The organism is Clostridium sp. MCC344 (genome assembly GCF_018785365.1).
Lineage (GTDB): Bacteria > Bacillota > Clostridia > Lachnospirales > Lachnospiraceae > Pilosibacter.
In genome coordinates, this window is the sequence record NZ_WQPQ01000087.1 from 1 (window position 1) to 57,671 (window position 57,671).

At 50.2% G+C, this 57,671-nt stretch carries 51 protein-coding genes, 1 tRNA gene and 1 other RNA gene; 8 read left to right on the top strand and 45 right to left on the bottom strand.

What is annotated here, in order from left to right:
* The 17 genes from GPK90_RS17475 to GPK90_RS17555 all read right to left on the bottom strand — a co-directional run.
* Positions 1-137, bottom strand: a 137-nt coding sequence (locus tag GPK90_RS17475; protein WP_215703576.1) for a transposase, incomplete at its 3' end; no start/stop codon positions are given.
* 268 nt (positions 138-405) lie between these two features.
* The gene (locus tag GPK90_RS17480) at positions 406-1,143 is read right to left on the bottom strand and encodes an SLC13 family permease (protein WP_215703553.1); all 738 of its coding nucleotides are present in this window, start codon (positions 1,141-1,143) and stop codon (positions 406-408) included.
* A 102-nt stretch (positions 1,144-1,245) separates the two neighbouring features.
* Complete coding sequence (locus GPK90_RS17485) at positions 1,246-1,923, bottom strand: hypothetical protein (protein ID WP_215703554.1); 678 nt, start codon at positions 1,921-1,923, stop codon at positions 1,246-1,248.
* On the bottom strand, positions 1,911-2,645 hold the full coding sequence (locus GPK90_RS17490; protein ID WP_215703555.1) for a hypothetical protein: 735 nt from the start codon (positions 2,643-2,645) through the stop codon (positions 1,911-1,913). Before GPK90_RS17490 ends, GPK90_RS17485 begins: the two co-directional genes overlap by 13 nt.
* 210 nt (positions 2,646-2,855) lie before the next feature.
* Positions 2,856-3,200: RNase P RNA component class A (rnpB, locus tag GPK90_RS17495), an RNA gene on the bottom strand.
* A gap of 68 nt (positions 3,201-3,268) precedes the next feature.
* Positions 3,269-4,924, bottom strand: a complete 1,656-nt coding sequence (locus GPK90_RS17500) for a nucleoside kinase (protein WP_215703556.1) — start codon at positions 4,922-4,924, stop codon at positions 3,269-3,271.
* 21 nt (positions 4,925-4,945) lie between these two features.
* Positions 4,946-5,746 carry a Nif3-like dinuclear metal center hexameric protein gene (locus tag GPK90_RS17505; protein ID WP_215703557.1) on the bottom strand — a complete coding sequence of 267 codons (801 nt, stop codon included), beginning with the start codon at positions 5,744-5,746 and terminating at the stop codon, positions 4,946-4,948.
* Complete coding sequence (locus GPK90_RS17510; protein ID WP_215703558.1) at positions 5,724-6,521, bottom strand: class I SAM-dependent methyltransferase; 798 nt, start codon at positions 6,519-6,521, stop codon at positions 5,724-5,726. The genes GPK90_RS17505 and GPK90_RS17510 overlap by 23 nt, the downstream gene beginning before the upstream one ends.
* A gap of 25 nt (positions 6,522-6,546) precedes the next feature.
* On the bottom strand, positions 6,547-7,671 hold the full coding sequence (gene rpoD / locus GPK90_RS17515) for an RNA polymerase sigma factor RpoD (RefSeq protein ID WP_215703559.1): 1,125 nt from the start codon (positions 7,669-7,671) through the stop codon (positions 6,547-6,549).
* Between the two features lie 24 nt (positions 7,672-7,695).
* A complete protein-coding gene (gene dnaG / locus GPK90_RS17520; RefSeq protein WP_118651548.1) occupies positions 7,696-9,462 on the bottom strand; it encodes a DNA primase in 1,767 nt (588 codons plus the stop codon).
* A gap of 28 nt (positions 9,463-9,490) precedes the next feature.
* Positions 9,491-10,498 (bottom strand): deoxyguanosinetriphosphate triphosphohydrolase, encoded by a 1,008-nt coding sequence (locus tag GPK90_RS17525; RefSeq protein WP_118321251.1) that lies wholly within the window; start codon positions 10,496-10,498, stop codon positions 9,491-9,493.
* 361 nt (positions 10,499-10,859) lie between these two features.
* On the bottom strand, positions 10,860-12,323 hold the full coding sequence (locus tag GPK90_RS17530) for a M20 family metallopeptidase (RefSeq protein ID WP_215703560.1): 1,464 nt from the start codon (positions 12,321-12,323) through the stop codon (positions 10,860-10,862).
* Positions 12,324-12,516: 193 nt separating this feature from the next.
* Positions 12,517-13,242 (bottom strand): amino acid ABC transporter ATP-binding protein, encoded by a 726-nt coding sequence (locus tag GPK90_RS17535; protein WP_117469609.1) that lies wholly within the window; start codon positions 13,240-13,242, stop codon positions 12,517-12,519.
* Between the two features lie 10 nt (positions 13,243-13,252).
* Entirely contained in the window at positions 13,253-13,942 is a 690-nt protein-coding gene (locus GPK90_RS17540) for an amino acid ABC transporter permease (protein ID WP_118532977.1), read from the bottom strand.
* Positions 13,943-14,102: 160 nt separating this feature from the next.
* Positions 14,103-15,074 carry a transporter substrate-binding domain-containing protein gene (locus GPK90_RS17545; RefSeq protein WP_118532975.1) on the bottom strand — a complete coding sequence of 324 codons (972 nt, stop codon included), beginning with the start codon at positions 15,072-15,074 and terminating at the stop codon, positions 14,103-14,105.
* A 361-nt stretch (positions 15,075-15,435) separates the two neighbouring features.
* Entirely contained in the window at positions 15,436-18,636 is a 3,201-nt protein-coding gene (carB, locus tag GPK90_RS17550) for a carbamoyl-phosphate synthase large subunit (RefSeq protein WP_215703561.1), read from the bottom strand.
* The gene (locus GPK90_RS17555) at positions 18,636-19,709 is read right to left on the bottom strand and encodes a carbamoyl phosphate synthase small subunit (protein WP_215703562.1); all 1,074 of its coding nucleotides are present in this window, start codon (positions 19,707-19,709) and stop codon (positions 18,636-18,638) included. The genes carB and GPK90_RS17555 overlap by 1 nt, the downstream gene beginning before the upstream one ends.
* Before the next feature lie 354 nt (positions 19,710-20,063).
* Here GPK90_RS17555 and udp point away from each other — a divergent pair, with 354 nt between their 5' ends.
* Positions 20,064-20,855, top strand: a complete 792-nt coding sequence (gene udp, locus GPK90_RS17560; RefSeq protein ID WP_118532965.1) for a uridine phosphorylase — start codon at positions 20,064-20,066, stop codon at positions 20,853-20,855.
* Positions 20,856-20,954: 99 nt separating this feature from the next.
* On the top strand, positions 20,955-21,287 hold the full coding sequence (locus GPK90_RS17565; protein ID WP_215703563.1) for a hypothetical protein: 333 nt from the start codon (positions 20,955-20,957) through the stop codon (positions 21,285-21,287).
* A 208-nt stretch (positions 21,288-21,495) separates the two neighbouring features.
* Here the strand turns inward: GPK90_RS17565 and GPK90_RS17570 are convergent.
* The 12 genes from GPK90_RS17570 to GPK90_RS17625 form a co-directional block, all read right to left on the bottom strand.
* A tRNA-Gly gene (locus GPK90_RS17570) sits at positions 21,496-21,566 on the bottom strand.
* 269 nt (positions 21,567-21,835) lie between these two features.
* A complete protein-coding gene (locus GPK90_RS17575) occupies positions 21,836-23,074 on the bottom strand; it encodes a peptidoglycan-binding protein (protein WP_215703564.1) in 1,239 nt (412 codons plus the stop codon).
* A gap of 188 nt (positions 23,075-23,262) precedes the next feature.
* Positions 23,263-24,372 (bottom strand): sporulation integral membrane protein YtvI, encoded by a 1,110-nt coding sequence (gene ytvI / locus GPK90_RS17580; RefSeq protein ID WP_215703565.1) that lies wholly within the window; start codon positions 24,370-24,372, stop codon positions 23,263-23,265.
* A gap of 85 nt (positions 24,373-24,457) precedes the next feature.
* Complete coding sequence (locus GPK90_RS17585) at positions 24,458-25,654, bottom strand: pyridoxal phosphate-dependent aminotransferase (RefSeq protein ID WP_118532957.1); 1,197 nt, start codon at positions 25,652-25,654, stop codon at positions 24,458-24,460.
* Positions 25,651-26,988, bottom strand: coding sequence for an O-antigen polymerase (locus tag GPK90_RS17590; RefSeq protein ID WP_118532955.1), 1,338 nt, complete (start codon positions 26,986-26,988; stop codon positions 25,651-25,653). Before GPK90_RS17590 ends, GPK90_RS17585 begins: the two co-directional genes overlap by 4 nt.
* A gap of 6 nt (positions 26,989-26,994) precedes the next feature.
* On the bottom strand, positions 26,995-27,258 hold the full coding sequence (locus GPK90_RS17595; protein WP_118532953.1) for an HPr family phosphocarrier protein: 264 nt from the start codon (positions 27,256-27,258) through the stop codon (positions 26,995-26,997).
* 15 nt (positions 27,259-27,273) lie between these two features.
* Positions 27,274-28,713, bottom strand: coding sequence for a CdaR family protein (locus tag GPK90_RS17600; RefSeq protein WP_118532951.1), 1,440 nt, complete (start codon positions 28,711-28,713; stop codon positions 27,274-27,276).
* On the bottom strand, positions 28,694-29,563 hold the full coding sequence (cdaA, locus tag GPK90_RS17605) for a diadenylate cyclase CdaA (protein ID WP_118532949.1): 870 nt from the start codon (positions 29,561-29,563) through the stop codon (positions 28,694-28,696). The genes GPK90_RS17600 and cdaA overlap by 20 nt, the downstream gene beginning before the upstream one ends.
* 18 nt (positions 29,564-29,581) lie before the next feature.
* Positions 29,582-30,544, bottom strand: a complete 963-nt coding sequence (locus GPK90_RS17610; protein WP_118532947.1) for an ABC transporter permease — start codon at positions 30,542-30,544, stop codon at positions 29,582-29,584.
* Positions 30,541-30,990 (bottom strand): hypothetical protein, encoded by a 450-nt coding sequence (locus GPK90_RS17615; protein WP_243022360.1) that lies wholly within the window; start codon positions 30,988-30,990, stop codon positions 30,541-30,543. The genes GPK90_RS17610 and GPK90_RS17615 overlap by 4 nt, the downstream gene beginning before the upstream one ends.
* Before the next feature lie 253 nt (positions 30,991-31,243).
* Positions 31,244-32,740 carry a UDP-glucose--hexose-1-phosphate uridylyltransferase gene (gene galT, locus GPK90_RS17620; protein ID WP_118532943.1) on the bottom strand — a complete coding sequence of 499 codons (1,497 nt, stop codon included), beginning with the start codon at positions 32,738-32,740 and terminating at the stop codon, positions 31,244-31,246.
* Between the two features lie 251 nt (positions 32,741-32,991).
* Complete coding sequence (locus GPK90_RS17625) at positions 32,992-33,510, bottom strand: Gx transporter family protein (protein ID WP_118296977.1); 519 nt, start codon at positions 33,508-33,510, stop codon at positions 32,992-32,994.
* Positions 33,511-33,649: 139 nt separating this feature from the next.
* Between GPK90_RS17625 and GPK90_RS17630 the strand changes: the two genes are divergently transcribed.
* Positions 33,650-34,678, top strand: coding sequence for an FAD:protein FMN transferase (locus GPK90_RS17630; RefSeq protein WP_118296978.1), 1,029 nt, complete (start codon positions 33,650-33,652; stop codon positions 34,676-34,678).
* A 72-nt stretch (positions 34,679-34,750) separates the two neighbouring features.
* The gene (locus GPK90_RS17635) at positions 34,751-35,125 is read left to right on the top strand and encodes a NusG domain II-containing protein (protein ID WP_243015976.1); all 375 of its coding nucleotides are present in this window, start codon (positions 34,751-34,753) and stop codon (positions 35,123-35,125) included.
* A gap of 148 nt (positions 35,126-35,273) precedes the next feature.
* Here GPK90_RS17635 and GPK90_RS17640 read toward each other — a convergent pair whose 3' ends face one another.
* Together GPK90_RS17640 and GPK90_RS17645 are read right to left on the bottom strand one after the other, a co-directional pair.
* Positions 35,274-35,876 carry a hydrolase gene (locus GPK90_RS17640; RefSeq protein ID WP_118532939.1) on the bottom strand — a complete coding sequence of 201 codons (603 nt, stop codon included), beginning with the start codon at positions 35,874-35,876 and terminating at the stop codon, positions 35,274-35,276.
* Positions 35,877-36,043: 167 nt separating this feature from the next.
* Entirely contained in the window at positions 36,044-37,390 is a 1,347-nt protein-coding gene (locus GPK90_RS17645) for a D-alanyl-D-alanine carboxypeptidase family protein (protein WP_215703566.1), read from the bottom strand.
* A gap of 126 nt (positions 37,391-37,516) precedes the next feature.
* Here GPK90_RS17645 and GPK90_RS17650 point away from each other — a divergent pair, with 126 nt between their 5' ends.
* Complete coding sequence (locus GPK90_RS17650) at positions 37,517-38,437, top strand: RluA family pseudouridine synthase (protein WP_215703567.1); 921 nt, start codon at positions 37,517-37,519, stop codon at positions 38,435-38,437.
* 14 nt (positions 38,438-38,451) lie between these two features.
* Here the strand turns inward: GPK90_RS17650 and GPK90_RS17655 are convergent, their stop codons facing one another.
* The 4 genes from GPK90_RS17655 to GPK90_RS17670 form a co-directional block, all read right to left on the bottom strand.
* Complete coding sequence (locus GPK90_RS17655) at positions 38,452-39,948, bottom strand: RsmB/NOP family class I SAM-dependent RNA methyltransferase (RefSeq protein WP_215703568.1); 1,497 nt, start codon at positions 39,946-39,948, stop codon at positions 38,452-38,454.
* A 126-nt stretch (positions 39,949-40,074) separates the two neighbouring features.
* Positions 40,075-40,488, bottom strand: coding sequence for a DUF6465 family protein (locus GPK90_RS17660; protein ID WP_252197575.1), 414 nt, complete (start codon positions 40,486-40,488; stop codon positions 40,075-40,077).
* A gap of 214 nt (positions 40,489-40,702) precedes the next feature.
* Positions 40,703-42,364 carry a DUF5722 domain-containing protein gene (locus GPK90_RS17665; RefSeq protein WP_215703569.1) on the bottom strand — a complete coding sequence of 554 codons (1,662 nt, stop codon included), beginning with the start codon at positions 42,362-42,364 and terminating at the stop codon, positions 40,703-40,705.
* A gap of 180 nt (positions 42,365-42,544) precedes the next feature.
* Complete coding sequence (locus GPK90_RS17670) at positions 42,545-43,162, bottom strand: CPBP family intramembrane glutamic endopeptidase (RefSeq protein WP_185911798.1); 618 nt, start codon at positions 43,160-43,162, stop codon at positions 42,545-42,547.
* Positions 43,163-43,327: 165 nt separating this feature from the next.
* Here GPK90_RS17670 and GPK90_RS17675 point away from each other — a divergent pair, with 165 nt between their 5' ends.
* Positions 43,328-44,197, top strand: a complete 870-nt coding sequence (locus GPK90_RS17675; RefSeq protein WP_252197578.1) for a polysaccharide deacetylase family protein — start codon at positions 43,328-43,330, stop codon at positions 44,195-44,197.
* Positions 44,198-44,536: 339 nt separating this feature from the next.
* Here the strand turns inward: GPK90_RS17675 and GPK90_RS17680 are convergent, their stop codons facing one another.
* The 8 genes from GPK90_RS17680 to GPK90_RS17715 form a co-directional block, all read right to left on the bottom strand.
* Entirely contained in the window at positions 44,537-45,244 is a 708-nt protein-coding gene (locus GPK90_RS17680; protein WP_015554126.1) for a response regulator transcription factor, read from the bottom strand.
* Complete coding sequence (locus GPK90_RS17685; RefSeq protein WP_215703570.1) at positions 45,234-46,304, bottom strand: sensor histidine kinase; 1,071 nt, start codon at positions 46,302-46,304, stop codon at positions 45,234-45,236. The genes GPK90_RS17680 and GPK90_RS17685 overlap by 11 nt, the downstream gene beginning before the upstream one ends.
* Before the next feature lie 207 nt (positions 46,305-46,511).
* The gene (locus GPK90_RS17690; RefSeq protein ID WP_015554124.1) at positions 46,512-46,658 is read right to left on the bottom strand and encodes a hypothetical protein; all 147 of its coding nucleotides are present in this window, start codon (positions 46,656-46,658) and stop codon (positions 46,512-46,514) included.
* Positions 46,659-47,098: 440 nt separating this feature from the next.
* On the bottom strand, positions 47,099-48,841 hold the full coding sequence (locus GPK90_RS17695; RefSeq protein WP_118532923.1) for a SulP family inorganic anion transporter: 1,743 nt from the start codon (positions 48,839-48,841) through the stop codon (positions 47,099-47,101).
* A 325-nt stretch (positions 48,842-49,166) separates the two neighbouring features.
* On the bottom strand, positions 49,167-50,594 hold the full coding sequence (locus GPK90_RS17700) for a cation:dicarboxylate symporter family transporter (protein ID WP_252197580.1): 1,428 nt from the start codon (positions 50,592-50,594) through the stop codon (positions 49,167-49,169).
* Positions 50,595-50,705: 111 nt separating this feature from the next.
* Entirely contained in the window at positions 50,706-51,437 is a 732-nt protein-coding gene (gene tsaA, locus GPK90_RS17705) for a tRNA (N6-threonylcarbamoyladenosine(37)-N6)-methyltransferase TrmO (RefSeq protein ID WP_118532921.1), read from the bottom strand.
* An 80-nt stretch (positions 51,438-51,517) separates the two neighbouring features.
* Positions 51,518-52,426: a patatin-like phospholipase family protein gene (locus GPK90_RS17710; RefSeq protein ID WP_275950599.1), complete on the bottom strand. Its 909-nt coding sequence runs from the start codon at positions 52,424-52,426 to the stop codon at positions 51,518-51,520.
* A gap of 117 nt (positions 52,427-52,543) precedes the next feature.
* Complete coding sequence (locus tag GPK90_RS17715) at positions 52,544-54,067, bottom strand: 4Fe-4S dicluster domain-containing protein (RefSeq protein ID WP_117485759.1); 1,524 nt, start codon at positions 54,065-54,067, stop codon at positions 52,544-52,546.
* A gap of 368 nt (positions 54,068-54,435) precedes the next feature.
* Between GPK90_RS17715 and GPK90_RS17720 the strand changes: the two genes are divergently transcribed.
* Positions 54,436-54,942, top strand: a complete 507-nt coding sequence (locus tag GPK90_RS17720; protein ID WP_118321209.1) for a flavin reductase family protein — start codon at positions 54,436-54,438, stop codon at positions 54,940-54,942.
* A gap of 226 nt (positions 54,943-55,168) precedes the next feature.
* On the opposite strand, the gene GPK90_RS17725 is transcribed toward GPK90_RS17720, so the two are convergent.
* Both GPK90_RS17725 and GPK90_RS17730 read right to left on the bottom strand, forming a co-directional pair.
* Complete coding sequence (locus GPK90_RS17725; protein ID WP_118532917.1) at positions 55,169-56,305, bottom strand: pyridoxal-phosphate-dependent aminotransferase family protein; 1,137 nt, start codon at positions 56,303-56,305, stop codon at positions 55,169-55,171.
* Positions 56,306-56,358: 53 nt separating this feature from the next.
* Positions 56,359-56,898 (bottom strand): ECF transporter S component, encoded by a 540-nt coding sequence (locus GPK90_RS17730; protein ID WP_117485747.1) that lies wholly within the window; start codon positions 56,896-56,898, stop codon positions 56,359-56,361.
* A gap of 195 nt (positions 56,899-57,093) precedes the next feature.
* Here GPK90_RS17730 and GPK90_RS17735 point away from each other — a divergent pair, with 195 nt between their 5' ends.
* Entirely contained in the window at positions 57,094-57,342 is a 249-nt protein-coding gene (locus tag GPK90_RS17735) for a hypothetical protein (RefSeq protein WP_215703571.1), read from the top strand.
* Positions 57,343-57,671 lie beyond the last annotated feature (329 nt).

Below are 57,671 nucleotides of genomic sequence, written 5' to 3' on the forward strand. Positions count from 1 at the left end.
GGCGCGATATATTCAAAGATTTCTCGTGCGCGACCCGAGATCGGATCATTCAGGACCTTTTTCCGGTACTTTACGACCAGGATCAGATGATAATAGAGTAAAAATACTGAATGTGCATTATTGTCAAGTTCTCTCATATTTATCAGTCTTTCTTTCTATTTCGACTGATTTAATTATATCACAAATGAGATCATTTGTCTATTACATTTCAGAACATTTGTTCTGCTCAATCTGCAATCTATTTTCCCTTCAGGCTTCAGGCTTATTCATTGTATGCAGGATTGATGATATAGCACGACTGCAAAAATCAATATATGAGAAGTTTACAACACACAGCACAACTATGTGCAATAATCTGATATTTACATGCCAACTATGGCACTATGCAAGAGATAGCAATTCATCTCACCACCTATAGAGGTGGGAGAATTCTTGCTGATTCTTGTTAAACCAGTAGATGGCGTCATAGGTTACCTTCTTCTCCTCTGCCTTTTTCTGTTCGGACTCGATCTTTGCCGCATTTCCGGCGCCGTTTTTCTTTTCGATCATGGCAACTACAAATACGATCACAAATGCCATGAGAACCAGACATGCGATTCCCGGAATGATAAAACTGTAGAGATCACCGGCTTCCACACCTGCAACACTCGCTGCACGCATCGTCGGACCGCCCCACGGAACGATGTTCATCACGCCGTAAGCGCCGCACATTGCGCCGAGCAGAGCCTTCGGGCGGATTCCCATCTCCTTGCAGATTGGTAAGAACGCCGGAACTACGATTAAGAATGTAGTCGCGCCGGATCCGTCTAAGTGTGCAACGAAGGTTGTGAGCACTGCCGCAACGAGAATCGTTGTCACATTCGTTCCCGCTTTTTTGATCAGGAAATTGATGATCGGATCAAAAAGTCCTTTATCGGACATCAATGTGAAATATGAGATAGAAAAGACGAACAGGATCTCTGTGCTTAACATGGAATTCATACCTGTTTTCACAAAACCCGCGATATCTTCCATTCCGAATCCTGCACATGCCGCTGCGATCAGTGGGAGAAGGATGAATGCCACAGGCGGAGCCATCTTTTCCCGAATGAGCACGTACATTAAGACGATCATGAGTACAAAGCCGATGATTGCCAGTTTCATATGTAATACCTCCAAATATTCGTGATACCCCTGTTTTTCCAGCCCGCGGTCAGCGCGCAATTTCACGCTGACCGGACCTGCAGTATTGTATTGTTTTAATATTTACGCTTCCTTATAGGAATTGATCAGGCTTCCCGCTAAAAGAACCTTCTTCTCTGCCTCGGTTACGCCGTTCAGCTCTAACTCAAGGTCGCGGACTGCGCCGTCTTTTCCGATCACTTTTGCCGTAAATCTTGTCGCACCGTCTTCCACTGCTTTGCGGATTCCCGGAAGATACAGGTACTCACCCGGCTCAAGAACGATCTCTTTTTCCGGACATGTGAACGGCAGAATTCCCCAGTTGACGCAGTTGCTGCGGTATCTCTTTGTCGCATACTCGATGCAGATGTTTGCAAGTCCACCGAGTACTTTCTGGCAGCTTGCCGCGTACTCTCTCGCAGAACCATCGCCCGGTCTCTTTGCGTAGAGGACAGATCCGATCCCGGTTGTCTTCATGAGTTCCTCGACCGGAGTGTCAACACCGACCGCCTTGAGTACCTGATAGAAGGTTCCTGCTTTCTCCTTATCGCCTGCAACTCTCGCCTTCTCGAACTCCTGTGCGGCTTTCGCGCGTCCCACATACTGCGGATCCTTCCGGATCAGGGTGAACTCAGAGATCTTGTACGGGTTGGAACGGTAGGAAGCTGTCTCACCGGACGGGATCAGCTCATCCGTTGTTGTCACCTCATCGCGGATCACGCTGGCAACCTGAAGAAGAAGGTTCTCGGTCAGTGCCGGCATCTTCGGCCAGTCTTTGATGGACGGACCGTAAACGATCTCTGTCTCCGGTTTTGCTTTTCCAAATCCATTTTGACGGCTTTTTTCACAGCTGCCACTGTCTTTGCCGCCGTCGTCGGATCGATCATACCGCCCATATCTTCCAGGTGGACTGCGGTCGCTCCGATATTCACATAATCTTTTGCTGTCTGTACAAACGATTCAACAGTGTGTACCGGGCTGGAAGTAAACTGAATATTTCCTTCCACGCGTTTTCCGGCTTTCAGCGCTGCCTTCGCAGCACATGCACAGTTTCTGATATCGTTTAAGCCGTCAAAGATCAGGAAGATATCCATTCCATCCTCAGCCGTCTTTGTCACGAATCTCTCGACCACATCATCCGGATACGGAGTATAGCCTAAAAGATTCTGACCGCGGAGCAGCATGCGCAGCGGTGTTTTTTTACAGACTCTCTTGAATGCCTTCAGGCGCTCCCACGGATCTTCATTCAGATAGCGGATGCAGGAGTCGAATGTTGCTCCTCCCCACATCTCGATGCATTCGTATCCGAAGTCATCCATCTGCTCCAGGATCGGAAGCATGTCCTCCGTTCTCATTCTCGTTGCGATTACAGACTGCTGACCGTCGCGGAAATCCACCGACGCAAGTTTCACTGGTCCGTATTTTTCCGTCCCTTCCCATATTCCGGGAGTATCGGCAGTTTTTGCTTTCTTCCAGAATCCCATAATTTTCATCCTTTCCCTGTGTATGATCTTGTCTGACTGATCAACCATTTCTCTTTCTGAATTCATCATATCATCCGGCTATCATAAAGTAAAATTTCGTTTATTTATCTAATTACATAACTTTTTTTCATCGTTAAGACGTAAAAAAACCGTCTTCCAAAATCTCGCGTTTCCGCTAAGTTTCAAAAGACGGTCTTAATTTCTTATTCAATTCTGAGCAAGACGATAAGCCGGGTTATGTCGTTGGATGGTCATCTATCTAGACCGTCCGTCACCGGACGGCTCAAGCGGCCTACCCGGAAGCAGACGGGCCGCCTTATGCTTCCTGTTTGGCCTTGCTTCGAGTGGGGTTTGCATGTGCCCTCCCTGTTACCATTGAGGCGGTAGTCTCTTACACTGCCTTTCCACCCTTACATGTTTCCATGCGGTTTATTTCTGTTGCACTGTCCCTGAAGTCGCCTTCGCCGGACGTTATCCGGCACCCTGCCCTTTGAAGCCCGGACTTTCCTCTCCTGCATCCCTGAGAATTGCAGCAGCGACCATCTGTCCTACTCAGAACCTGTTTATTTTAACATATATTTTTTTTTATGTCCAGATAGGATAGGAAGATTTCCACATTTTTCCTACACATTCAGACAGCTTCCCCCGATAAATTCCCTCAGGATCGAAGTTTTCGGGATCACGTCGCTGTCGATCGCAAGGAAATAATCGAGGAACTTCAGAAGCCGCTTCGCCTCATCGTATTCCTCCCGGTCTCTCGGGATATTGAACAATAACGGTTCCGCGTAAAGTTTCAGTACCGCGAGCTCATACACAAGCGCCGAGTTGAACATCACGTCTGCACTCTCCTGGAACGGGAAGATATTTTTATCCTCGCCGCGGCGGACCGACGGCCAGCGCTCGATCGTCTCTAACGCCGAAGTTCCCCTCGTTCTCGCATCGCGTACCATCCGACGGATCAGTCGCCCGTCTGTCGTCGGGATCCGGTTGTGCTCGTCCACATTTAACTGCGTCAGGGCGCTGATATAGATCTTAAATTTGCTCTCCTTCGGAAGCTCGGCCGACATCGCATCATTCAGGCAGTGGATGCCCTCAATGACGAGAATATCCTTCTTTCCGAGTTTCAGGCGATCGCCCTTGTACTCCCGCTTTCCTGTCTTGAAATTAAACCTCGGGAGCTCGATCTCCTTTCCGGCAAGCAGGGCATTCATGTCCTCGTTGAACTGCGGAATATCCACACATCCGAGCGCCTCAAAATCCGGCTGCCCGTTCTCGTCAAGCGGATACTCTTCCCGGTTGCGGAAATAATTGTCCACGGAGATCGGATGCGGATTATATCCGAGCGCTGCAAACTGCGTCGAAAGCCGGTGGCTGAATGTTGTTTTTCCCGAAGAAGACGGTCCTGCGATCATCACGATCCTGCGGTCCGGATCCTTCACGGCCTGTTCCGCAACCTGACCGATATTCTTCTCCTGGAGTGCCTCCTGCATCAGGATCAGATCCTGTCCCTTCCCGTCCGCGATCATCTTATTCAGAGCACCGACATTCGGGACCTCAAGACTGTCACTCCAGCGATACGATGAATGAAGGATCGAGAACAGCTTCTCCCTGACCGCCGGATGCTCCACATGCTTCGGATCCGATTTCACCGGAAGCAGCAGCAGAAATCCCGCATGGCACGGCACCAGATCAAAATACTTCACATAACTCGTGTCCGGGACCATATACCCGTAAAAATAGTCCTCAAACTCTCCGATACTGTAAATATTCACCCGAGATGCCCGCCGGTACTGGAACAGCTGCTCCTTATCATGCATCCCATGCTTCCCGAACAGCTCCACCGCATCATCCGTGTTGATGCTCCGCTTCTTGACCGGGATTGCCGCATCCCGCAGCTTCTCCATCTGCGCCTTTACCTTTAAAAGCAGCTTCTCATCCACCGGGACATCCCCGACAAGCTCCCCGTAAATTCCGTTTCCGAGCGCAAAATCGATCTGGATCTTCCTGATCTTCTCTCTCTGGACCACCTCATAAAACGCCTTCAGCATCAGAAAGATCGCACTGCGCTCATATGTCTTATACCCGGCATTCCCCTCCGCCGTGATAAACGAAATCTCCGAATCCTCCGTCAGAGTCTTATCCAGCTCCCTGAGCTTTCCATTCACTCTCACAAGCAGAATGTCATTCTCATACTGATCCTGAAAATCCCTCGCGATCTCCAGATATGTAGTCCCCTCCGGATAAACCTTCCCGATTCCATTCGCCTTCACAACTGCCATAAAACCGCCTCCAATCCATCCCTATATCACCACCGCCGGAAACTTCACCGCCATCTTCTCGATCGCAACTTCCTCCGGCAATTTATCCCGTAAAAATCCCTCAATAAAGTCCATAAACACATGCTCCAGCCCATAATGCCCCGCATCAATGATCATCATCCCCTGGGCCGCCGCATCGATCCCCTCATGGTGACTGATATCCCCGGTAATAAACACCTGTGCTCCTGCCCGAAGCGCCTCCCGGATCTCACTTCCTCCGGCACCCGGACAAGTCGCCGCTCTCGTCACCGGCTCATTCTCATAAAGCTCACTCCCGTAGGCCGTGACAAACGGCAGTCCAAACCGGTTCTTCACTTCTCTCGCAAGCTCCGGCCCCGTCATCGGCTTCTTCAAAGTTCCGGTCTTTCCGATTCCATAAGCAGTTCCCGAAAGCTCTCCCATAAGCTCCAGCGGCTTCTGATCCACAAAATTCAGCCGGTCCGCGACAATATCCGCCATACATCCCGGAGCCGAGTCAAAATTCGTGTGCATCGCATAATAGGACACATCCGCCTGGATCAGGGAGACAAGACGTCTTCCGATAAAATCCTCATCGGAAACATGCTTCACCGGCTTAAAAATCAGCGGATGATGACTCAAAAGCATATCCGCACCGATCTCTTTCGCCCTCTCCACCGCCGCATCGTCCGCGTCCAGTGTCAGCAGGATCTTCTTTACATCCTTATCCATACGCCCAGCAAGAAGTCCCGGATTGTCCCAGTCACAGGCACAGGACTTCGGCGCAAGCGTCTCTAAAATCTCAATGATCTCCCTGCATTTCATGCTGTACCTCCTGATTTTCCCTCAACTGTACTTTTAACTCCGAAAGACGTTCAGCCGCCCGCTCCGAAGAACCGGCCTTTGCGGAAAGATCCCCGATAAAACGAGCGAGCTTTTCCTCTTCCTCTTTCAGATATGTAAGAAGCACCGGATTTTTCGTCCGGATCAGATAATCCCCGTAGAGCATCCGGCTGTCCTCAGAAAGTCCGGAAAGCCCACTGGCGGAAGCTGCATCCTGCGCATTCCCATCTGCCTGATCTGCACCTTTCAGAGCATCTGCCGCCTGATCAGCGTCACCGGAGCCTCTTCTTCGGACATCCATCACCGTATAATACTTCCCGTCCTCTAAGAGCATATCTTCCCTGCGGATCTCAAACCCGTTTTCCAGAAGCCATCTGCGGACCTTAAAGATCTCCGACTGCGGGGACAACACCCACTGGGACACGGAATCCCACATGTGCCTTCCGTTCTCCAGGATCTTAATGATCAGCTCACCGCCCATTCCGGCGATCACGACCGAGTCCGCCTCCCCGGGAAGCAGCTTTGCCACCCCGTCTGAGAGTCTTGTCGCGATCTTCTCCGAAAGTCCTGCGAGCGCAATATTCTCCGTTGCACGGGAAAGCGGTCCCTTCCGCACATCCATCGCAACTGCCTTTTTTACGATTCCTCTCCGGACAAGTTCCACCGGCACATGCCCGTGGTCCGTCCCAACGTCTGCCGCGGATTCTCCCGGTTCCACGAACGAGAGCACCATCTCCAGGCGTTCTGATAATTTCATATATGTTTCTCCATTCTTTTTTCGCTTATTCGTCCAGATAATCCTTTAAAACCTTGCTTCTGCTCGGATGGCGCAGTTTCCGGAGCGCCTTCGCCTCGATCTGCCGGATCCGCTCCCTCGTCACATTGAACTGTCTTCCGACCTCCTCCAGCGTCCTCGGTCTCCCGTCATCCAGACCAAACCGCAGCCGCAGGACCTTCTGCTCCCGCTCCGTGAGCGTTGAAAGGACCTCCATCAGCTGTTCATGGAGCAGTGTGTACGTCGCGGCATCCGCCGGCACTTCCACGTTGTCATCCTGGATAAAATCTCCAAGATGGCTGTCCTCCTCCTCACCGATCGGCGTCTCCAGGGACACCGGATCCTGGGAGATCTTCATGATCTCTCTCACGCGGTCTACCGGCATATCGAGCTCTCTCGCAAGCTCCTCCGGCGTTGCCTCTCTTCCGAGTTTCTGTACCAGCTGGCGCTGTGTTCTCACAAGCCGGTTGATCGTCTCGACCATATGGACCGGGATCCGGATCGTTCTCGCCTGGTCCGCGATCGCGCGGGTGATCGCCTGACGGATCCACCAGGTCGCGTAAGTGCTGAACTTGTATCCCTTCCGGTAATCAAACTTTTCCACGGCCTTGATGAGTCCGAGATTTCCCTCCTGGATCAGGTCCAGAAGCTGCATCCCGCGTCCCACATAGCGCTTTGCGATGCTGACCACAAGACGTAAATTGGCCTCGGCGAGCTTCTTTTTCGCCGCCTCATCCCCAAGCTCGATCTTCTTTGCCAGCTCGATCTCCTCATCCGGGGAGAGCAACGGCACTTTCCCAATCTCCTTTAAATACATCCGGACAGGGTCATCCACGCTGACTCCTTCCGGAACTGAGAGGTCGATATGTTCCATATCGATCTCATCCTCCGGGTCCGGATCTTCATCCTCTGTGAACAGATCCGGATCCATATCGTCATCGTTTGACATTTTTAAAACATCAACATGCTTTTTATCCAGGAAGTCATATATGCGGTCCAGCTTCTCAGGTGTCAGTTCTTCCCCCGCAAACGCATCGTGAATGTCCTTCTCTTCCAGGACATTCTTTTTGCTCTTTGCGAGTTCCAGAAGTTTTGATAACTTCTCGTCAAATGTAAGTGTCTTTTCCTCCATAATTCCATCCTTCCCGGCTGGATTCTAGTCCAGTGTGATATTCAGGGCAGCAAGTTCCGACTGCTGCCTGATAATTTCCTGTAATTCTCTGATGTCTGCAGTCTTTCCCTTCACATCCAGACTGTGTTTCTTGATCTTTTTGACTGTCTCAGAAAACGCTCTCCTCTGCTCCTCATTATTTAAGGATTCACTGAGTGTCGCATGGAACAGGGCAGCTACTTCCCTGTATTGTTCCTCGCCCTCGATGAAATGATTCAGGATCTGGGCAGGGTTCACGCTTCCTGTTTTTTCATATTCCTCAAACACCATGGACGCTGCTTCCCGATAGAGTTCATCATCGAAATCCTCCGGCGTGATGATGCCGCGGATCTTTTCGAACAGCTCCGGCCGCTCGATGAGCCATGTGAGGAGCAGTCGCTGGGACTTCCGGATCCCGTCCTCCTTCTCCTTTTTCTGTCGGATCCGCTCTTTGTCATACTCGCGCTCTCTTGTCGTCACTCCGATGAGTCCGCCCATGGAATTCACGAGATTTTTGAGGTCTGCCTCCGGGATCATATACTCCCTTGCGACGGCTTCCGTATAGTTATCCCTCTCAAGCTTTTCCGGGAATTCCAGCAGCTTCTTCGCGACGGCATTATAAAATCCTGTCTTTGACTCCGGATCCTGCATGTTGTACTGGTTCCGGATCACCGAGATCTCGAACATGAAACTCCCGACTGCGTTGTCGATCCGCTTCTGGAACTCCTCTTTTCCGAGGTTCTTGATAAACTCATCCGGATCTTTATACGGCTTCATGTTTAAAACCTTGATGGACATCCCGACTTCTTTCAGGATCGGGATCGCCCGGAGCGCCGCTTTCACGCCGGCTCCGTCGCTGTCGTAGGTCAGGATCACCTGATCCGTATATCGCTTTAACAGCATCGCGTGCTGGGACGTAAATGCGGTCCCTAAGGATGCCACGGCATTCGTAAAGCCCGCCTGGTGCATCGCGATCACATCGACATATCCCTCGCAGACCAGCATATATTTCGCCCTGGACGTTCTCGCGAAGTTCAGTCCATAAAGATTCCGGCTCTTATCGAAGATCTTCGTCTCCGGGGAGTTTAAATACTTCGGCTCCCCATCCCCCATCACACGTCCGCCGAAGCCGATGACGCGGTTGTTGACGTCCAGGATCGGGAACATGACGCGGTTCCAGAACTTATCCCTTGCCCCGCGCTCATCAATAAAGAAGAGGCCTGTCTCTTTTAAGATATCATCGTGATACCCTTTCGATCGCATATACCGGTACAGATCATCCGGCACTTTGCTGGAATATCCAAGCCCGAAATGGCGGATCGTATCATCGCTCAGCCGCCGCTTTTCCTTCAGGTAATCATATCCGATCTTGCCGGATGGCTGCTTTAGCTGGTAATAAAAGAAATTTGCAGCAAGGCGGTTGATCTCCAGGAGCGTATTTTTTAAGCTTGCCTGGGCCTTTGCTTCCTTCGAATATTCCATCTCCGGCAGTGCGATCCCGGCGCGGTCCGCCAGCATCTTCACGGCCTCCACAAAAGTATAATTTTCATATTCCATCACGAAGGAGATCACGTTTCCTCCTGCTCCGCAGCCAAAACAGTAGTACATCTGCTTCGATGGGGAGACAGAAAACGACGGGGATTTCTCGTTATGAAACGGGCACAGGCCGAAATAGTTTGCACCCTTTTTCTTCAGATTTACATACTGGGACACGATATCCACGATATCATTCCTCGTCCGTACCTCCTCGATCACTTCTTCCGGATAATACACGTTTCATCCCTCCCACAATGCGTATTTTTTATATCTTCCATGCCTTCGGCACAAATAATTCCTCAAACCGGTCGATCGCGTATCCGTCGCTCATCCCGGCAATATAATCGCAGACGACCCGCTCTTTCTTCTCACCGCGGGTCTCCATCATCATCCGGAATTCCTCCGGAAGCTCGTCCACATGTTTCAGATAATATTCATAGAGCGTCACGATCAGCTGCTGCGCTCTTCCTTCCTCGCCTTTTGCGGCCGGATTCCGGTAGACATGCTCGAACATCCACTCTCTCATCCCGCGCATCGCCCGCTCCACATCCGGAGACATGAAGATCGACGGCTTGTCCATGCTGTTGTTGATGATATCATGGATCATGATATTCAGGCGGTCCTTTACCGTATCACCGAGGACATCCGCAAACTCTCTGGGGATATCTTTCTCGGTGATGATCTTCCCGCGGATCGCATCATCGATGTCATGATTGATGTACGCGATCTTATCAGAGAAGCGGACGATCTTTCCCTCCAGCGTCGCAGGGTTTCCTGACGTTCTGTGGTTTAAGATCCCGTCGCGCACTTCCTTCGTGAGGTTTAATCCCTGTCCTTTTTTCTCCAGGACCTCCACGATCCGGACACTCTGTTTAAAGTGGGCGAAACCGTCCTCACAGATCTCATTTAATATGTACTCGCCGGCATGTCCGAAAGGCGTATGTCCGAGATCATGTCCCAGCGCGATCGCCTCCGTCAGGGATTCATTCATCCGAAGCGCCTTTGCGATCGTCCTGGCGATCTGGGAGACCTCCAGCGTGTGCGTCAGCCTCGTGCGGTAGTGGTCGCCTTCCGGGGCCAGAAAGACCTGTGTCTTGTCTTTCAGGCGGCGAAATGACTTGCTGTGCAGGATCCGGTCACGGTCCCGCTGGTAGGCAGGACGGACATCACAGGGGACTTCCTCGCGGTCCCGCCCCAGCGTCTCACTGCTCAGAGCAGCATACGGGCTGAGATTCTGGCGTTCCCATTGTTCCATCGTTTCCCTGATATTCATATCCATCCGCTCCTTTCTGCCGTGAAAACACATCAGCAGGCTCCACGACCGCAGCGACATTTTACGGAATCTTCAATTCAGAAAATTTCCGCCACCGAAAGCAACCATTTGTTCTCCTATCTGAAAATATACTTTTATATTATACCACATTTTTGCGTGTTTTAGAACCGCGATTCCTATCTTTTCGCTGAAAAATGTGTAAAAAATCTGTAAATTGGCGAAATCTGCAGATATGGTTTCATTTTACGGAATTGGCCAAACCAACAAAAGCCGGACAGCTCTGTGCAGCAAACGTCTGCTGCATGATCTGTCCGGCCGGACTTACGACCAATCTATTTTGTTTTCGTAACTATCTGCACAATTACATCTTCTCGCCCGGAACGACCGGAACCGCGTCCCTCGGGATCGGGCAGATGTAGCCGCCGTAGCGTTTCATCTTCTTATTGAACTCATCTTTCGCCGCCTGAAGAACATCCGGCTTCTCCATGAGATCGATCGCCGTCGCTGCGATGACTTTTCCTGCCAGCAGCATGTTCTTGTGGGCAATGGATGTCCGTCCGCAGGAGACATTCTGCCAGGAATGTCCAGGCGCCTGTGCCGGGAATGTGGAAGTGTTGATCTGCGCGGTCGGAACGCACCAGCTCACATCACCGACATCCGTGGAGCCCATTCTCGGCTTCTCGGAGTACAGGTACGGAACAAGGAACTCATTCATCGGCACGGTGCCATGTTTGGACTTCTCATCCACAAACTCGTAGATCTCATCGCTGTCCTTCGTCGCATCTCCCGGAAGATCCGCAGACTTCATCTCAACAGAATCGTAAAGCGCCTTCGCATACTTTAACTCTTCCTCTGTGTAATGGCAGACGCCGAGGTCATTGAAGTTTTCCCACATCAGGGATTCCAGGACCTTGTTCGGGACTGTGTTGGAGCAGCCGTCGATGAACTTTTTCTCCATCTTTGTGTCCGTCATCATGGATGCCGCAAGCGCGATCCGGTCAACCCGCTCCTGAAGCTCCAGGGCATCTTTGACCCAGATGGAACGGACCATGTAGAGGACCTGCGCTCTCGGCTGGACAACGTTCGGAGAATCTCCGCCGGCATCCGTGATCGAGTAGTGGATCCTGGAGCTGTCCGGCATGTGCTCTCTTAAGAACTGGACGCCAATGTTCATAAGCTCCACCGCGTCGAGGGCAGAACGTCCCTTGTCCGGCGCACCCGCTGCATGGGAGGCAACACCGGTAAACTTATACTCTGTCTGAATACAGGTGTTGCAGGTACCGGAAGTAACCTGATTCACATTGCCCGGATGCCAGGTGAGAGCCGCGTCGCACTCCGCGAACACGCCGTCTCTTGCCATAAATGCTTTTGTAGCTGCACCTTCCTCACCAGGGCAGCCGTAAAGGATCACTTTACCGCTTCCCTCACCTTTTTCTTCCAGATATTTTTTTATAGCAAAAGCCGCAGCCATGGAACCCGCACCTAAAAGGTTGTGGCCGCAGCCGTGGCCGTTTCCGTCTGTGACAAGCTCTTTTCTGGTCTCTGATCCGGCGATCTGGGAAAGGCCTGTCAGAGCATCATACTCAGCCAGAATACCGATCACCGGCTTTCCGGAACCGTAGGAAGCGCGGAATGCAGTCTCAATGTTGTCAAAGGGATGTTCGACAGTAAATCCTTCTTCTTTTAATACCTTTGCGTAAAGTTCACCGGATTTGTACTCTCTCAGGGAAAGCTCCGCATAGTCCCAGATCTTATCGGATACGTCGGTGATCACTCCTGATTTCTCGTCGATATAATCGAATGCTGTCTGTTTGGATGCTGACATGTCATGTTCTCCTTTCAAAAATCCCGCCAGGCAAGACTCCAAAAGTCTGCCTGAGCGGGATATGACTTACGCGAGCAACGAGCCAAAGTCCATGCTTGCATGAGACCTTGGCGACTGCCGCGATAACTTGAGAAGCTCGCAAAGCGCGCTTCTCATAGTTCCTATTAAAACAGCTTTTCCCGCTGTCCTTTCATCAGTATAATACCTTGCTTAAAAATTCCTGTGTCCTCGGGTTCTGCGGATGATTGAAGACCTCATCCGGAGTGCCTTTCTCCGCGATCACGCCGCCATCCATAAAGAATACGCGGTCGGAGACCTCCCTCGCAAATCCCATCTCATGGGTTACGATCACAGTAGTCATTCCTGTCTTTACAAGGTCCTTGATAACATGAAGAACCTCTCCTACCATCTCCGGATCAAGGGCGGAAGTCGGCTCATCAAAAAGCATAACATCCGGTTCCATCGCCAGCGCGCGCACGATCGCAAGACGCTGTTTCTGTCCGCCGGAAAGCTTCTTTGGGAACTGGTTCTCCTTATCCGCAAGACCAACGCGGTTTAAAAGCTCCCGCATCATCTCGTCGGCTTCCTTCTGTGTTTTCTTTCCGAGAAGGACCGGGGCGAGCGTTACGTTCTTTCCAACTGTAAGATTATTGAATACATTAAAGTGCTGGAATACCATTCCCATCTTCTGGCGATGCAGGTTGATATCCACATTCTTGTCGGTAATATCGGTTCCCTCGAAATAGATCTTTCCGGATGTCGGTGTCTCAAGAAGGTTTAAGCAGCGTAAAAATGTACTTTTACCGCCGCCGGACGGTCCGATAACAGAAACGACCTCGCCATGATTGACATGCTCGGTAACACCCTTTAATACCTGAAGACTGCCGAAGGATTTATGCAGATCTTCTACACGAATCAATTCTTTTTCATTAGCGCTCACTTGCGTTCATCCTCCTCTCCAGTAAAGCAATCAGCTTGGACATGATAAATGTCACGCCGAAGTAAATGATACCAACGATGGTTAACGGCTCAAGTACACGGAATGTAAGACCGTTGATGGTCTTAAACTGGGTCATAAGTTCTCCGATAAAGAACGTGGACGCCAGAGATGTCTCCTTGACGATCGCTACGAACTCGTTGCAGAGTGCCGGAAGAATATTCTTAACTGCCTGCGGGAGAACGATATGGATCATGGTCTGGCGCGCGTTTAAGCCAAGGGAACGGGCAGCTTCAGTCTGTCCGACATCGACAGCCTGGATACCTGCGCGGACGATCTCACAGACATAAGCGGTAGAGTTTACGCAGCATGCAGTCATAACGCATGTAAACTCGCTTAAGTTGAGGAACGGGAGCCAGGTCGGCAGCATAAAGTAGAAGAAATATAGCTGCAGCAGGATCGGCGTACCGCGGATAATTTCGACATAAACGGTAGCGATCAGCCGGAGCGGCTTAAATTTTCCGATGCCCACGTTGCTGCGGCGCATCAGTGCCATCAGAGAACCGAAAACGGTACTGATGAGGACGGTGAGGAGACCCATAAACAGTGTCATTCCAAGACCCTGTAAGAATAAGTTCCAGTACTTCATCCAGACTTTTAACATGACGTTAAGAAACTCCATCTGGAAAACTCCTTTCGTAGATAAAACTTGAAAACAGACAAAGGTCTTTCCGGCATTTTCACCGGAAAGACCGAGCTCTGTATTTTCTGTAACCTGAAGTGATAACCGATTCCGTCCTGCGCTGATCTTCCATCACGGAACGAAACGATCCGCTCCGAAATTAGTGCGTCTCGATACCGAGCTTATCAGCAAGAGCAACTGCCTCTTCCCTCCACTGCTCATAGAGACCTTTCTCGTTAACTTCAACGATCACTTCGTTGATCGCATTTAAGAGATCATCATCGCCTTTTTTGACTGCGATAACGTTACCTTCACTTGAATAGTCAAACATGAAATCTGCCATTGCGATATCGTCGTATGTCTTTGCAAGGGATTCACCGTTATCACCGGATACAGCGAGTGCGTCAACCTTGCCTGTTGTTAACATCATAACACCGTCTGTTATATTTGTCACTAACTGGATCTGAACGTCAGACGGAAGCTGCTCTGTAGCAAGCTTGTTCTGTAAGGTTGCGTTCTGGGTAGCAACCTTCTTGCCTGCGAAGGATTCTGCTGTATTGTACTGGGAAGCAAGTTCCTTCTTAACTAAAAGGCCCTGACCTTTCTTCGTGTTTACATTATAACGCTCGGAAAGTCCCATAGCCTCTGCACGCTCATCTGTGTAAGCGAAGCCGGAGATACCCATATCAATGTTTCCGGAAGTAACTGCCTGCTGGATTGCGGAGAACTCCATCGGCTTGATCTCAAGTTCTACGCCAAGCTTCTCAGCGATGTATTTTGCAAGCTCCACATCGGCACCGACATACTCGGTTGTTCCACTGCTGACATCCTTGAATTCCCACGGAGCGAAATCAGGGGATGTTCCCATTGTGATCTTTCCTGCCGCAAGAACTTTTCCGAGATGGCCCTTCGGATCTACATTCTCAAGTGCCTTTAAGGAACCTTCCGCTGCGGCTGCTGCCTCTGTCTTATCTGCTTCCTTTGATTCAGCCGCTGTTGTCGCGTCGGCTGTTGTTGTCTCAGCTGCCGTTGTAGCTGCTGCCGTTGTCTCAGTGGTCTTGGAGCTTCCGCATCCTGTAAGAGCAGCAATGACCGCTGCTGTTGTCATAGCTAAAACGATGTTCTTCTTCATAATCGATCCTCTCCTCTTTGTTTCTATCTTTTTCTATGTCTCACATGTGTGATGTTGATACGCATTATAATGTATAATTATTCTTTTGTAAAGCACTTTTTTATGTTTTTTTTACAGATTATGCATTTTATACAATATTCAGTGCATAATTATATTGTTTCATGCAGTTTTTTCAATGTTTTATACATTATCAATGCATATATTCATCTTGATAAAGCGTTAATATTTCTTTTTTTTGCATAGCGCGTCACCTCTTTCAAATTTCCGGCATACATTTCCGGCATACGCTGCTGGGGCAACGTAAAAAGCAGCCCATCTCACTCCAGCGTGAAACGGGCTGCTCTTCTATTTTTTACCAATATCAGATTTCAGCAATATTGATCAGTGTAAGTTCTTTTGCACGATTTTCCATACTTGTCACAAGCGCTCTCGCAGTATCGACCGCAGTGAGAACGGTAACGCCTGTCTCGATCGCATTCCGGCGGATGATAAAGCCGTCATGGCTTCTCTCTGCGCCCTGTGCTGGGATATCGATGACAAGGTCGATCTCATGTCCAAGGATCAGGTCAAGAAGGTTCGGAGACTCCTGCTCGATCTTTCTTACCGGAATGACCTTTACGCCGTGCTCATTGAAGTACTTCGCGGTTCCTGCGGTACAGAAGATGCGGTATCCCTGTGCCTTGAATCTCGCTGCGATGTCGAGCATCTCTTCCTTGTCGGAATCACGGACAGTCATGACCATGTTCTTGTACTTCGGAAGCTTGATGCCTGCGCCCTGGAATGCCTTGTAAAGAGCTTCATTAAAGGTCTTTGCGATACCAAGACACTCACCTGTAGATTTCATCTCCGGTCCAAGGCTGATATCAGCGCCGCGGATCTTCTCGAAGGAGAATACCGGCATCTTCACTGCATAGTAATCTGCCTCTTTCTGAAGGCCCGGTGTGTAGCCGAGTTCCCGGATCGTATGACCGCAGATGATCTGAGTTGCCAGCGGTACGATCGGGATTCCCGTTACCTTACTGATATACGGAACGGTTCTGGAAGAACGCGGGTTGACCTCGATGATAAATACACCTTCGTCATTTACAATAAACTGGATGTTGATCATTCCCTTTACATGGAGCGCCCTTGCGAGCTTCTCTGTGTATTCCACGATCGTCTTCTTGTTGTCCTCGGTGATGCTCTTCGCCGGATATACGGAGATACTGTCGCCGGAATGGATACCGGTACGCTCGATATGCTCCATGATACCCGGGATCAGGATATCGGTACCGTCGCAGATCGCATCGACCTCGATCTCCTTACCCATGATATACTTATCAACTAAGATCGGATGCTCCTGCGCGATCCGGTTGATGATGCCGATGAATTCGTCGATATCCTCATCGCAGATCGCGATCTGCATACCCTGTCCGCCAAGAACGTAGGACGGACGAACGAGTACCGGGTAACCTAACTCGTTTGCCGCCTTTTTCGCTTCTTCTGCGGTGAATACGGTATGTCCCTTTGCTCTCGGGATCTGGCATTTCTCAAGAATCTCATCGAAGAGCTCTCTGTCCTCTGCCGCGTCAACGTCCTCAGCAGCAGTTCCAAGGATCGGAACGCCCATCTTCATTAAGGCCTCGGTCAGTTTGATCGCTGTCTGTCCGCCGAACTGGACAACGGCTCCGTCCGGTTTCTCGATATCGACGATGCTCTCGACATCTTCCGGTGTCAGCGGCTCAAAATACAGCTTGTCTGCGATATCGAAGTCTGTGCTGACGGTCTCCGGGTTGTTGTTGATGATAATGGTCTCAAAACCTTCTTTTGCAAACGACCATGTGCTGTGTACGGAACAGAAGTCAAACTCGATACCCTGTCCGATACGGATCGGGCCGGAGCCGAGAACGAGGACTTTTCTCTTCTCAGTCTCACCTTCCGCCTCATTTTCACTTCCGAAGCAGGAATAGTAGTAAGGAGTCTCTGCCGCGAACTCAGCTGCGCAGGTATCTACCATCTTGAAAGCTGCGCGGATGTTGTTGTCATGGCGCATCTTCTTGATCTCGTCTTCTGTGAGACCTGTGAGTCTTGCGATCACGTTATCCGGGAACTCGATGCGTTTTGCTTCTTTTAAGAGTTCTGCGTCGAGGTTCTTTCCGGCTTTCTTTAAGGCATTCTCCATTTCAACGAGGATCATCAATTTATCGATAAACCAGATATCGATCTTCGTGATATCATGGATCAGCTCGTAATCGAAACCGCGGCGGAGTGCCTCTGCAATAACCCAGATCCGGCGGTCATCCACGTTGTGAAGCTGCTCTTTTAACTGTTCATCTGTGAGTCCGCTGTAGTCGTAAGACATTAAGGAATCCACATGCTGCTCCAGGGAACGGATCGCCTTCATCAAGCCGCCCTCGAAGTTCGTGCAGATACTCATGACCTCACCGGTCGCCTTCATCTGGGTTCCCAGCTGATGGCTCGCGCTGATGAATTTATCGAACGGAAGTCTCGGCATCTTGACAACGACGTAGTCAAGCATCGGCTCGAAACTTGCGTATGTTTTCTTTGTAACGGCATTCTTGATCTCATCCAGTGTATAGCCGAGAGCGATCTTCGCAGCAACCTTTGCGATCGGGTATCCTGTCGCCTTGGAAGCAAGTGCGGAGGAACGGCTGACACGCGGGTTTACCTCGATCACGCAGTACTCGAAGCTCTCCGGGTGAAGCGCATACTGTACGTTGCAGCCGCCGGTGATGCCGAGCTCTGTGATGATCTTTAAAGCGGAGGTACGGAGCATCTGGTACTCTTTATCTCCCAGTGTCTGGGACGGAGCAACAACGATACTGTCACCGGTGTGAACGCCGACCGGGTCGATATTCTCCATGTTGCAGACGGTGATCACGTTGCCGGCACTATCACGCATTACCTCGTACTCGATCTCTTTCCATCCTGCGATGCAGCGCTCTACAAGAACCTGGCCGACACGGGATAAACGGAGTCCGTTTTCAAGGATCTCCGCGCACTGCTCTGCGTCATAGGCGATACCGCCGCCGGAGCCGCCGAGTGTATAAGCCGGACGGAGAACAACCGGATATCCGATCTTTTCCGCAACAGCAAGACCGGTCTGTACATCCTCAACGATCTCGGACGGAGCGACCGGCTCGCCGATCTTTTCCATGGTCTCCTTGAACATCTCACGATCCTCGGCCTTCTTGATCGTCAAGGCTGTGGTACCGATGAGGCGCACGTTGTTTGCCTTTAAGATGCCTGCTTCCTCGAGTTCCATCGCGAGGTTTAAGCCGGCCTGACCGCCCAGTGTCGGGAGAACGCTGTCCGGTTTTTCCTTCTTGATCAGCTGCTCAACAACCTCGGTTGTCAGCGGCTCGATATAAACCCGGTCTGCAATGTCCTTATCGGTCATGATCGTTGCCGGGTTGGAGTTTAAGAGAACGACTTCGATGCCCTCTTCCTTTAAGGAACGGCACGCCTGTGTTCCCGCATAGTCAAATTCTGCGGCCTGGCCGATGACGATCGGGCCGGAACCGATCACAAGTACTTTTTTGATCTCTGGATTCTTAGGCATTATCTTTCCTCCTCCATCATGCGAATAAAGCGGTCAAACAGATATCCGGAATCCTGCGGTCCCGGGCATGCTTCCGGGTGGTACTGAACGGTAAAGATGTTCTTGCCCACGTACTTTAATCCTTCGTTTGTCTTATCGTTTACATTCACGAAAGCCTGGACTGCAACCTTCGGATCGAGGCTGTGCTCGTCCACTGCATATCCATGGTTCTGGGAGGAGATGTAGACACGTCCTGTCTCAAGGTCCTTGACCGGGTGGTTGCCGCCGCGGTGACCGTATTTTAATTTGTAGGTATTGGCGCCTGTCGCGAGAGCCATGAGCTGGTGACCAAGGCAGATTGCAAATACCGGGATATCTGACTCGTAGAACTTGCGGACTTCTTTGATGATCTCCGTGTTCTCAGCCGGGTCTCCAGGGCCGTTTGACAGCATGATCCCGTCCGGATTTGTCTTTAATACTTCCTCCGCCGGAGTGTCCGCCGGATATACGGTCACTTCGCAGCCTCTCTTATTTAACTCTCTCGCGATATTCTTCTTCGCGCCGAAGTCCATGAGGGCAACTTTCTTTCCGGTTCCCGGGAGAACATATTTCTCCTTTGTGGTCGTCTTTAATACAACGCCTGTTACTTTATACGCCTTGATCCGCTCTTTCACTTCCTCGAGATCATATGATCCGTTGGTCGTGATCATGCCGTTCATGGTTCCTTTTTCTCTTAAGATCTTTGTGAGGGCTCTTGTATCGATACCACTGATACCTGGAATATCCTGTTCTTCTAAGAAATGCTGAATCGTGTCCCCACTTCTGAAATTACTGGGGATCCTAGATAATTCTCTGACAATATAACCATCCGGCCACGCCTGTCCGGATTCCATATCTTCTTTACAAATACCGTAATTACCAATTAACGGATAAGTCATTACCACTGCCTGTCCTGCGTAGGACGGATCGGTAAGGACTTCTAAATAACCGGTCATGGATGTGTTAAAAACAATTTCACTGATCACTTCTCTGGTAGAGCCGATGCTTGTTCCTTCAAACACGGTTCCGTCTTCCAGTATTAAATATGCTTTCATGACGCCACCCTTTCTTATGTGTTCATTTCGCTGCTTGATCCGGGCATACTTATCTCAGCCCAAATTTTCACTATTCTACCATGAGTATCGATATTTTTCAACTGGTTTCGCGGATTTTTTTCAAGTTTTTTCAAATGAAAGTTAGCAGTAGCAAACCCCGGTGATTTTTCAGGGATTGCCGAACATTCTTAATTCCGGTTTCTGCATAAAACACCATCACAAAGCATTTGCCCTCCGTCGGTTTTATCATCTATTGTTTTCCCCATCCCAAAATGTTAAAATAGAAAAAAATCGAATTTTTCTGAGCAGCGGCGGAAACCGGATCTTTTCCGCTCCGCTCAAAAAGGAGGTTCTATGAGCAAACTTGTTTATGCAAAAGAAAAAGAATACCATATCGGCGTCAGTGCAGGGGAAGTCGGACGCTATGTGATCCTTCCGGGTGATCCGGGACGCTGTGAAAAGATCGCCAGACATTTTGACAACCCGGTAAAGATTGCCCAGAACCGGGAGTACACAACATATACCGGATATCTTGACGGCGAGAAAGTCAGCGTCGTCTCCACCGGAATTGGCGGACCATCCGCGTCCATCGCAGTCGAGGAGCTTGTCCACTGCGGTGCGGACACCTTCATCCGGGTCGGTACTTCCGGCGGAATGCAGAAAGAAGTTCTTGGCGGGGATCTCGTGATCGCGACCGGTGCGATCCGCTTTGAGGGGACCACAAAAGAGTACGCACCGATCGAGTACCCGGCCGTCCCGGATTTCGATGTCGTAGCGGCTCTGAAAGAAGCTTCCGAGGAACTCGGATACCGCCATCATCTCGGCGTTGTCCAGTGCAAGGACAACTTCTATGGTCAGCATTCCCCGGACTCCATGCCGGTCGCCGATGAGCTGAACTCAAAATGGAAAGCCTGGATCGCCTGCGGCGCCCTCGCCTCCGAGATGGAATCCGCAGCCCTCTTCATCGTCGGCAGCGTCCGCAGAGTCCGCACCGGCTCCGTAATGCTCGTGATCGCAAACCAGACAAGACGTGAACTCGGCCTTGAGGACGTCCAGGTCTACGATACGGAGGCTGCTGTCGTGACGGCGGTAGAGGCGATGAGGAAGCTGATCCGGAAGGATAAAGCGGCATCCGCTGCGAAGTAGGACTTTTTTCCATCCATTCCCAGTTCTGTCAGCAGAATTTTATGGTAGAATCTGTTTTGTAACATTTTTGTAACATTTCAAATAACAGGAGGTTTTACCATGAAAAAACAGATGATGGCAGTTCTCGCATTTTCCGCCATGATGACACTCACAATGCCTTTCGCGTCCTTCGCCGCAGGCCGTTCCTGCCAGACTGCGTTTCCTTCCGGAAGCACCTGCGCTTCCAATGGAAACTATGCTGTTTCCGTGATCCGGATGCAGAACGGCTGTGCGATCTCAAATCTCCGTGCTGCCGATGTGTACCGGATACTCGGAGCAAGCTGCACAGACCAGACATGCGGCAGCACCTGCAGTTCCGGGATTGGATGCGATACGGGCTGCAATACAGGCTGCAGAACGAATTTCTGTGGGAATCTGAGTTTCCGACGCTGATTTCTCAAAGAACCGGCCACACACTTTCACGTGGCCGGTTCTTTTTATAACAAGTGAAAACACACTTTGCAAGTTTCCCCCTTGTTATCGCGACAGTCGTCGAGGTCTCGCGCAAGCGCGGACTTTGGCTCGTTGTTTGCCTAAATAAAAACAAGCCTCTGCACACTGGGATTTCCAATGAACAGAGGACTGAATCTGCTACCTATAAAGCAGATAACGGGAATCGAACCCGCCTTTCCAGCTTGGGAAGCTAGCGTTCTACCGATGAACCATATCTGCAATCTTTTTTTAACATGTGTATCATAGCACATTTTTTTATATTTCACAAGGCTTTTTCTGGTAAATTACAGAAAATCGTTCCTGTTTTTCCGACAACATTGTTTTTTATGCCGCTTCCTGTCTACAAAAAAGGACGGCAATCCATGAAAATCCGGGGCTTTTTCAGAGGAGGAACTCTCCATACTTTCTCTATCGTGAAAACAAGCGCGGCAGTGGATTTTGCCGATCCTTAATACAGATTGACGGCAAAATCCTGCCCCGTCTCCAATCTATGACAGCTCTGCGATCCTGGTGATCCCCACATAAATGTGGGAGATCTTATACCAGGTGGCAAAGTCCACCACTCCGGTCTGCGGCAATCCGAAGATCGACTGAAATTCCCGGACTGCTGCCGCGGTAGCCGGACCGTAGATCCCGTCAGGGGAAATATCCGGAATTGCGGTATACACGCTGGAGATTGCGTCTAACTGCTCCTGCAGCTGCCGCACCTTATCACCGGTGGCACCAATCTTCAGATCATATCCCGGCCACGATGCCGGGATGCCGGAAATCTGTTCCGCCGTATTGATATACATATCATCTCCATAAAAATTCCGCAGGATCTCGATCGGACTATACCCCGCTTCTCCGAGCTCGCAGCTGCCCCATTGCGTTAACCACCCCGGACACCGAACCTTCCGCCCATCGCAATACTGTGTCAGGATCGGCTGTTTCACACCGGGACGTGAAAGATAATTATCAAAGATATCATCCACCACAACCGAGATCGACTCAAAAATATTCCGCCCGTAGATCCACTTGTGGTCATACGCCGTCGAAGATGTGATCGTGAAATCATATCCCTGGTTGCGGTACCATTCCGTGTAGACGCGGTTTAACGTGAAGGACATGATCGCCAGCACATTCGCAACGATCGCAGAACGCGGCCACGTCGCATAGATCTCACTGGAAGCCACATTTTTGATGTAATCACGGTAAGGAACATAATAGTCCGGTGCAGACGCATTGGTCGGTGCGCCGTCATGCACCACGATGGTCTGTGGGACAACAACTCTGGAGAGTACGATCTCTCCTGTTTCCGTGACCGGTTTGATCTCACTCTCCGCGATTTTTGGAAGATAATCCCCATAGAGCGTATGATCCGGGATCGTCACCGTCTCCGTCTGCTCTCCGGTCGGTGCATTGGAAAGCGGACGCAGACGGATCCCCTGGATCGCCGTCGCATCCGCCAGAACTTCCGTCCCGGAAACAAGAAACGGTTTGAATCCCGGAGCCGTGATCCGGATCGTGTATTCCGCGTACGGGCGCTCCGTCTCCTCCGGCGATAAGGAAAGTTCCGGCGGCGGTGCATCTAATGAAAGATTCTCCGTCTGCCCGGAACTGTTCGTCCGCGTCTCCTCGATAATCTTATCCGGCTCTTCTGTCCTGGCGATCGCAACATCCGCATCCTGCACCGGAAAACTGTTCACATCAGATACAACATCAACTTGCAAATATCCCTGTGCCATACTATCCTCGATCGATCGAATATCATTTTATTTTATGCCGTGACAGACCGGATGATTCATCACCGATAAAAACAGGCATTCCGGAACCTTCTTTCGTTCCAAAATGCCTGTTTTATATTTACGCAAACAACGAGCCAAAGTCCGCGCTTGCGCGAGACCTTGGCGACTGTCGCGATATCAATGGGAATCTAGCCCTCCATCAGTTTCCTGATCTCCTCCGCAAGCAGTTTCACATTCCGGATCAGTCCGTCAAACGCTCCGTACTCATAAAAACGGATAAACAGGATCCCGATCGGCACTGCGATGATCATTCCGGCGATGCCGCGGAACTTGAAACCAAGATAAAGGAAAAACAAAGTTGCTAACGGCGGAAGTCCCATACTGTCACCGACGATCTTCGGCTGGATCACCTGGCGGATCCCCTGTGTCAGGACATAAAGTACGATGAGACCGACCGCATACCCGTACTCACCGGTAAACAGCTTCACCACCGCCCACGGGATCAGCGCCGTTCCCGTTCCGAACATTGGAAGAAAATCAAGGATCGCGATCCCAATCCCAAGAAAAATCCCATACGGAACCCCAAGAATCAGCATTCCGATCACAAGAACGATCGCGATCACGAACATGATCTTAAACTGTGCAAGAAAATATCCGCCGATCAGCGTCCGGGCATCCTTCCTCACCATTCTCCCATACTTTAACACCGGTTCCGGTGTAAACTGCTTCACTGTCTCCACGAGCCTGTCATGATCCGCAAGAAACAGATACGACGAGAGACAGATGATGATCGCATTGACAAACACCTCCGGGAGCGTGCGGACCACTCTTCCGCCCGCCGATGCCGCGATCTTCTGAACAAAGTCCCCGATGTAACCGCCCGCGTTCTCCAGGATCGCACCGATCGTATTTTCCGTGTCCGCCGGAAGATACTTCAAAAGACCGCCGATCCGGGCATACGCCTGATTGACCTCGCCCTGAACAGATCCATAAATTTCCGGCAGCGCCTGGACAAACTCCGTCATCTCCTGAAACAGCCAGGAACACAGCCCATAAAATCCAAAGATCACGAGTCCAAGAACCCCGACGACCAGGATCACCGAACCATGGCGGCGGACGATCTTCAGCTTTCTCTCAAGAAACCGGACCAGCGGATTCGCGATCATCGCCACGATCCACCCGATCACAAACGGCAGGAAAAACACCACCAGCCGCAATCCCCATACGCACACCGCGTAGATGATCGCTAATGGCACAACAATATTTAAAATAATTCCCATATACTTTCTGAAATTCATTTTGCGGACCTCCTATCCACGTAAAAATCCTGCTTTTCTCATCTGCAGTATTTTACCCAGGCAGATCCCCCTTTATATATCATTCTTACTTGCAGAGCCCATATTCCTTCGCGATCTCCTTAAACGCCGGCAGTGACCTCTCGATCTGCTCATAAGACACGCAATAAGCCAGTCTCACATACCCCGGACAAGCAAACGAACTTCCCGGAACCACCAGCACATGATGCTTCTTTGCCACCTCGCAGAACTCCTTCTCGTCCTCAACCGGTGACTTCACAAACAGATAGAACGCTCCATCCGGCTTCGCACAAGTAAACCCGTACTCCGTCAATGCCCCGTAGATCAGATTCCTGTTCTTCTCATAAGTTGCAAGATCCACCGTCACATCATGCTGGATGCAGTACTGGAGTGCCTTCTGGATCAGGGACGGCGCATTCACACACCCGATCACACGGTTTGCGATCGTAGCCGCACCGATCAGCGCAGCGGAGTCATCCACCTCATCCGGGATCACAACATATCCGATACGCTCACCCGGAACAGAAAGAGACTTACTGTAAGAGTATCCCACAACCGCATTGTGGTAGAACTTTGTCACAAACGGAACATCCACTCCGCCGTAAGCAAGCTCGCGGTACGGCTCATCAGAGATCAGTACGATCGATGTGCCGAACTCCTTCTCCTTCTTCTCCATGATCGCAGCCAGTGCTTTGATCGTCGCCTCATCATAGACAACACCTGTCGGGTTGTTCGGATTGTTGATGATGACAGCCTTCGTTCTGGCAGTGATCTTCGCCTCAAACTCATCAAGCTTCGGCATAAATGTCTCCGTATCCGGAGAAATGATCACTACATTTCCGTCATAGTTTCTCACATACGCATTATATTCCACAAAATACGGTGCAAATACGATCACTTCATCGCCCGGATTCAAAATACTCTTTAAGATGATATTTAAACCGCTGGCCGCACCGACCGTCATAATCAGGTTTTTGAATGAGAAATTCGTTCCAAAACGCTTATTTAAAGAATCCGCGATCGTCTGGCGGACATCCTCAAAACCGGCGTTGCTCATATATCCATGGAGTGTCATGAAATCCTCATTTTTCACCACATCAAGGATCGCCTCTGTCACCTGCGGGACCGGCACATTCGGATTTCCAAGGCTGAAGTCATAGACATTCTCTTTTCCGTAAATGGCCGCCATGCGCTTTCCTTCCTCGAACATTGCACGGATCGCGGAATTGTTTGCCATAAATGGTTTCATTTTTTCTGATATCATAACTGTTTCCTCCGTTTATTTTTTATCTCTAAGAAAATTCCAAAGGCACCGGTCACCGCAAAGTAAAACCAGGTCGTCGGATTGGAATACCAGGTTGTAAAGAACGAGAGCATAAAATAGAGAGCCGCCTGGGAATAAAACAGATACCAGGCCGGATTTCTTCCCGGATAGATCCTCGAAGAAAGCCACGCAGACAGGACTCCGAGTACCGATGAAAAGAAAAATACACCGGCGATACCAAAATCATAATAGGCATCGTAGAACAAGGTGACCGTCGTCAGCTCCTCCTTCGTCACGTAGATCGGCCAGTCCACGAGCACCGGCTTTAAAAATTTAAGCCCGGAGAGAGCCCAGAGCGGGAACATTCCCTTTAATCCCATCGAATGGGCGGGAAGCTGCTTTACAAGACAGTCAAAATTGTCGTAATTGTTTGCAATGTACATGTACGGCTGCGTGATAAAGATCGGCGTAGCTGCATTCTTCATCTCAAAAATCCCGTTGAGATACGTCACATCGTGACTTCTCGCGATCGTCAGGATCACATAGAGCGGAACAAGTCCTGCCGCAGCAAAGAAAAGATACCGGAGTTTTCTGTGTCCGCTGACGATCATAAAGGTCAGCACCGCAAGGATCACCGCAAAGATCAGCTGAAATCTCGATACGCAGAGCACCGGGATCAGAAGAGCGACTCCTGTCAGAATAAGCGAAAGGATCTTTTCCGTTTTTTTCATCTCTCTCTTGTAGAACCAGAGAAGAACCTCCATCGACGGGACCAGCACACAGGAAACCGTCAGATAATGAACTCCTGAGATATGGAAATAGGAATATGCATGGGGCACCCCGCGAAGCAGGAACGGAACATATCCCAGGCGGACTGCTTCAAACAGAAACGCCGCAAACGACAATGCTGTAAGTCCGGCAATCGCTATAAAAATATGATCCCCGTATTTTGCGGCAGCTGCCTGCGTAAATCCGCTCTGCAGACATTCTTTCTGAACATTACCATCCTTTGCGGATTCCGTTTTCTTTCTGCTGAACCGCTTTTCTGCAAGTTCATACACATTCCAGAATGCCGCAAATGCGACAAAAAAACATGCCCAGGTTTCGAGGCTCCACTCTGTCTGGAGTCTGGAAAGCTTCAGACAGGAAATCCCCTCTCCGCCTACATAGAACAAGGAAAACAGCCCGCGCAGATGGAGCGGGTTTCCACTCTTTCCGTATTCTCTCAGATAGAGATAGACCGCTGCCAGGAGCAGCGACATCCCCGATAAGGTAAAATGGGCGCTGAATGCAAAAAGCATGGCAGCGCCGTAACAGATCACATAAACCAGCATATCAGCCTACTCTCCGAGACCACTGTTGATCAGCTCTGTGATCGCGGCCATGGCTTCCTGCTCATCCGCTCCATCACAGATCAATTCGATCTCATCTCCGCACTTTACGCATGCCCCCAGCACGCTCAGTACACTTTTTGCATTTGCTGTCGTGTGTCCATATTCAAATTTGATCGAACTCTGAAACCGCAATGCCGCCTTGCACAGAAGCCCTGCCGGTCTCAAGTGCAGACCGGTCGGGTTTCCAATTGTAACTTTTTGCTTTACCATAAGTATTTTTAACTCCTAATTTCGAAATAACGTCTGAAGTCCGATTGCCTGATGAGCTTCTGTTGTCTCTGGCGGGACGATCACCGCATGTCTTGTCGCTGCTGCGGTGGTCTCCTCCTCTGTCTCCGCCTCTTTGCTGCTCTCTGCAGTAATCTCAGACGCTTTAGTTGTCTCCTCTACGGTTGTCTCCGGTGTTGTCTCTGCCGCGGATTCCTGCTCTTTTGTAACATTTACCACACAGCTGGAGATTCCCAGCAGATCATACGCCGAATCCAGTTCTCTGTTCAGTGTAGGCTGAATCTGATGACTTCCCTCTCCCATTCCTGAGACATTCAGACTCAGATCATCGGATGTGAACTGCAGGCTGTCAAGTTCCTCCTGAAGCGCTCGGATCCGGATCGTAACGGTTGCCGGTTCCGCCTGATAGCTGTAGGAACTGTTAGCGCCAACATAACAGTCAGAACTGATGCGCACCGTGTATTCCTGCTCTTTTAACGGCTCCACGGTCAAAGTCACCGTGATCTCGGAGCTGTCCATTCCGGCAAGGGAAACTCCCTCCGGCAGGTAATCATTCAGATCGATCGTCTTTACGATGTTCGCCTTTGCTCCGGTAACATCCAGCTCTTCTTTCGGGATCGTGATGGTATTTAAGGACGCCAGAGCGCTCTTTAATCCAACTACCGGCACACTCTTAAGCGCGCATTCCACACCTGAATAACGGTAACCGCTCGCCACCTCACCGGTGACATCGAAGTCCAGGCTCAGATTCTTCACCTTCAGGATCTCCATGGTGTAATCCACGCTCTTGCAGTTGCTGATCAGACGGTCGCTGATCGTAATGCTGTTGTTATTTGCATCATAGAACTTCGGCTCCTCCGAATCGCTCCAGTCTGCATTCTTTCCGTCTAAATTGATCTCGACCCCGACACTGCTGATCTGCCCGATCAGGGATTCCGGACCTTCCACCGTAAGTGTTTCCGGTGAGAGTGTCACTTTACCGGTTTGGTAACCATCCTCGAGCATTCCCGTCGTCGTAACCCCGATCGTAAATGTCTTTCTCTGAAGAGGTTCCGTCTCGATCTTGATGGTCCCGCTCCGGCTTACCGGGGTAGATACCAGGTACTCCGAGTGATTTAAGACCTCGATCTTGATCGGGATCGCTCCTGTCACAGACCACATATCCGTCATATCCGCATAGGCACGGAAATCTGAAGAACGGATCCGATACGCATTCGTCGTCTTTACCTCATACTGCACTGTCGTCGTCGACTTTCCGACAACCTCGTAAGTCAGATTATTCTTTGTGAGGACATCACTGTTGACGATCTCCACCGGCACCTCGACCGTATCCGTCATGACCGGATCTGCCACATTGACAACTCCCAGCCAGACTAAAAAAGCACACAGGAAGGAAATCAGCAAAAGCCCCCATCTTTTATTCTGCTTTTCTTTCATTTTTATGCCATCCCTTCAGAAGTTTGAACGGGCCGGATACAGTCTCCTCCTGCGGCTTCGCAGCGATCGCAAGTTTCAGCTCTTCCGGACTGTTGATCCTTCTTAAACTTCCGCGTTCTGCCAGCGATACCCGTCCGGTCTCCTCCGATACGACCACCGTCAGACTGTCCGTGCTCTCACTGATCCCCAGAGCTGCGCGGTGTCTCGTTCCGAGATCCTTACTGATGCTGAGGTTATCAGAAAGCGGCAGGTAACAGGTCGCAGAGGTCACACGGTTTCCGCGGATAATGATCGCTCCATCGTGAAGCGGCGTATTATGCTCAAAAATATTGATCAGAAGCTGGCTCGTCACGATCCCGTCCACCGGGATCCCTGTTCGCTCGATCTCCGGAAGCGGAGTGTCGCGCTCGATCACGATCAGCGCTCCTGTCTTTACTTTTCCCATCTCGAAGGCAGCGCGTGTAATCTCGTTTACGGTCTTTTCCGTATATCCCTCCTGGAGTCTGGAATTCTCGGAAATAAAAAGATCTGTGATGATGTTTTTGCTTCCGAGCTGCTCCAGCGCTTTCCGGAGTTCCGGCTGGAAGATAATGATGAGAGCCGTCAATACGAGCTGGCCCATATGGTTGATGATCCAGGTGATCGTATTCAGATGGAACATCGCCGCCAGCAGATAGAATCCGACAATGATCATACCACCCCGCAGCAGCACTCCTGCTCTCGTCGACTTTACCCACAAAAGGACTTCATAGATCAGGACTGTGAGGATCAGAATTTCAAAAAGATTCGACAATGTGATCTTCGGAATAAATGTAAACCAGGAATACATATTCCCAAGAAATTCTGTCATTTTGTTACCTCCGTACAATTATTCACGCGTTTCATTTTTCTCGCGTCTCACGTTTTTTCTCGAATAGATCCGCTGTACCTTTACGTCCGGTGCGGACACCGTGAGCTTCGGGACAGCTTTTACATAATAATAGTAATCATCATCTTCATACTGCAGATACTCTGTTCTCGTATAATCCACTGCGAATACAAAGAACTGGTAGATCAGGGCGATCACCACCGAGACAACGATCCCAAAGATCATGGAACCGGCAGATACCGGAAGATTGAAGTTGAAATCTCCCACAAAGATCACAGCAAGCTGGGTGATCACTCCTGCAACGATGGCGATGGACCAGGAATAATCCACCGAGAGATTTTTGATAATGAGCACGACAAGGATCGCAGCGGCAAACGCAGCCACCATGACCCACATGAGTTCATTTCCGAACACATTTTTTACGATCTGGATAAAACGGTCCGCCATCTCCGTCATGGAGCTTCCGGTCAGTGTCCCCGCATTCTGCTTTAAATACATCAGGATATAGTAAATGCAGACACCACAGCACACCGGAACGATCGAGACCAGACTTCCGGAAAGACCTACGACGAGCGGGACCACATACGGGATCCGCAGGAAAAACAGCAGCGGAGTCAGGAGCAGAAGATATCCGTCCCCCGGGCGGAAACCATAGTAAAGGACAGTAACCGCGAGCATGAATACAAAGATGATCAGGGCGATCTCCAGAGACACCTGGGAAACATGGATCAGGATAAAGATCCCGGCTAAAAACGCAGTCACTCCGTACGGGATAAAGGAGGCGATCAGTCCCATTACCACCGGGATCAGCGGATTTTTCAGCTTTGTCATAAATCCCACATTCGCATTGATCAGCCAGAAGGTGAGAAATCCCACCAGAAATCTTACGACCGGTACGATGTAAATATTATATTTCCCATAAAATTGTTTCAGTTTTTCCTTAAATACTAAAAGTCCGATCACTTACTCTTTTCCTCCCCGTTTTCCTTGACTCCCTGCTGGTTGTACTTTTTATCCAGCCGCCGGAGTTTTGCCTGGTAGATCTTCAGTTTTCCCACCGCCTCATCATAGCGTCTCGAATAGATCTTCCAGGTCACGACAAGATATGCGAGAAGTCCTGCCACATAGTAAAATACAAGGCGTGCACCAAGTGAAAGCAGATCGTCGACTGCCATCGCATTGATCAGATCATCAAAACGGTAAAGGACCCATAGCATCAGGCACAGGCAGACGGTCAGTGAATACGCGATAAACGACCGGATCAGGTGACTTCCCACATAATCGCTCTTAAAATACCGGTTCGCAGGAATGGATTCCTTCATCATTTTCTTTTCAAACATGGCGATCCCCGTCATCAGACGGATCTTCTCCTCATTTAACATGTCAGTCTCCTTTTCACGTTCCGGCATCAGATACAGGCTGCTGAAAAGACCGTTCCTTTTGATTTTTCTCTGCCGCCGCCGTTGAGTTTCTCATCTTCCACTCTCCTCACCACCGGCAGCGACAGGAGAATTTCTGCTGATTCTCGTTAAACAGTTATCAAGTATAACATATTTTCCTGCGCTTGGCGAGACACCGTCCTTACATTTATGAAAATATTAAGGAAAATGTAACGTGATCGCAGTGATTCACTCCCATTCTGCATATGCGTCCGCAGGATCTTCAGTTCAGGGACGCGATAAATCTTCCGAATGCCTCCCGGCCTGCCTCTGTGCGTTTATAGACACCGGCATCCTCCAGAACATTCGCAAATACATGACCGACCTCATCCTGCAGGATCTCCATCACATTGTCTTTTGTGATCTTCTCGTATTTCGGAAGGAATTCCTCCACCCAGTCCGCATGTTTCGCGATCGACTCTTCGCTGCGGATGTCTTTTCCTTCTACAATATAAGCTGCGAGCAGGGCAAGCTCTTCTTTCAGTCTTGACGGAAGGACCGCAAGACCCATGACTTCGATCAGTCCGATGTTCTCTTTTTTAATGTGATGCAGCTTCGGGTTCGGATGGAACAGGCCGAGCGGGCGGTCCTCGGTGGTGCGGTTATTTCTGAGCACCAGGTCCAGCTCAAACTTCCCATCGCGGAATCTCGCGATCGGGGTGATCGTGTTGTGCGGTTCTCCGTTTGTATCCGCATAAATATCCGCATCCGCATCTGTGTATCCGCGCCATGCAGTCAGGATCTTGTCTGCAAGATCGATCAGCCGCTCTTTCTTTTCCCCACGGATCCGGATCACGGACATCGGCCATTTTACGATCCCGGCTTCCACATCCTCGAATCCATTGACTGTAAAACTCTTTTCCACCGGCGCCTTCGCCATTGCAAAGGTATATCTTCCGCCCTGGAAATGGTCGTGGGTCAGGATGGAACCGCCAACGATCGGGAGATCCGCATTGGATCCCAGGAAATAGTGCGGGAACATCGTGACGAAATCAAATAATTTCTTAAATGTGTTCCGGTCGATCTTCATCGGCGTATGTTTTCCGTTGAAGACGATGCAGTGCTCATTATAATAGACATACGGAGAATACTGGAATCCCCAGTTCTCCCCGTTTAAAGTCAGCGGGATGATCCTGTGGTTGTTTCTCGCCGGATGATTGACGCGGCCCGCATAGCCGACGTTCTCCATGCAGAGCAGGCATTTCGGATATCCGCTCTGTTTCATGTTCTTTGCAGCTGCGATCGCTTTCGGATCTTTCTCCGGTTTGGAGAGGTTTACCGTGATATCGAGATCCCCATACTCTGTCTTTGTGATCCACTTCAGATCTTTACAGACGCGGTAACGGCGGATATAGTTGGAATCCTGACTCAGTTTATAGAAATAACCGGTCGCATCCTCCGGGGACTTTTCATATTCACTGTGGAACTTTTTTACGACCTCACTCGGGCGCGGCATCAGGCAGTTCATGAGCCGCGTATCAAAGAGATCCCGGTACACAACGCTGTTGTTTTCAAGGATCCCGTGTTCTGCCGCGTAATCGGTCAGCTCATTTAAGGTATCTTCCAGGCTGATCGTCCCCACGATCTCGCCAGGCTCTTCATATTCATCCATGCCGAGAACTTCCAGGATCTGGTTTCTGGCGTAGATCTCGTCTTCTTTTTCGATCAGGCCTGTTTCTTTTCCATACTGTACCAGTTTTTTTACTGACATTTCAATCATGATGTATCCCCTCCGATTTTGCGGTTATATGTTAGCTTGCATGATAGTTGATTGGCTGGTTTTTGTGCGCTCTTCTTGTTTTTCCGATGGAAAAACAAGAAGCATAGGGCGGTCGCCCTATGCCAGATTATTCCGCATCATTCTCTCAGACAAGTAAACTTGCCTGAGAGAATGCTCCGAAACAATCGGGCGCACCTGCAACCTGTTACCATTCATTATAGTAAAAATATCCCCTCAATACAATCGGTATTTTATTTTTTTATACCGCGCATTGCGTGCATCAGGCGTTCTGTAATGATCCCGCCGACAACTCCGATCAGGGTTCCTGCGATGCAGCCGGCGGCGAGGAGGAACGGGAGATAGTAAAATACGCCTGCTGTCTGGACAATGACAGCTGCGAATGTGATCTGACCGATGTTGTGGGCGATGCCACCGAGGACGCTGATACCGATCTGGGAGAGTTTTCCCGTTTTCTTTAAGATTGCCATCACAAACAGGCTGAGAAAGCTTCCTGACAGCCCGTAGATCATACTGTATGGATTTCCAAAAGATAAACCCACAAGAACGATGCGGATCAGGGTCACCGCGATCGTTCCGGGGATCCCGATCAGGTAAAGTCCCACCACCGTCACAAGGTTCGCGAGTCCAAGCTTTACGCCCGGGACCGGGATCGGAATGGGGATCAGCGTCTCAACAAAGCTGAGCACCATGGCGAGTGCGATGAGAAGTCCGTACAATGCGATATTTATCGCCTTTTTTTCTCGATACATAGGATCGATCCCTCGTCTTTCTTGACTTTCAAAAGTCTGTTTGTTAGAATAAAAAATCAGATATTATGAGGATCCGGCGTAACGGCTCCTCATTGATCGGAAAGTTACGATCATCCATCAAATTACAGGAAGTACAAATATGAACAAAAAAACAATCTTCAGCATCTGTGCCGCCGGTCTCATCCTCGTTTCCGGCATGGCACTGAGTGGATGCCAAAATAGTGACGGTCCGGGTCTTCTCACTCCTGAGACTCCTTTGAGCCGTTCCGATTTTCTGCTCAACACCTTCGTCACCATCACCCTCTACGATTCTGACGACTCCTCTATCTTAGACGATTCGATGGCACTTTGTAAAGAGTATGAAAACATTTTCAGCAAGACGTTAGAGACCAGTGAACTCTATCAGATCAACCACCGGACTACGGACACCGTCACGGTTTCCGACGATATGGCGGCGCTCTTATCGAAAGGTCTGGAATACTGCGAAAAGTCCGGCGGCGCTTTCGACATTACGATCGAACCGCTGAGCTCCCTCTGGAACTTCACGAGTGGCGAGGCTGTGATCCCGGATGCGGCGGACATTGAAGCGGACATTCCGAAAGTGGATTATCACAACCTGGTCCTCTCCGGAAACACCCTGACGTTCCTTTCCCCTGACACCACGATCGATCTCGGATCTATCGCGAAGGGATATATCGCCGACCGTATCAAGGATCAGCTTCTGGATGCCGGCGTGAAGAGCGCAATCATTAATCTCGGCGGAAACGTTCTCTGCGTCGGAGAAAAGCCGGATGGGAGCAAGTTCCACATCGGACTTCAGAAACCGTTTGCGGACCGCGATGAGACTTTTGAGGTGCTTGGCATCGATGATCTCTCCGTTGTCACTTCCGGCGTCTATGAACGCCATTTTGAGGTTGACGGAAAAAATTACCATCATATTTTAAATCCGGCAACGGGGTATCCTTACGATAACGGGCTGATCTCCGTGACGATCCTTTCCGAAGAATCCGTGGACGGTGACGGTCTCTCCACCACCTGCTTTTCTCTCGGACTTGAAAAAGGACTGGAGCTTGCAAATTCCCTCGACGGGATCTATGCATGCTTTATCGATGAGGATTATCACGTTTATTATTCGGACGGGATGGAAGACTTTATCATTAAACAATGATCCCCGGCTCAGCGCATCCGGGATCCGCAGGCACTGCAGCCTCATTGGTTATTGAGTTTTCAGGAGATTTTTATGACAGAAAATAAAGACATGAAACACACACTTTTTAAGAAACAGGACCTGATCCTGATCGCCGTGGTCCTTGCGGCTGCCGCTCTTCTGTTTCTCGGGACAAAGCTGATGCATAAGAGCCCGGCAGAAGTCGTCGAGATCTCTGTCGACGGAAACGTCGTCGAGACACTCGATCTCGCAAAAGATCAGGAACTCACGATCGATGGTGCATCCGGCGGCACAAACCATCTGATCATCAAAGACGGGGAAGTCTGGGTCTCCGAAGCGACCTGCCCCGATAAGATCTGCGTTCACCAGGGGAAGATCCATATGGACGGCGAGATCATCGTCTGCCTGCCGAACAAAATGACCGCACAGATCAAGAGCGTAAAATGACAGGACCGGGAGGGAAACCCGACCGGACGATAGAAAAGTTTTCCCACCAGCTTAAAAACCTGAGGAGCCCAAAAAGCTTCTCAGGTTTTCACTTGTTATTTCTCTGTTAAGTTTCCTGTCCGTACTCCATCTCACAGGCTTTCCGCTTTTATTCCGCCAGTCCCATCTCTTTCATCTCTTCCGCAACAGAGTCCTCGCAGGATCTCATGGCGAGGATCGTCATCTCCATCAGCTTCGGCAGTTCCCAGCCGAGATTTTCCGCCCCTTTTGTGATGACGTCTCTGGAGCATCCGGCCGCAAACTTCTTATCCTTAAATTTTTTCTTTAAGCTGGATACTTCCATATCCTTCGTGCTCTTTGAAGGGCGCATCTTCGCTGCCGCCCAGATCAGACCGGTCAACTCGTCTGCCGCAAAGAGGACTTTCTCCATCTCATGCTCCGGCTTTGCGTTGATCCACTCGTGGATGCCGTATCCGTGGCTGCAGACTGCATGGATCACCTCGTCTTCCGCTCCGCCTTCTTTTAACAGGCGCGGGGCAATCAGACAGTGTTCTTCCGGGTATTCCTCAAAATCAATATCATGAAGGATTCCGCAGATCTCCCAGAATCCGGCTTCATCCCCATATCCAAGCTCATTCGCGTACCATTTTAAAACTCCCCCGACGGTAAGTCCGTGGAGAATGTGGAACGGTTCTTTGTTGTGTTTTCTGAGGAGCTCGATGGCATCCTCTCTTGTAAGTTTTGTCTGCATGCTTTTATGCCTCCGTACTGATAGATTTTCAGTAACTGTCCGGTACCCTTGCAGTTACCAATTTTCTTTTCTATCAGTATAACAGGATTTCCCTATAATTCAAGTATGTATGATAACAGGATTCCCATCACATGTTACTGCCAGAACGTTACTGTTCGCGACCAATGTCAGTAGAGCCAGAACTTCATCATCACGATCCTCTCTGCATATCCAAAATCCCACCGGTCAACCTTCCCGTCTGTCACCACCGGATCACTGTCCAGAATAATCCCATCTATCATATAATCTCTCTGCCCCACCGGCATGCCCTCCTTCACCGGTGCATCCACAGCCTTTGCTATCTTCGTTCTCACCCGGATTTTTTCATCTTTCCCCAGCAGGACACGGAGTGTTTTCTCATCTGCACTCCCATTCTCGATCCGAATCTTCACCTCCGGCATTACACCGTTTTCCACTGAAATCACCGCAGATTTCCCAAGCCCCTGTTTTTCGATCTCCTGATATTCAAAATTTTCCTCCCCATATGTCACAAGCTTCCTCATATCCTGCCACTTGTATGTCTTATGGGGCGGCCATCCGCAGCCTAACAGTGCTGCAATCAATAATTTTTCTCCTTTTTTTACCGCCCCCACATAACAATACCCTGCTTTTCCCGTAAATCCGGTCTTTCCGCAGACCGCACCCGCCATGGATGTCAGAAGAGCATTGTGGTTCATACAGGAAAAGCTTCTATCGCCGGAGAGATCTGAAAACGTATGGGACGGTGCTCTTGTGATGGCAAGAAATTCCTCCTTTGCCGGAGAAAACAGGATCCCGTATCTGAGGATCCGCGCCAGATCTGCCGCCGTTGTGGAATGGATCTTTCCGCTTTTCCTCTCCTTCGCGTCCAGTCCGTTGGGTGTCAGAAAATATGTATCCTCACACCCAAGTTCCGCCGCTTTCCGATTCATCATATCTGCGAAATCTTCCACACTGCCTCCAACGGCCTCAGCGATTGCTGCGGCGGAATCATTATGGGATTCCAGCATCATGGAGTACAGAAGATCTCTCAGGCGGTATCTTTCCCCTTTTCTCACATGCAGCTTTACCTCCGGCATCGATGCTGCGCGGTCTGAGATCAGAACTTCAGTGTCCGGTCCGGCATTTTCCAGTGCCAGAATACAGGTCATGATCTTCGTGGTACTGGCCATCGGAAGGACTTCCGTCTCGTTTTTTCCGTACAGGACGCGCCCCGTATCGCCGTCCAGCAAAACAGCGGCACGGGAGTTCAGAAGGAGCGGATCCGTCTCCGGCTGCGCTGCCGCCGATTCCAGCGCGGTCTGACCAGCCTGACATCCGCTGTGTTCCGCATATAGATAATTTCCGGGAACTGCAGCCGCAAAAAACAGGAACGCCCCCAGACACAGCTGCAAAATTGAGGATGCTTCATGTTTTCTCTCCACCTTTTCTTCCGGTCTGGTCCATTCGCCGGCCCACAACCGTGCCTTTTTAGCGATATTTTGATTCTTCCACATGTTTCAGAACTTCCGCTGTATATTTATCACAACATATGCGTCTGCTTTCTGAGACTTGCCGCGCAATTTTTCCTGTGGTACAATGAAATCTGGTGACTGCCCGTATTTTATCAAAAAGGATATTTCATGAATGTAATTTTAACCTACAAAATCACCGAATCGGAAAGCGGCCGGTCCATCGCTGCATTTCTTCTGGATTCCGGCTTTTCATCCCGCCTTGTGGTCCACCTGCGGAACACCGCGGAAAGTTTCTTCCTAAATGGGAAAACCGTCTTTTCCAACACAGTCCTCCAGCCGGAGGACTGCCTGGACGTCCATGTTACGGAGAAAAAGGCTTCTGAGCAGATCGTTCCGGTTCCTGCGGATCTCTCTGTCGTCTTTGAAGACGAACATGTCCTCGTGATCGACAAACCTGCCGGAATGCCGGTCCATCCATCCCAGGGACATTATGAGAACACCCTGGCAAACGCGATCGCCTGGTATTTCAGAAATGAGGAGACGCCATTCGTATTCCGCGCCGTAAACCGTCTGGACCGGGATACCTCCGGGCTTATACTTCTGGCAAAGAATCCCTACAGCTCCTGTATTCTATCAGATGCCGTGAAGGATCATGCGATCCACAGGGAATACGCCGCCATCGTTTCCGGAAAGACAGCTGACTCCGGCACCATTGACCTTCCGATCGCCAGAAAAGACGGCTCTACCATTGAGCGCGTCTGCGATCCGGAGCGGGGTGATGCTGCTGTGACCCATTATCAGACTATTGCATACAACAAGGACGCCGACCTCTCGTTCATCCGTCTCCTGCTGGAGACCGGAAGAACGCACCAGATCCGCGTCCATATGAAAGCCATCGGGCACCCGCTGCCGGGGGATTTTCTCTACTGCCCGGACTACCGTCTGATCGACCGTCAGCCGCTTCATTCCATCTATCTGAGCTTTTCCCACCCTGTGACCGGAAAGAAGCTTGAATTCTCTGCTCCGCTGCCGCAGGATATGCGAAACCTGTTTCCGGACATCAAAAATCCGGAAGGACCTGTCTTTTAACAAAACAGGTTCCATCAGCCTCCCTGAATCCTCAAGCCCTTCGGATAATGGTTCTTGAGCATTCCTCCGGCTGCTTTTGCAAAACCAAGCGACATACCGCCGGTCGTCACAAGGACCCAGCCTTTTGCCGGAATCCCCTGATTTTCAAAGTCATCTTCCCGCAATGTCTCTCCGCGGAGGTATTTCAGGGCAAGGGTCCCAAAACCGATCTCCACCGTCTGCTTCACTTCCTCTTTCTTTAAAAACAGGGCCAGCGCATGGGACGGTTCAAACCTGCCTTTTTTTGCTGCGCCAAGATGTAACCCCGGTCTTAAGACCCTGAGGCCCTTAAGATCCGGCATCATCTCCGGAACGAGGTAGAGATTTTCTCCAAACAGCAGAAATTTCTTTCTGTCTTCCAGCTCCTCTGCATCCGTCAGGTTCTCTTTTTCAAACTCACGGAATGCGGAGACTGCCTCAGAAAGGGCGCCATCGTCTTTTCTATTGTCTTTCCTGCTGCCCTTCTTCCGTTTCTCCACAATCTCCGCAGCGTTCTGACTGTCTGCCTCCGTCACAGTGTCCCCGGAGCTTTCTCCTTTCACAAGCAGTGCCAGAAAATGTCCTTCCCCATCCGCCAGATGCGGCCAGATCCTGACTGTCTTTTCCAGCTCTTTGTTCCCGTCTGCCCACTCCGGATGTCCGACAGAGAAGTACTTCGCAAGTTCCGGCTTTTCCACAGAGAATTCCGGATGGCGCGAGAGGAATCTCGCCACACTCTGCTCATTCTCCTCCGGTGAAAATGTACAGGTGGAATACGCGATCCGTCCGCCATCTTTCAACATGACTGCCGCGCAGTCCAGAATCCCGTCCTGAAGCCCTGCACACTGTTTGACATGGTCCGGGCTCCACTCATTTCTGGCATTCTCATCCTTTCGGAACATTCCTTCTCCGGAACAGGGTGCATCCACCACGATCCCGTCAAAAAACTCCTTAAATGCAGGCACAAGCTGAAACGGATCCATGTTCGTCACCACCGCATTTCCGATACCGAGGCGCTCAATATTCTGGGATAAAATCTTTGCCCGGACCGGATGGATCTCATTGCAGACCAAAAGCCCCTGCCCGCCCATTTTTCCCGCAAGATGGGTGGATTTTCCTCCGGGGGCCGCACAGAGATCGAGAATTCGCTCTCCGGGCTTTGGGGCTAATGCCTCCGCTGTGGACATGGCACTTGGTTCCTGAATATAGTATGCCCCTGCCTCATGAAACGGATGGCGTCCCGGGCGCATATCTGCCTCGTAGTAAAATCCTTCCTTCGCCCAGGGTACTTTTGCGAGTCCTCCCAGATATTCTTCCAGAGGCGTTCCCGCATCTGCCGTCCAGCCATTTTTCTGTTTTAACGGATTGACCCGCAGACCGAATTTCCGCTCCGCGTCATAACTTTCAAAAAACGGTTCCGCGTCACTGCCAAGAAGCTTCTCCATCTTTTTCACGAATGCTTCCGGAAGCTTAATCTTCTTCTCTTTTTCCATAGTCTCCTGATCTCAAAAGCGCCCGTCGGGAAAATCCCGGCGGACGCTCTTTCTTAGTCTCTGTTCTTTTACAGACCGTAGTCTCTATCTGCAGCAGTCCGTAAATCTGTTTCTTTGAAACTCTGATTACAGTTCGATCTTGTAATCATCCGCGCCGACACCGTTTACTACATAGTAAGCAGCGCTCTCTTCCGGCTTAACATAGATCTCGATGGTCTTGATATCGCCGACTTTATTGCCTTTCTTTGTGTAGGCCTTCTTAACAGCCGCGATGAGATCTTTCTCTGCAACTTCCTTGCCGGCGAACTGTACAACTACGGATGTCTTGATGTCCTTTGCTGTTGTTTTCTTTGCCGGAGTCTTCTTTGCAGTCTCCTTCTTCGGCTCCTCTGCCTTCTTGGCTTCTGCCTTTGGAGCCTCAGCCTTTGCTTCTGCCTTAACTGCCTTTGTCTCTGCTGCCTCTGCTTCTACAGTGTTATTGCTAACCGGTGCTGCAGCCATTTTCTTTGCTGCGGCTGCGATTGGGTTCTTCTTTGCCATAATGATATCCTCCCGAAAAATCTTGACATACCAAACTGTTTCCTGCCATTTCCTGAGTTGTCGTGCTAAGTAATTGTCATAGCGCATTATAAGCCCTCGTCAGGATTTTGTCAATAAAATCCCGTAAAACTGGCATTTGTAAGCGAAAAGATCCGGCAGAACACATATCTGAAAGTGCCCTGCCGGATCAAAATACCAGCTTTATTCTTTTGAATTATTCCTGCAGCTTAAATCCCGGGATCACATCGCTCCACTTGTTGATTCCGATGATCTTCTTCGCGAATTCCGTATACTTCAGAGATTTATTTGTATCAATATATTTGAATACGTTGTAAATATTCTTCGGCATAACGGCGATGACCCTGTTCGGGCTTGACATGTCAACTGTCCAGAGACCAAACGAGCAGGACTGCTCTACCTCGATCACCGCATCGACCTGACGGTTTAAGATAAACGCGTCGATATACGGGTTGTTGTCCACAAGATAGTACGCGTAGGCAAATGCCGCTGCCTGGATATCATAGACGTCTCCACGGGTCGCGCTCTTTGAGGTAAAGCCCTCCTCAGAGAGAATGATATGGCGGACATTTCCGCCTGCATCGCGCATGATGTCCTTCTGGAAGTAATCCGTCAGGACGTTGAGGTTTTTAAAGTTTACCACCGGCGAATCTTCTGTATTGTTGACAGCGCCTGTCTGATCATCATCCCAGAACTCCGGCTCTGTCATCGGATGCGGATACGGATGGTAGGCAAGTCCCCACTCGATATTTCCCTCGTCACGGATATCGGCGTTGAAGCGGTCAATAAAATCCTTTGCGCCGTACATCAGGTTGGAATTTGCGCGCTTCCACTCATAGTCTGTGGAGAAGAAGACTCTCGCGTTCCGGCTCTGGCTCTTGATTGCCGTGTAAGCAACACGGAATACCTTTGAATAGAGCTTTGTATAGGAATCGATATCCATCGGACCGGTGTAGTTCCAGTTTAAGTTGTTGTTGATCTCATTTCCGACGATCCAGTTGCTGACACGGCCGTAGTCATCGTGGGCACCGGAATAGCGCTCTGCCATAAAGGAGAGCAGCGCGCGTGTCGTCTCATATCCCTGCTCCGTGGAGACATTAAAACCGTAGTAGAAAGCTTCGTTTCTCTTCGCAAGCCCGGCTTCGTGAAGCTCCGGGTAGCTGTCGTTCCAGCCGTTTAAAAGGATCGCCGTCACAACGATTCCTTTTGCGGAGAACGCACTGATCATCTTATCATAATCCTTGATGAGATCACCATTGAAGTTGTAGGTCTTTCCGTTGTATTTGTACTTTAAATTGCCGCCCACAAGCTGGTGATACGGGATATTGACCGTCGTGTGCTTTACGCCCAGGTTCAGAGCGTCACCGAGCATATCAAGCTGGATCAGAAGTCCTTTTTTGCTCATCGGCTCCGGGTAATCCTCGCGGAACTTTGCAACGTCGCCCGGATTCGTCACATAGATCGCATTGCTGATCGGTGTGTAGGTGCTGCCGGTCTTTAACGCAACCACGAATCTGGAATAGAGCATCGTATCCGTGGAATCACCGCTGTATTTTAAGGTGAATTTTAACTTGTCGGATTTGTTGCTCCATGCGATGTAGTCCGTTCTGGAGCCTATCTCAGACTCATATGGGTGAAGCTCAAACAGATAGTAATATCCATCATCCGGAGTTTCCCCCTCATTTAAAGCGCCGGTCGTAGCTGTTCCTGTGACGGAAATGCTGTTTCCGTTCTCTACTGAACAAGCCTTCAGCCTTGCGCTGTCATAAGCAAAGCTTGTGAAACATCCCACCGCTGCGGTCATCAGAAGTCCCATAAGAAACGCCGCACCACTGCGGAATAATGTTCTTTTTTTCATGTCGTTTTCCCGCCTTTCTTTTTTGCCTAGACTATTTTATCATCTGGGTTTTGGTGATTCAATTACGATTCCCTTACGATTTTACGGCAATCTGCCGCCTTTTTCGCCATCTTTGCGGCATCAGGACCGCCGGAACCGACCGATTTTGATACAAAATATAAGCACACTCTTTCCGTCATGCTAAAAAAACTCCAGAACAAGTGCCGCCAGATTCGCCGCGAAATGGAACACCACCGGTGCCTTCACCGTATTCGTTTTTTCCATAAGATATGCCAGGATCAGCCCCATAAAGAAGCTGTAGATTCCCTGCACAAGGTCCCAGTGGAACACACCGAAAAACGCCGCGGTCATAAATGCTGCCGCCGGGGCGGATACAAGCTCCTTGCATCTTCCATAGAGAACGCCGCGGAAAAAATATTCCTCAAGGATCGGGGATGCCGCCAGAAGCACCACAGCCTCCAGCCACAGATTTCCTGTGAACAGGCTCTCATCTGCCAGGGCCGCGCCAGAGATCTGAAGCGCTCTCACCACAAGGCCGAACGCCAGAGATATTCCTGCGCCACTGAAAAATGCCGCAGCCGCGATTTTTCCGTTCCAGTGTTCTTTTCCCCTGAACACCGAATCCTCTCTATAAAGATGTACCAGCATCGGAACCGCGATGACTGAGCGGAACAAGGTATCCCATAAGATCACGTCGTCCCCGAAAATCGTTGTCTGCGCAAGCGGAAGTTCAATGATACATGCTACCGCCAGACAGAACAGTATTGGAAAAAGAATCCTCCGGATCCTGATCTTCAATTTTTTCTCTCCTTTCATACTGCCGAACCGGCAGCTTTACGCGCACCAACACATCTTACCACATTTTGCGATGGAATACAAATATCTGGGGTGGAATATATTATAAAAAGCAGTTCCATGAGACATCTGCACGTCTCTGGAACCACATGAAAAGGATATCATTTCATGAAATTTCCATTTTTCTGTCTTTTAAAAAAATTTCCGCGCGATCATGACCAGATTTTCGCAGGAAGCCGTCCAGCCGCACTTCTCCTGGCTCTCATCCTACTCCCCCTCTCCTATGTCCTCGGCGCTTTCGCCGCCACCGTCATTCCGTCAGTCCCGGCATCTGCGGACGGAAACTGGGGACTCTCATTCCAGCAGGATGGAAAACCGCCTGTCGCTAACGCCACGGCAGATGAATTAAAGCAGTACAACACCTGGTACGCCGATCTTTCCGGCGAGAAAGTCATCTACCTGACCTTCGACGCCGGATACGAGAACGGCAATACCCCCATGATCCTGGACGCCCTGAAAAAACATCAGGTTCCCGCCGCGTTTTTCGTCGTCGGAAACTACCTGGAGACCAGCCCGGACCTCGTAAAACGCATGGTCTCCGAGGGGCATATTGTCGCAAACCATACATACCACCACCCGGACATGTCGAAGATCAGCGATCCGGAAAGCTTCGCGAAAGAGCTCTCAAGCCTCGAAACAAGCTACACAGAGATCACAGGAGAGACCATGCGGAGATACTACCGGCCGCCCCAGGGAAAATACAGCAAAGCGAATCTTCAGATGGCAAAAGCTCTCGGCTATCAGACCTTCTTCTGGAGTCTCGCCTATGTGGACTGGTATCAGGATCAGCAGCCCACAAAGGAGGAAGCGTTCAAAAAACTTCTCGGCCGCATCCATCCGGGTGCCATCGTGCTTCTGCACAGTACTTCCTCCACAAACGCGGCGATCCTCGATGAGCTGCTGACGAAGTGGGAGGAGATGGGCTACCGGTTCGGGACATTGGATGAACTTGTCCGGAAGGCTGCTGCCACACAATAATTTCAGCAAGTTTAAAATTCCCTGGTCTGCAGTGTTCACCAGCTTCATACAGCGAAAGCTGACATTTTCACGCATACCGGCAGCACCTGTAAACGTAACTTTCATTCGAACATATAATATAAATAAGAATGGGCCTTGGCATATCTCGCGCCTCGCGCGGTCGCTTGCGACAATCTACATCTTCGCGCGAGTGCGCATCATTGGCACGTTAGTGCCTTTTGTGTAATAGGGAATTCCCTATTACACAAAAAGCACCTGCTGCCCTCTAAATTTATAGAAGACACAACAGGTGTTTTTACCATAGCTTATTCCCTTTCCGCTGCAACGCGGCATCCTGTCCTAATCCGGCTCCACGATCCGGTATCCGACGCCAACCTCTGTAAAAATATACTGCGGCTCCGCCGGATTCTTCTCGATCTTTCTCCGGATATTCGCCATATTCACGCGAAGGATCCGGTTATCGTTCTTCATATTCGGTCCCCAGATCTCTTTAATAATATAGTCGTAAGTCATGACTTTCCCGGCATACTTTCCAAGAAGACTCACAATTTTATACTCGTTCTGGGTCAGCCCCGCGTCCACACCGTCGATAAACACGCGGTGCTTGTCATAATCGATGGTCAATCCGCCGGATTTAAAAACTCCCGTCTGTCCGCCCGGCTGATTCGGGATCCCAGACCTTGTGTGGCGGATCGCAGTGCGGATCCTCGCGAGAAGCTCGGATGTTCCAAAAGGCTTCGTGATGTAATCGTCGGCTCCGAGATCCAGTGCCTCCACCTTATCCCTCTCATGGGTTCTCGCCGACACAACGATCACCGGCATCGCGGACCATTCCCGCACGCCCTGCAGGATCTTCATGCCGTCCATATCCGGAAGACCGAGATCCAGGATCACCACGTCCGGACACTGGGAGGTCACCATGCTGTATGCCTCTGCTCCCGTCTGCGCAACGATCACATCGTAATTGTTCGCTTCCAGCACTGTCTTGATGAAATTGCTGATCCTCTTGTCGTCTTCCACGACCAGCACTCTGTCTTTAATCTCCATATTCCGTGTCCACTCCTTTCGGCAGCCAGAACATCACTCTGGCACCGCCTTCTTTTCTGTTTTCTGCTTTCATGATTCCGTCGTGGGCTCTTACGATGGTCATGCAGACCGAAAGTCCGATTCCCATATTTCGCTTGGAATCGCTCTCTTTTCCGTCCTCCGACTGGAAACTTCCGTCGAACATTCTCGGAAGAACGGACTCCTCGATTCCGGCACCGTCATCCTCAACGGAGAATTTCACCTGGTCCCCGTCCTCCGTCACGATCAACCAGATCTTTGTCATACCGTCCGCGTGGAGCACGCAGTTTTCCAGGAGATTTACGATCACCTGCTCGATCAGGATCGCGTCCATAGGCACAAACAGGACATCTTCCGGCACTTTCGGGATTATCTCGATATCCGGGAATCGTTTTCTGAATTTCGTGATCGCTCCGCTGATCACGTCCTCCACCAGTTCATCTTCCTTATTGATCCTGGCGGTTCCATCCCCGATCCTCGTGATGGAAAGAAGGTTTTCCACCATCCGGACGAGCCACTGACCCTCGGATTTCATGTCCTCAAGGAGTTCCAGGATATTTTCCTTAGAGAGTGCGTCATAGTTGTCGATGATCCCGGACGCGGAACCGACGATCGCCGTCAACGGGGTGCGGATATCGTGGGACACCGCCCGCAGGAGGTTTGCCCGCATCTTTTCCCGCTCAACCTCCAGCCGCATCTGCTCCTGTTTCTTGATCTGGGTCGTCAGGGCGCTGACGCTGCAGGCCACAGCCAGCATGGCAACGAAGGTCAGCGGGTATCCTGTGATCGCAAAGTTCAGTTTGAAATACGGGAACGTAAATACATAGTTCACGCCGAACACAGCGATGATCGATGCGACGATTCCATAAACATATCCATCCGTAAAGCGGGACACAAACAGCACCGCCAAAACGAACAACAGCGGGACGTGCGTGTCTGATTCTGAGATCCGCTGGACAAGAAAACAAAATGCTGTCGCGATTCCCAGGATCCCGAACGCGATCCCGCTGTTCTTTAACACTGATCTGACTTTTGTGCTCATAGGGGAACCTCCGGTTTTTTTATGATCCATGAAGAACAACTGCTGCCATTCTTATCACTTGTTCTTCTTTTGGATTCATTATAACATAATTTCTGCTAAAATCGTGTTAAGATTGCAGATAATTTTCCGAAAAGTCACCCGTCTTAATGATATTTGTTCAGATTTCACTGCCGGTTTTTCAAGCAGCCAGTCAACCATCCCTTTATTTTAACGATATAAAGAATATCCGTACTTCACTTTTCTATAAATCTTCTGAGCGATCATGACCGGAATATAACCCGTGATCACGATGGTCGGAATACCGCCTACAATTGCAACAAGGATGATGAAAAGGATCGAAAATAAATTAGCCATGATATAGACCTCCCAAACTCTTCTTTTATATCCACCCCGCTTTTGTTTCCTGCAAAGAATCTTTGCCAAATTTCTTTTTCGGGATGTTTTTAATCTGACAGGATGAAATTTCTCTCCTGTTTTTAAGTCGAACCATATATATCACAGAATTTTTATCCCCGCTACCTTTTTACCTGCTTTTTAGCCGCCGCTTAATCGCTTATTTTTTCTCCTTAACACGAATTTTGCAAATAACATGTACAATATATTTCGTCAGGATTTTTGTAACTTTTGTATGTATTTTTTTCACGTTTTGCGTCATCTTAACAGACTTTTTCAAAAATATAATTTAATTTTTGCAGTCTGGGCTTCCCTACATATGCCAAAAAGAGCTGCTGACCCAAATATAGTCACACAGCTCTTTTCAGCTTTGCGCAGAAAAATCTTCCTCCGCGCCTTATTTACTTCTCAAGCATCTTGTCCGCATGGTCAAGGGCTTCCTCAATATTCCTGCAGAAGTTCTCTCTGCCCACCAGATCAACGAATCCGGCTTTCTCCATCGCGCGCATCGGCTGCTCGTTGACATGGGACAGGATCAGAGTCACGCCGTTCTTTTTGCAGCGCTCATAGAGGGCTGTCATGGAGTTCATGGCCGTGCTGTCCGCCGCCGGTACTGCACGCATACGAAGGATCAGGCATCTTGTGCCTTCCCCCACTGTGATCTGATTGATGCGGTCAGCCGCGCCGAAGAATAACGGTCCTGTGAGCTCATAGACTGCAAGCTCCATCGGAATCTGGCGTAAATCTGCCGGGTTGATCTCCTCTGCCGCCGCCTTCAGCTGCGCTTCCTCTACAGAAGGAATCGCATTTGCCTTTTTCGCGCCTTTGGCAGCTTCCTCTTCGTCGCGCTTCTGCTCCTCAAGTTCCTCCACATGGAGCCAGCTTCTGACTCCCATCTCATCGCTCATACGCTTCATGAACAGCAGGCAGGAAAGGACCATGCCCACCTCGATCGCTACGACAAGGTCAAAGACAACGGTTAAGAAGAAGGTAAGAACAAGAACTGCGATATCGCTCTTCGGAGCCGTCTTTGCGAGTCTTGCGAAGGTTCTCCACTGGCACATGTTGTAGGCTACCATGAACAGGATCGCCGCGATCGTCGGCATCGGGATCCAGCTTGCATACGGCATCAGGATCACGAGAATCAGAAGAAGGACGCCCGCATGGACCATACCTGCCACCGGAGTACGTCCGCCATTTTTGATGTTTGCTGCTGTACGTGCGATCGCACCGGTTGCCGGGATACCGCCGAACAGGGCGGAAACGATATTACCTGCACCCTGGGCAACAAGCTCTGTGTTGGAGCGGTGCTTTCCGCCGATCATGCCGTCTGCAACGACGCAGGAAAGCAGGGACTCGATGGCTGCCAGGATTGCGATCGTGAATGCGTCGGATAAAGAGCCCTGGATCACGTCATAGCTGAATGCCGGCATATGGAAGGCCGGAAGTGCATTGCTGACGCTGTAGAGATCTCCGATCGTGTTGACCTGTAACGGAAGGAATTTTACCATCACGATACCTGCGATGACTGCCACTAAGGATCCCGGGATCTTCTCTGTGATCATCGGCATCACGATGAGGATCGCAAGGCAGACAAGACCAACGATCACCGCATGGATATTCATCGTACCGAAACCGGCTGCAAACGCTTTTAACTTCTGCATCGTCTCGATCGTCTCCATGCCGGCCGGGTAGGTCACTCCAAAGAAATCCTTTAACTGTCCGATCACGATGGTCACCGCGATACCGGAGGTAAATCCGGTCGTGATCGTGAACGGGATAAACTTGATCAGAGAACCAAGCTGGCAGAATCCCATGATAACAAGGATGATACCTGCCAGGATCGTAGCGACTGCCAGACCTTCCACGCCGCTTCTCGCAACGATGCCGGCTACGATCGTCGCGAACGCCGCTGTCGGGCCCGCGATCTGTACCTGGCTGCCGCCTAAGAATGAGATCACAAATCCTGCTGCGATCGCCGTGTAGATACCCTGCTCCGGACCCACGCCGGATGCCAGTGCCAGCGCGATAGATAACGGAAGGGCGATGATGGCTACGATGATACCCGCTACGACATCAGACATCAGCTGGGCACCGGAATACTTCTTCAATGTTGTGAACAACATTGGACGTATTTTTTCCATACTCAAACTCTCCTTTTTTCTTTTCGTGTTCTAAATATAGTAGGATCTTTTTTGTTTTCTAAAGAATTTACCTGAAATTTCTTTTAAAACAAAAAATAACCACCAACCGTAAAAAGACCGACAATTACCTATTATACAGAAAAATAAGGAGCTGTCCAGTTTTTTCGGGATTTTAGCGGAAATAGATATATTTTTAACATGATGTGCAGTATGATGACTGATCTTACGCGATCAGGAACCGGGCAACCGCAGTTTCTTGCAGGTAAATGGAGGCAGAAAAATCCCCGCACATACCTGTCTGCCAGGCACATGCGGGGATCTATGATTACTCTGCGTTTTCTTTTTTAGTTTTAGCATTGATACTGGATTGTTCCGCACTTCGTGCTCCCACAATCCTTTCGCTCATGTCGTTATACGCATCCATATTCAGATTTCCCATCAGCTTATCCACCACAAGGGCATTCGTCAGGGAACCTGTGACGTTGATCATGGTTCTTGCCATATCGATGATCGGGTCGATCGCTAAGATCGGGCTTACCATACCGAACTGGGCGCCCATGCCGACGCCGGAAAGTCCGACGGAAGCTGCCATCGTGGCTGTTCCCGGGATACCGGCGATTCCAAGAGAACCGATCGTAACGACAAAGATCGTCATCACAATCATCGTGATATCGATCGGAGTTCCTGTCACGTTGCAGACATAGATGATCAGGAGTGACGGGAAGATACCCGCGCAGCCCTGCATTCCTGCGGTTGTACCGAATCCGGCTACAAAGCTTGCGGTACCCTGGCCAACACCAAGCTTCTTTGTCAGTGTCTCGATCGTCATCGGAAGACATCCGACGCTGGAGCGGGAGGTGAATGCCATCAGCATGGTCGCAAACGATTTCTTTATGTATACGACCGGATTCAGACCGTTGATCACAAGGAAGAGGATCTGAATGATAAACTGAACGACAGCCGCCACATAAAGCGCGATGATGAATTTTCCGACTTCCAGGATGGAGGAGAGACCTCTCTGCGCGATCGTGTTCGCGAGGAGCGCCATCACAGCCCACGGCATGTAGTCGAGGATCAGGAGCGCCATATTGATCATCGCCTTGTGAGCCGCGTTGATCAGATCGTATAACGGCTTCGCCTCTTCCTTGCTCTCATAGTTGATCCACCAGATCGCAAGACCCAGGAATCCGGAGAAGATAACGAGGCCGATGATGTTGCTGTCGACCATCGCCTGCACGATGTTTCCCGGGATCAGGTTTTTGATGGTCGTAGCGACCGGGGTAATATCCTTAGCAGTCGCGGTTCCATCTTCCACGATCGCTGCGCCTTTTCCGACGCCGAACAGCGTTCCGATCACGATACCGGTCACAGATGCGATCGCAACCATCCCCATCGTGACTAAAAGTGTCTTTTTTACGAGCTTCGCCATGCTGCTGCCCTGCTGCATGTTGATGATCACCTGCATGATGGAGATCATGACGAGCGGGACAACGATCATCTTGATCAGGTTGATGTAGCCGCTTCCGAACATTGCAAACCAGGTTGTCGTCTCTGCGACGAAAGCAACTTCCATCGGTTTATCCGGGAATCCGGCCACAAACTGGATCGCCAGGCCGAGGACAAGTCCAAGTCCGGTACCAACCATGACTACGGCAGCAAAATCCATGTGTTTTTTATGGTACAGCACATGGATCAGATAAAACAGAGCCGCGAGAACAGCGAGGAACGCGATCGTCCGAACGTCGCTGATCATCAGAAACTACTTTAAAAATACGTTTTCCATCTTCTTTTAACTCCTGGTGTTTTCTAACTTCCTTGTTTTTGGTTTTTGTCCAACTGCACAAATACGGCAGTCCGGATTTTTTTACTGCGAAGAGTGAATTTTCTCCACCTGCTTCACATAGAGCGTCTCTCCCGAAACCGTGAATTTTACCTCATACCCGGCAAATTCCATCCCGTAGACCCGTGCCGGATCTTCCTGGTAGGACGGACGCGGATCCTGGGAAAGGACGGTGCGGAGCGGGGCGCGTTTCTCCTCCGGAAGGAGTGTTAAGAACTCCTCCGGGATCCGGACATTGAGCCCGTATTCCTTCGTCTGGTCCGTAAACCCGCCCTTCGCCTCCGGATGGCTGTCCGCGAAGGGAATATACGGCTTGATATCAAAGACCGGCGTCCCATCCATCATATCCGCCCCTGTCACCACAAGGACCGGCATTCCGTTCTCCCCGGTTTCCACCGCCTTTAAGCGAACCACGGAGAGCCCCAGGGAATTCGGGCGAAACGAAGATCTCGTCGCAAACACGCCAACTCTCGTGTTTCCGCCGAGCCGCGGCGGGCGGACGGTCGGAGACCACTTCTTCGGATCCCTCACATTTTCGGAGAACTCCCAGATCAGCCAGAGATGGGAGAATTCTTCGATCCCGCGGACCGCGTCCGGATTGGAAAACTCCGGTTCAAATACGATCCGGGACTCCAGATCTCCTGTGAGGCCGCTCTGCCTGGGGATCCCGAACTTTGTCGGAAAATCCGTGTGGATCCTGGCAACCGGGCGGATCCTGTGATCCGTATTTCCCGATCCCGATTCTTTCACTGACATAGGCGCTCTCCTTCCTTCTTTTCACTGACTGTTTCCTGTTCCCGGTCTTGTTTTTCACCGGTCACACTCTGAGGTCATTCTTATCCGCGAATATCGAGCCATTCTTTCAACGCAGCCATCTGTTTCTTTGCGTCGAGAACTCCGACCTGATACGTCTTTTCGATCTCCTCTGCACTTCTCGAAGTCCTGCTGATCGTGAGCGGTACACTCGGCCGGATCACAAAGATCTTTCCTTCTTTTTCCAGCTTCTCGATCCTGCGGATGCTGCGGTTGTACTCCACCGAGCGGTTCTTTAACACCTCGGCAAATTTCGGGTACTTCCGGTACACAAGATCCGCCATCCAGGCATTCTCCGGCTTTTTCCGGTACTCCAGATCACGGGTCAGAACGACAACATCCTTTGTAAAACCGAGTTTCATGAATGCCTCGACCGGAACGCTGTCGGTACAGCCGCCGTCGAGAAGCTTTCTGCCGCCCAGCTCCACAAACTTTGAGACATACGGGAGCGACGCTGACGCGCGGATATAATCGATATCCTTCTTCATGTCATGAAGCTTCGCGTAGACAGGTGTTCCCTTCTCCACATCGCTGCAGACCACATAGAAATCCGTTTTCTCCTTATTGCGGTCGAACGCCTCATAATCATAAGGATCCAGGACCTCCGGAAGTTCATGGTAACAGAAATCCGTATCCACAAAGTTTCCGGTCCGTATCATGTTCTCAGCGCTCATAAAGCGTTTGTCCGCACAGTATTTTTTATAATACCGGATACTTCTCCCCCGCTGCCCGGACAGGAAACTGCATCCATGGACTGCGCCTGCCGAGACACCGATCACGCCGTCAAATTCAAGCCCCTCATCCAGAAAGACATCGAGCACACCCGCGGTATAGATCCCGCGCATGCCGCCGCCTTCGAGAACAAGACCTGTCTTATTCTTTGCTCTATCTTCACTTTCATTGTTCAAAAGCTCTTTTCTCTCCTGCTCCAATGTTTTTTCCTCCTTCCTATCATAAAAGGGCATCGGATTCCTATTTTACAACGAATGCGGCTCCCCGTCAAGGAAGCCGCATTCTGCAAGTCCATATAAGTTTTATCATCGTTACTTTTAATCGACCAGTTTATCCAGTTCGCTCACATACTCGGTCTTGTCGCTCGTCACATGTCCGGCTTTTCCCGCATAGAGGTTTACCGCAACCTGAGATTTTTTGACCGGCTGCATCGTTCCGGCACCTGCAACGCAGCCGCCCGGGCATGCCATTCCTTCCAGAAGATAGCCATTGTACTTTCCGGCTTTGGCGAGCTGAAGAAGTTTCTTGCACTCCTTTAAGCCTTCCGCGTTCGCAACCTTGATCTCCTTCTCCGGATACATCTGTGCGATCACATCCACCACGGATTTCGCGACACCGCCGGCAACCGCAAAGTTTCGTCCATCCTTCGATGCAGCATTGACTCCGCCTTCATCCTCCTCGATATTTTCGATGTCGACATGGCGCGCATCAAAGATTCCCGCCATCTCCTCGAAGGTCAGGACAAAATCCACATCGCTGCGCACGGAAGTCCGCATCGCCTCCAGCTTTTTCGCCGCGCACGGTCCGATAAAGACAACTTTCCCTTTCTCATGTTTCTTCTTAATGAGTCGCGCTGTCAGCGTCATCGGTGTCAATGCCATCGAGATGCAGTTCGAGTAGTCCGGGAACAGCTTTTTCGCCATCACCGACCATGCAGGACAGCAGGAGGTCGCCATAAACGGAAGCTGTTCCGGAACTTCTTTCACGAAGTCCTCCGCCTCCTGGACTGCACATAAATCCGCGCCGATGGCAACCTCAAAGACATCCGCAAATCCGAGCGCTTTCATAGCCGCACGGAGTTTTCCGGGTGTGACCTTCTGTCCGAACTGACCGACAAACGCCGGTGCCACAGCCGCATAAACGCGCTCGCCCGTCTGGATTGCGCGGATGACCTGGAAGATCTGGGATTTGTCTGCGATCGCACCGAACGGGCAGTTCACAAGGCACTGTCCGCAGGACACGCACTTATTATAGTCGATATCTGCCTTTCCGTTCATGTCGGAGTGGATCGCATCCATCCCGCACGCCGCCGCACACGGACGTTCCTGGATGATGATCGCATGGTACGCACAGACATTGGCACACTGTCCGCACCGGATACACTTATCCGGGTCGATCTTCGATCTTCCGTTCGTCCGGTCAAGCGTCACGGCATCCTTCGGGCAGACCTCCACGCACGGATGTGCCAGGCAGCCCTGACAGCCGTCTGTCACGTAAACACGCTTTTCCGGACATGCATTGCACGCAAATTTGATCACGTTGATGAGCGGCGGCGTGTAGTAAGTCTCCGGTTTGTCCGCCTCCTCGATCCCTGTTGAGACAGGCGCCGGATCCGCTGCCCCGCGGTACGGAAGTCCCATCGCAAGCCGCAGTCTCTCGCTCACGATCGCCCGCTCAAGAAACACATCATTTCTGAAATTTCCAACTTCTCCCGGAATGATCTTATAAGGTAGTTCCTCGATTCGTTTGTCCACCGGCCATTCCGTATGGTACGCCATTCTTGCTACTTCCCGGAAGATCCGGTGACGGATCTCCTGGATCCTTGTCTCTACACCTCTCATAAATGTTTCCTCCAAACACTTTCGTTGATACGTCCTTCCATCTCCTGTCTCCCACATTCGCAGGATCAGCGAGCCGGACAGATCTTTCTTGTCAAAAATATAACACCGGCATTCTTTTTCTTCAAGACCAAGTTTCCGCTTATCTGCCTTTTTGTTAAGATTCATGCAGGATCTTAACGTTTTTATCTGCCGGTATTCCGCTGTTTTTTCGTGGGATGGAATTTCCCGGGCTGAGAATTCCATTTGCATTTTCGTCCTATGCCTTTTATAATAGGAACAGCAAAAGATCCGGCACCTGTGCATGGATCTCTTTACAGAAATTTCCGTGCAGACAAGTTTCTGCCCCACCAATGAAAGGAGTTTTTCCCATGGCATTCAAAGAAGTTGATATCAAGAGTCTCACCTTTAATCCCTTTACAAAGATCGGTTCCGAGTGGATGCTGATCACTGCCGGCGATCAGTCCGGATACAACACCATGACCGCAAGCTGGGGCGGTCTCGGCGTTCTCTGGGGCAAAAATGTTGCCACCTGCTATATCCGCCCGCAGCGCTACACAAAGAAATTCGTCGACGCGAACGATACCTTTACCCTGTCCTTCTACGGGCCGGAGCACAAACAGGCACTCTCCATCTGCGGTTCCAAATCCGGCCGTGACTGCGATAAGGTCAAAGAAGCCGGTCTGACTCCGTACTTTGTTGACGGTACAGCAGCTTTCGAGGAAGCAGACATGGTCTTCGTCTGCAAAAAGCTCTACGAGGATGAGATCCGCCCGGAGAACTTCATCGCAAAAGAAAACGATGAAAAATGGTATCCGGAGAAAGATTACCACACCGTTTATATCGCGGAGATCACAAAAGTTCTTGTGAGAGAATAATCCTGCGTTTCCAGCCAGACGTGCGTGAGACTTGGCTCATAATTCCGGTCGGCACAAGCCGGTAGATTCCGATAATCTATATCAACATAAAAAGACCTGCAGATTTCATACATTTCTGCAGGTCTTTTTCGTTTTATGCATTTATCATATTTTCTTTGATCATCCGATAAAATCGTAATTCTTACCCGTGAAAAAACTGCCATAGCAGCATTCTGCCGACATTCCTTTACTGCTCGCTCATCTTCCTGTCATACGCCTCTTTCAGGCTGCACTTCAGCGTGATTCCCAGATCTTTGAATACCAGATCCAGACCGGCCATCACGGCTCCCACTTTCTCCGGATAGGCGTTTTCGCCCATATGCCCGATGCGGATCACTTTCCCCGCAAACGCGCCGAAGGATCCGGCCAGCATGATGTTGCATTTTTCCTTCATCGCGGTGAGGATCGCGGTGTCCGTGGTCCCTTCCGGGACATTGAATACCGTCACAGTGTTGGAAAATCCTGTCTCCTGGTATAATTCCAGGCCGGCTTCTTTTACTGCCGCCCGGACCGCATTTCCGATCTTTGCATGCCGCTCCAGCATATACGGATCATTTTTAATGTTATCGAACGCCTGTCTCAGTCCGTAGATATCGCTGATCGGCATCGTATACGGGAACCACTTTTTCTCATAATAGCCGTCAAACGCCAGGATGTTCGCATAGAAGGACGCGACCGGTGTTTTCCGCGAATGCATCGTCTTGTAAGCATCCGCACTGATCGTCACAAAACTTAATCCTGGAGGTGCGGAAACCGCTTTCTGGGATCCTCCGCAGAGAAGATCGATCTGATAATCGTCCACCCGCATCTCCTCGCCGAACATGGCCGAAACGGAGTCCACCAGGGTCAGGATCCCGTACTTTTTTAACAGCGGGCAGAGCTTTGAGACATCATTTAACATCCCGCTCGGAGTGTCACAGTGTACCAGCGCCGCATATTTAAAGTCATGATCTTTTTCCAGATATTTTTCCAGTTCCGCCACATCAAACGCGTTGCGGTAGTCGGTGGAGTAAAGAACCGGCTCTCCGCCGTACATGGTCACGAACCCGGCAAAGCCTTTTCCGTATTCTCCGTTATCCATTACAAGCACGCGGTCTCCCTTTTCGGTGAGCGTCGCACAGGCCGCTTCCAGTCCTAAAATTCCTTCTCCGTCGAGGATCAGCGTCTCATTTTTCGTATGAAGGAGCTCGCTGATCTCCTCACAGGTCTCCTTGTAAAAATCATAGAAATCGGCATCCAGATCCGGATTGGTGCAGGCAAGCGCCCGCGCCTGCCGTACATTTTCCCTCACCTGTGTAGGGCCGGGTGTCATGATATCGTACATAATCTCTTCCTTTCTCTCGCCTGCAGGATCAAATCCCTGCCCGGAGCTTCCTTTTATTTTAAGACAGGGCGCAGGATCTTGCGAAGCGGCTCAATGCAGATCATAACGATTACAGCTGCTGTGCCGATCTGGACCAGATTTCCCGGGATCGAAGCAACCGGGGCAAACACGTTGTGATAAATGATCACTTCTGCGATATAGTATCCTACAACCTTGATCACACACGCAACCGCGATCGCGATCGCATCTCTCGTTAAGCTGTGGTGTCCTTCTGTGATCGCGCCAACCGCGTAACCCATCGCACCTACGATCACGAACGTAAACGGCGCCCATGCCGTCCAGCCGGATAACAGATCAAACAGTCCCATACCAAAAGCGCCAGCCAGCATGCCGGTGCGTTTTCCAAGCAGGATCGCGCAGATAAATAACGGTACATTTCCGAGATGGATCAGTCCTCCGTTTGCCGCGATCGGGAGTCTCACATTTACAAAGGCTGTAAATACATACGTCAGCGCAATAAACATTGCATCTAAAACGAGTTCTTTTGTGCTGTATCCTTTTTTTGCAGCCACTGCTGCCTGGTTTGTGCTCATATCATCATTCCTCTTTTCCCGATGAATGTACTCTCAGGGCCCTTGGAGAATGACATCAGGCTTTCTTTTTGTATTTGCTGTATCAGCTTAGCCTTATGATATATGATATATGGACTTTTTAAAACAGCCAGTTTTTGTTAATTTGACCAGTCCAGATTACCGTATTTTTCTTGTTCGCCCAAAATACAGCATATCATGGTCGGAAGTCATGAAGAACTCTACAGAGCAATGGAAACGGACCGGGTCGACCTCGTACTGAATGACCAGAGACGGGCATTTTCCGACCGCTACAACAATGAAATCCTGGCTGAAAGCCGGATGTATATCGAAATTTCCAGCCGAAATACGCTTGGACGTCTGGAAATGATCGATATCGCTGAATTAAAAAATATCCCCTGTATCCTGATGATCCATCCGGACAGGGATATATGCCCGTCGATGTGATCGGCGATCCTGTATGGTCGGATTCCACGATTGACCGGATTCCTCTCATCAGAAACGGGGATCCTGTCCGGAAGACATACTGCGCCTTCTGGCGAAAGGATAATTCCGGGTATTACATTGAGGATTTTTCGGATATGTTAAAAGAAGCTTTTGCATGAGAATTTTATTACATAAATCGGAATTTATCAGTTAATAAGTTTACTCGCCAGTCCATTGCATTCATATTGACACCTCACATTGATCATTGTCTATGTTCAATATAATATAACATAGATATTTGTCAATGTATGTATTTTAAAAAAAGAGAATCAAGTTTTTGATTCTCTTCA

What these genes read in the sequence shown, in the direction of transcription:
- GPK90_RS17480 (WP_215703553.1), bottom strand. Translation starts at nt 1,143, where the DNA reads ATGAAACTGGCAATCATCGGCTTTGTACTCATGATCGTCTTAATGTAC.
- GPK90_RS17485 (WP_215703554.1), bottom strand. Translation starts at nt 1,923, where the DNA reads ATGCCGGCACTGACCGAGAACCTTCTTCTTCAGGTTGCCAGCGTGATC.
- GPK90_RS17490 (WP_215703555.1), bottom strand. Translation starts at nt 2,645, where the DNA reads ATGGGATTCTGGAAGAAAGCAAAAACTGCCGATACTCCCGGAATATGG.
- GPK90_RS17500 (WP_215703556.1), bottom strand. Translation starts at nt 4,924, where the DNA reads ATGGCAGTTGTGAAGGCGAATGGAATCGGGAAGGTTTATCCGGAGGGG.
- GPK90_RS17505 (WP_215703557.1), bottom strand. Translation starts at nt 5,746, where the DNA reads ATGAAATGCAGGGAGATCATTGAGATTTTAGAGACGCTTGCGCCGAAG.
- GPK90_RS17510 (WP_215703558.1), bottom strand. Translation starts at nt 6,521, where the DNA reads ATGAAATTATCAGAACGCCTGGAGATGGTGCTCTCGTTCGTGGAACCG.
- rpoD (WP_215703559.1), bottom strand. Translation starts at nt 7,671, where the DNA reads ATGGAGGAAAAGACACTTACATTTGACGAGAAGTTATCAAAACTTCTG.
- GPK90_RS17525 (WP_118321251.1), bottom strand. Translation starts at nt 10,498, where the DNA reads ATGAATATCAGGGAAACGATGGAACAATGGGAACGCCAGAATCTCAGC.
- GPK90_RS17530 (WP_215703560.1), bottom strand. Translation starts at nt 12,323, where the DNA reads ATGTCAGCATCCAAACAGACAGCATTCGATTATATCGACGAGAAATCA.
- GPK90_RS17540 (WP_118532977.1), bottom strand. Translation starts at nt 13,942, where the DNA reads ATGGAGTTTCTTAACGTCATGTTAAAAGTCTGGATGAAGTACTGGAAC.
- GPK90_RS17545 (WP_118532975.1), bottom strand. Translation starts at nt 15,074, where the DNA reads ATGAAGAAGAACATCGTTTTAGCTATGACAACAGCAGCGGTCATTGCT.
- carB (WP_215703561.1), bottom strand. Translation starts at nt 18,636, where the DNA reads ATGCCTAAGAATCCAGAGATCAAAAAAGTACTTGTGATCGGTTCCGGC.
- GPK90_RS17555 (WP_215703562.1), bottom strand. Translation starts at nt 19,709, where the DNA reads ATGAAAGCATATTTAATACTGGAAGACGGAACCGTGTTTGAAGGAACA.
- udp (WP_118532965.1), top strand. Translation starts at nt 20,064, where the DNA reads ATGAGCAAACTTGTTTATGCAAAAGAAAAAGAATACCATATCGGCGTC.
- GPK90_RS17565 (WP_215703563.1), top strand. Translation starts at nt 20,955, where the DNA reads ATGAAAAAACAGATGATGGCAGTTCTCGCATTTTCCGCCATGATGACA.
- GPK90_RS17575 (WP_215703564.1), bottom strand. Translation starts at nt 23,074, where the DNA reads ATGGCACAGGGATATTTGCAAGTTGATGTTGTATCTGATGTGAACAGT.
- ytvI (WP_215703565.1), bottom strand. Translation starts at nt 24,372, where the DNA reads ATGAATTTCAGAAAGTATATGGGAATTATTTTAAATATTGTTGTGCCA.
- GPK90_RS17585 (WP_118532957.1), bottom strand. Translation starts at nt 25,654, where the DNA reads ATGATATCAGAAAAAATGAAACCATTTATGGCAAACAATTCCGCGATC.
- GPK90_RS17590 (WP_118532955.1), bottom strand. Translation starts at nt 26,988, where the DNA reads ATGCTGGTTTATGTGATCTGTTACGGCGCTGCCATGCTTTTTGCATTC.
- GPK90_RS17595 (WP_118532953.1), bottom strand. Translation starts at nt 27,258, where the DNA reads ATGGTAAAGCAAAAAGTTACAATTGGAAACCCGACCGGTCTGCACTTG.
- GPK90_RS17600 (WP_118532951.1), bottom strand. Translation starts at nt 28,713, where the DNA reads ATGAAAGAAAAGCAGAATAAAAGATGGGGGCTTTTGCTGATTTCCTTC.
- cdaA (WP_118532949.1), bottom strand. Translation starts at nt 29,563, where the DNA reads ATGACAGAATTTCTTGGGAATATGTATTCCTGGTTTACATTTATTCCG.
- GPK90_RS17615 (WP_243022360.1), bottom strand. Translation starts at nt 30,990, where the DNA reads ATGCCGGAACGTGAAAAGGAGACTGACATGTTAAATGAGGAGAAGATC.
- galT (WP_118532943.1), bottom strand. Translation starts at nt 32,740, where the DNA reads ATGATTGAAATGTCAGTAAAAAAACTGGTACAGTATGGAAAAGAAACA.
- GPK90_RS17625 (WP_118296977.1), bottom strand. Translation starts at nt 33,510, where the DNA reads ATGTATCGAGAAAAAAAGGCGATAAATATCGCATTGTACGGACTTCTC.
- GPK90_RS17630 (WP_118296978.1), top strand. Translation starts at nt 33,650, where the DNA reads ATGAACAAAAAAACAATCTTCAGCATCTGTGCCGCCGGTCTCATCCTC.
- GPK90_RS17635 (WP_243015976.1), top strand. Translation starts at nt 34,751, where the DNA reads ATGACAGAAAATAAAGACATGAAACACACACTTTTTAAGAAACAGGAC.
- GPK90_RS17640 (WP_118532939.1), bottom strand. Translation starts at nt 35,876, where the DNA reads ATGCAGACAAAACTTACAAGAGAGGATGCCATCGAGCTCCTCAGAAAA.
- GPK90_RS17645 (WP_215703566.1), bottom strand. Translation starts at nt 37,390, where the DNA reads ATGTGGAAGAATCAAAATATCGCTAAAAAGGCACGGTTGTGGGCCGGC.
- GPK90_RS17650 (WP_215703567.1), top strand. Translation starts at nt 37,517, where the DNA reads ATGAATGTAATTTTAACCTACAAAATCACCGAATCGGAAAGCGGCCGG.
- GPK90_RS17655 (WP_215703568.1), bottom strand. Translation starts at nt 39,948, where the DNA reads ATGGAAAAAGAGAAGAAGATTAAGCTTCCGGAAGCATTCGTGAAAAAG.
- GPK90_RS17660 (WP_252197575.1), bottom strand. Translation starts at nt 40,488, where the DNA reads ATGGCAAAGAAGAACCCAATCGCAGCCGCAGCAAAGAAAATGGCTGCA.
- GPK90_RS17665 (WP_215703569.1), bottom strand. Translation starts at nt 42,364, where the DNA reads ATGAAAAAAAGAACATTATTCCGCAGTGGTGCGGCGTTTCTTATGGGA.
- GPK90_RS17675 (WP_252197578.1), top strand. Translation starts at nt 43,328, where the DNA reads ATGAAATTTCCATTTTTCTGTCTTTTAAAAAAATTTCCGCGCGATCAT.
- GPK90_RS17680 (WP_015554126.1), bottom strand. Translation starts at nt 45,244, where the DNA reads ATGGAGATTAAAGACAGAGTGCTGGTCGTGGAAGACGACAAGAGGATC.
- GPK90_RS17685 (WP_215703570.1), bottom strand. Translation starts at nt 46,304, where the DNA reads ATGAGCACAAAAGTCAGATCAGTGTTAAAGAACAGCGGGATCGCGTTC.
- GPK90_RS17690 (WP_015554124.1), bottom strand. Translation starts at nt 46,658, where the DNA reads ATGGCTAATTTATTTTCGATCCTTTTCATCATCCTTGTTGCAATTGTA.
- GPK90_RS17695 (WP_118532923.1), bottom strand. Translation starts at nt 48,841, where the DNA reads ATGGAAAAAATACGTCCAATGTTGTTCACAACATTGAAGAAGTATTCC.
- GPK90_RS17700 (WP_252197580.1), bottom strand. Translation starts at nt 50,594, where the DNA reads ATGATCAGCGACGTTCGGACGATCGCGTTCCTCGCTGTTCTCGCGGCT.
- tsaA (WP_118532921.1), bottom strand. Translation starts at nt 51,437, where the DNA reads ATGTCAGTGAAAGAATCGGGATCGGGAAATACGGATCACAGGATCCGC.
- GPK90_RS17715 (WP_117485759.1), bottom strand. Translation starts at nt 54,067, where the DNA reads ATGAGAGGTGTAGAGACAAGGATCCAGGAGATCCGTCACCGGATCTTC.
- GPK90_RS17720 (WP_118321209.1), top strand. Translation starts at nt 54,436, where the DNA reads ATGGCATTCAAAGAAGTTGATATCAAGAGTCTCACCTTTAATCCCTTT.
- GPK90_RS17725 (WP_118532917.1), bottom strand. Translation starts at nt 56,305, where the DNA reads ATGTACGATATCATGACACCCGGCCCTACACAGGTGAGGGAAAATGTA.
- GPK90_RS17730 (WP_117485747.1), bottom strand. Translation starts at nt 56,898, where the DNA reads ATGAGCACAAACCAGGCAGCAGTGGCTGCAAAAAAAGGATACAGCACA.
- GPK90_RS17735 (WP_215703571.1), top strand. Translation starts at nt 57,094, where the DNA reads ATGGTCGGAAGTCATGAAGAACTCTACAGAGCAATGGAAACGGACCGG.